Below are 56,667 nucleotides of genomic sequence, written 5' to 3'. Positions count from 1 at the left end.
TGCGGGAAATCTGCACGTACGGTTTGATGAGAGGTCGGAGGGCGAAATCCCTCCTCCTACTCTACTTTGCTTAGGAAATTATAAAATTTAAATGCTGTGGATAACTTAGTTGCCGGAACAGCTGCGTTCAGCTCCAGCGCCCAGCGCCCAGCGACTAGCGAGACTTCCCTCACCTCCGTACAATAAGTCAACATCGGCTCCCTACGGTCGCCGTGTTTCCTTTATCTCCTACGGCTCAGTCCAGTCCGTACGTCGCTAACCGGGCGCCCTGCGCTTTTGTTCTCGTTTAGGAAATTATAAAATTTGTGGGCTGTGGATATCACCAGGAGAGCGAGGATATCACCAGGAGAGTGCGAGATATCGCCAGGAGAGCGAGGATATCGCTGGGAGAATGCGGATATCACCAGGAGAGCGAGGATATCACCAGGAGAATGTGAGATATCGCCAGGAGAGCGAGGATATCGCTGGGAGAATGCGGATATCGCCAGGAGAGCGGAAATATCGCCAGGAGAATGCGGATATCGCCAGGAGAGCGGAGATATCGCCAGGAGAGCGAGAATATCGCCAGGAGAGCGAGAATATCGCCGGGAGAGCGAGAATATCGCCAGGAGAATGCGGATATCGCCAGGAGAATGTGAGATATCGCCAGGAGAATGCGGATATCGCCAGGAGAATGCGGATATCGCCAGGAGAGCGAGGATATCGCCAGGAGAGCGGAAATATCGCCAGGAGAATGCGGATATCGCCAGGAGAGCGAGGATATCGCCGGGAGAATGCGGATATCACCAGGAGAGCGAGAATATCGCCGGGAGAATGTGAGATATCACCAGGAGAATGTGAGATATCGCCAGGAGAGCGAGAATATCACCAGGAGAATGCGGATATCACCAGGAGAGCGAGGATATCGCCAGGAGAATGCGGATATCGCCAGGAGAGCGGAGATATCGCCAGGAGAGCGAGAATATCGCCGGGAGAATGTGAGATATCACCAGGAGAGCAAGGATATCGCTGGGAGAATGCGGATATCGCCAGGAGAGCGGGGTATATCACCCGATATTTCCTTTTATCTCCTGAGGCTCAGTTCCGTCCGTACGTCGCTATACGGGCGTCCTGCGCCTTTGTTCTTTCTAAAAAATGAATGGAGGGATTTTACGTGATGATGTTACTTTTCTTTTGATACGAGCTTGAACTTAAATAAAAGCTCGTATCGATCCAGGCTATCGATACGAAATAATAAAATTTCGGAGGTAGCAAATATGGAACAAATAAATTTTGAACTGGAAAATGTCGAAGTGACTTATTTAGATAAAAAAATATTAAAGATTGAAAGGCTGGCTGTGCATCAATTTGACCGTATTGGCATTGTCGGGAAAAATGGTGCAGGAAAAAGCACGTTATTAAAATTACTGGCAGGAATTGTTCAACCAACAAGCGGAAAAGTAAATCGGCATGTGGACTGTGGTTATTTTGAGCAGGTTGAAGCACCAGTAGCTGCTGAAGCTGACCCATCTTTAATTGGAAAGTTAGCAGTGCCAAAAGATTCAGAGGAATTAAGTGGGGGAGAGCAAACGAGATTAAAGCTTGCACAATTATTTACCCATTATTATGAGACGTTACTCATCGATGAGCCAACAACACACCTGGATCAAAATGGAATTTCCTTTTTAATGGATGAATTGCGCTATTACTATGGGGCACTAGTATTAATAAGTCATGACCGTACTGTTTTAGATGAACTTGTTACAACCATTTGGGAAATACGGGATGGTGAAGTGCATGTTTACAAAGGGAATTACAGTGAATTCCTGAACCAAAAACAATTGGAACGTGAGCAGCAGGTGCAAGCTCACGAACAATTCCTAAAGGAAAGAAGTCGGCTAGAAAAGGCAGCACAGGAAAAAATGAAAAAAGCTGAAAAAGTTGCTCAAGCGGGAAGCATGTCAAAAAGAGAAGCAAATGCAAAACCGAACAAGTCGTTCATGACGAAATCGAAAGGCACTAGCCAAAAAGCCGTACAACGTGCAGCGAAGGCAATTGAGCATCGTATGGAAAATCTTGAGGAAGTGGAAGCGGTACAAGAAGAAAAGAAAATCGTATTCCGGCAGTCCAAAGCTTTGGAATTGCATAATAAATTCCCAATCATGGCAGACCGACTAACACTTCAAATCATGGACAAAGTGTTATTGGATGAAGTGAGTTTTCAGTTGCCACTCGGTAAAAAAATAGCAATAACAGGCGCAAATGGCAGTGGTAAAAGTACACTGCTTCACCATATTGCGAACAATGGGGCAGGACTTACGATTTCTCCCAAAGCGAAAATCGGCTACTTCCAACAGATGAGTTATCAATTTAAGCGTGATGAAACGGTACTTGAATTTGTGAAAAAACGTTCAGAATACGATGAAGGATTTTTACGAAGCGTTCTAGGTTCGATGCAGTTTGTCGGTACGGATATTCAAAAAAGCGTGAAGTCATTAAGTGGTGGAGAAGCAATTCGTCTTGAGCTTTGCCGGTTGTTCTTCGGGGAATATAACATTTTAATGTTAGACGAACCGACCAATTTCCTGGATATTCAAGCCATTGAAGCATTGGAAAAGTTTATTGCTGCATATGAAGGGACGATTCTTTTTGTAACACATGATCAAGCATTCATAAAAAATGTGGCAGATGTAAAGTATAATATTTCTAAGGGAAAATTGAATCTGGTGTGATCTGAAAATTAATTCTATGATAAGTCACTGGGGTAAACCTGGTGGCTTATTTTCTTGCTAAGTAAATTCAGATACTATTGAGTAAAATGTTATTATAGAAGAAAAACAATCCTAGATTTTAATTGACTCCGAGAACACACAAATATGACGAATCATTCCCAAATCTTGCCTCATCCCAAAAAAGGAGGATCAGCAATGTACAAACTTATGCTCATTGAAGACGATACTCAGTTAAATGACCTTATCCGGCAAAATCTAGAACGCTACGGCTACGAAGTACATCAGACTGATAATTTTTCCAATATCGTAGAGGAGTTTTCAAGAATAAAACCTGATCTGGTATTGCTGGATATTAATCTACCTTATCAGGACGGTTTTTTCATGTGCAGAAGCTTTCGCAAAGAGTCTAATGTCCCTATCATGATTATTTCTGCTCGCAGTCAGGAACTGGATCAGATTATGGCAATTGAATTTGGGGCGGACGATTACATAACAAAGCCATTTACGTTTGAAATGCTGCAATCTAAAGTCAGGGCAACGATAAGAAGGGTATATGGAGAATATGCAACAAAGAAACCAGTGAAAACCTGTGTTGGTCCACTATGTATTGATGACAAAACGCTTACCCTACATATCCATGAAAAAAAGGCTGAACTTAGCAAAAACGAATATAAGCTACTGAAAAAACTAATGGATCATTACAATTCCTTTGTAGCAAGGGAAGTGCTAATTGAAGAAGTCTGGGATTCTGTTACATTCGTAGATGATAATACACTTACCGTAAATATTAGTAGAATAAAGCATATACTTTCCGAATTGGGATTTGATAATACAATAAAAGGCAAAAGAGGAGTAGGGTACATGTTTCACTATTCTGAATCCATGAGGGATAACAATGCTTAAACATATTTTAAGAAACTTTCTCAAAGACCGGGCGTTGCTCATCGTGTTTTATTTAGTAAATATGACATGCATAATTTCCTTTTTCCATCTTAGTGAACCAGCAAACACGGAGTTTATTTACCCTTTATCAATCGGGCTGTTTTTATTAACAATTTATCTATTGATTGACTGGCTTCGTTATTATCAGGTAAATCAGGCAATAGAGCTAAAGTTAAAGAACCAATTTGCAGAACTACAGCCATATACAAAAGAACAGAGAGCATTTCAGCAATTATTAACTAATATAATACGTGAAAACTCAAGTAAATATAATGAAATGCAAGAACAGAATAAAGAAAGGTTTTACTTTTTATCTCATTGGATGCATTATCTTAAAACACCCGTTTCTGTAATTGAATTAATTATTGGTAAGGAAGAAAAGACAAAGGAGAATGCCGAGGTTTTTGAAAAAATCCAAATCGAAAACAAACGGCTGCATACTTCAATAGAACAGGCTTTAACAATGATAAGAATGGAGAGCTTTGAAAACGATTTGGAAATAAGGTCAGTTGATTTACTTCCTTCTTTGAGAAAACTCATCAATGGCCGAAAGCGAGAATGTATCTATCAATCTATTTTTCCTGTGATTGAATTTGAAGGGAAGGATGCATATGTTGTCACTGATTCCAAGTGGAATGAAATTTTATTAGACCAAATTATTGCCAATGCAATTAAATACTCCAGCTTAAAAGATGGCAGCAAAAAGCTTGTTTTTCGTATTAATAAGAAAGAAAAGCACACGACATTGTCCATCACTGATGAAGGTGCAGGAATTCCTCCACATGATCTTGAAAGAGTATTTCAGCCATTCTTCACTGGTGAAAACGGTAGAAAGTTTTCAAACTCCACAGGTATAGGTCTTTATCTTTGCAGAAAAATGGCGGACAAACTTGGTCAGACTATTACCATACAATCCACGATCAATGAAGGTACAACTGTAACTGTTAGTTGGCTGACAGGAAAGGAATCATTGACCAAATAATTACCTTACAATAATGTAAGGTAATTTTAGTGTTAACGATGGTTGAGATTCAGTTTGTAAATTAAAATGATAGTGTAGATTAACGCCTTAGTAGTGGTGAAGGAGGAGAACTATGCCTATTTTAGATGCAAGTAACATCGTTAAAATTTACGGAGAATCAAGTGGGGAAGGGGCAACAACTGCACTGGATGGAGTAAGTTTTACGATGAAACAAGGAGAGTTTGTCGCAATTATGGGTCCGTCCGGCAGTGGCAAAACAACGTTACTCAACGTGATGAGTGGAATTGATAGTCCTACCTCAGGTGAAGTTGCAATCGAAGGCCAAAAAATAAGTGAGATGACAGGAAATAAGTTAGCACTGTTTCGCCGTAAACAACTGGGGTTTGTGTTCCAGGAATTCAATCTTTTAAATAGCTTAACGGTAAAAGAAAATATCATGCTGCCAATGATATTGGAAAAGAAACAGGCAGCCGATATGGAAGATAAGGTTCAAGAACTTGCTAACCTTTTCGGGATAGAATCAATCCTAAATAAATATCTATATCATACATCTGGTGGGCAGCAGCAGCGTACTGCAGTCAGTCGGGCATTAGTGAACGAGCCAAGTATCATTTTTGCCGATGAACCAACGGGGAATTTGGATTCTAAATCTTCTACAGTCATTATGGAATGCTTTGAGAAAATAGTACATGAGCTTTCGACAACGGTTCTAATCGTGACCCATGATGTTTTTGCTGCCAGTTATTGTGAGAAAGTTGTTTTTATAAAAGACGGTCTTATTGATTCCTACATTGTAAAAAAAGGAAGCAGGAAAGAATTTTTAAATCAAATTATGGATAACCTTGCTGTCTTAGGAGGAAGACCCCATGACCTTTAAGCAAATCGTGTGGAAAATGGCAAAGGTTCATTATAAGAAGTACATTTTTTACTTTTTATGTAATAGTTTGGCAGTTATGTTTTTCTTTATGTTTATGACTGTATATTTTAACGACCAGATCGTTCAGGTTAAAGAATCAGAGTCGATTAAATATTTGTTAACAGTACCTGGTGTTGCGCTTGTTGTTTTTACGGTGTTTTTCATAGGCTATGCACATAGTATTTTTATGAAAAGAAGGAGAAGTGAGTTTGGACTTTTCATGACAATAGGCATGTCAGGACGCGATATAAGTAAATTGTTATTGTTGGAAAATGGAGTTATTGCTTTTTTCTCGATTATTTCAGGTATTTTGGCAGGAACCGTATTTTCCAGATTATTCTTTTTACTGTTAATGAACAGCGTGGGTTTAGAGGCAGTTCCATTTCATTTAAATAGTGAAATGTTCATGTACTCGATTATTATCTTTTTAATCGTATTTATCACAGCAGTTGGACAATCACTATTCCTGACACTTAGGCAAAATGTTATTCATAGTTTAAAGAGTGACAAGGTTACAGAGTCTAATAAGATGAAAAGCCCACTAATTGGTGGCTTGGGGCTGGCTATACTAATTGGATCGATTGTGGGACTTTATTATACCTATTCAGACCCTTTTCTCGGTGGTAAATACCTGCTTCTTTGGGCAATGGCAACAATTATGGGATTATACATCAGCCTCCATCAGTTCACTAGCTTTTTTATAGCGCTTGCAAAGAAAAACAAACCCTTTTATTATCGTCGATTATTATTTCTGACGAGCTTGGATTACAAATTTAAACAACTGACATCCATACTTATGCTTGTAACAGCCATGATCATGATGACTATTTTGTATAGTACGATTACATTGTTCACCTATATGTTAACTGAAAAGGAAGCAATTGATAGTAACCCTTATGATATGGCGTTTATTCAAACGGAAAATAAAAATAACCTGAATTCTGAAGAGCTTTACTCGATCGTTGACCAAAAAGAAAATCCCATAAATGAGCATCTATTGATACCGATATACTCTTACTACGAAAAACATCCATATCAGGATTGGATTAACGTCTATAATTTTATGTCAGTAGACCATTTTAATCAGTTAACTTCCAGTCAAAAGGAATTGGAGGATAAAGAGTTTTTATATTATATAAATGATGAACTGGAGAACGAAGGGGACGAGGGTGACCAAAGTATTTCCTTTTCCTTTCCAAATATAAAAGGGAAGGAAACCTATACACTAAAGGAAACAATTGCTGAAAGAAATATCAACAATTTACCAAATCTCTATGACTTTATTATTGTAAGCAATTCCCAATTCGAGCAACTGAATAATAAAATAGATGGTTTTGAATCAAATCTTCATTTGATCAATGTGGCTAATTGGAAACAGTCATCGAATACTGTTGAGGAACTAACCAGGAGTTTTAAAAACTATAATGAAAAGACACCGCCAAATGCTGATATACGGACAGAGCATTACTCCGAAGAACAATTATTTCAAGTTGCTTCTAAAGTTCAGGGTTATGATCGCAATAAAAGTTCAAATGGTATATCATTTTTTGTCACTACATTTTTAAGTATTATCTTCTTTCTCGGTTCATTTTTTCTGTTGTATATTAATCTGTTTTCCGATATAGATAATGAAAAAGACAGGATTAAGAAACTGAATAATATAGGGATTACCACAAAAGAAGTTAAGAAAATGATCTCCAGGGAGATTACAACGCTATTTTTTATGCCAACCATTTTCGGAACTGCCATAGCACTCCTTTATATTATTGCAATGGCAACGGATATCGGTGGAGTTATGGAAAATCCCCGAATAATTTTGCATTTCTTTATTGTTGCAGGAATCTACCACTGTATCCAGATAGGATTTTACCTTTATGCAAGGAAGAAAATGTTTTCGTATTTGCTTCCATATTGAATACATTATGGGCTTAATCCAGTATATAGTATAATTACAGCAAGCTTAAACCTTTACAAAGGAGACATTTTATGGATAATAAAGCAAGAAAAACTAAAGAAGTTGATCAGTATATTATGGATTTGCCAGCTGATATCGGGGAGATTACAGCGTCTTTAAGGAAGCTTATTTTAAATGTTTCTCAAAAACTTATGGAAGAGTTAAAGTGGCCGATGCCTAATTATTCGTACAAAGGATTGGTTTGTTACCTTCAAGCTTCCAAAAAACATGTTAATCTTGGTTTTCACAAAGGCAATGAACTTGGGGGAAAAGATAGTAACAATTTATTACAGGGTACAGGAAAAACAATGAGGTATATTAGAATAGAAAAGATGGAAGATATTAGCCCGCAAGTTTTTACTTCTCTTATTCAAGCAGCAATTGCATTGAATAGGAACTGGAACTAATTTAATAGGAGAGGTAAATATCATGAAGCAAAACAAATATGATAATGTTAATTTCTTTACTGCATATGAAAAAATGCCACGATCAATCAAAGGACTAAAGGGTGCTGGAGAATGGCCAGTATTAAAAGAAATGCTGCCTGAACTGCGAAATAAGAGTGTGCTTGATTTGGGATGCGGCTTCGGTTGGCATTGCCGTTATGCTCGCCAGGAGCAGGCAAGTTCTGTGATTGGCGTAGATATATCCGATAAAATGCTTAAAAAAGCACGTGAAATGACAAATGATTCTTCCATTTCATATTTGAAACTGCCAATTGAAGAGATCAATTATCAGGAATCACAATTTGATGTGGTTATCAGTTCATTGGCTTTTCATTATATTAAGTCATTTGAAGCAATTTGCGAAAAGATCTATCAATATTTGAAGCCTGGAGGTTCTTTTATTTTTTCGGTTGAACATCCTATTTTTACCTCAAGGAACGAACAAGATTGGTATTATGATGATCAAGGGAATCGTCTCCATTGGCCAGTGGACAATTATGAATCAGAAGGTGTACGTGATACAACTTTCCTGACGGAGAATGTCATTAAATATCACCGTACGTTTTCAACATATATCAATAACTTGATTCTTGCTGGTTTTAGCATAAAAGCAGTTAAAGAACCGATGCCAGATGAAGAAATGGCCAGGAATGTTCCTGAAATGAAAGATGAAAACCGAAGACCAATGTTTTTAATCATCTCAGCGGAAAGATAAACTGAAAACGAAAAAAGTGGTATATCATTTATCACGCATTAACGGGCTGTAATACCCCCACCTCCAAGCGTGATAAATATAATCAGGAAGAACTTTTGGAATGGAAAAATAGGGTGAAAGAACTTGCAAAGGACTCAAGGGATATTATCATTCTATTTAATAATAATTCTGGTGGGGATGCAGCGAATAATGCCAAAGAATTTCAGAAGATGCTTGGTATTGAATATGAAGGACTTTCACCGAGACAGCTTGGCCTTTTTTGATAAGATAATAAAGCATCAAAACTACGGGGTGAAATATATCGACTATTTTACCCCCGATTTCTCCATAGCCTTGTGCTGTGAAGGATAATCCATACCATGAAAATCAAGTTTGCCATTTCGCTAAGCTGATTTAGATTCTGACCTTTAGTTATAAATGAAAAAAATATAATTATAGAAGTTAAGCTGAAGGTAATACCCGTAATGAAAGTTAAATAGATGTAAAAGCGATTAGCGTCGCGAACAATATAGCAGTGACATAAGAGCCAGATTGCTAAAGCAGTATTTGAAATTATGTAGAGACTTAATGAAAACCCTCCACCGTTCATGACCCAGTTAAATAAATGGAGTGCAAAGTCCTGACTGGATTGGCTTCCTGCCGAATTGTATAATCCAATGGCATACTCAACAGTAAATGCCTGCAGGCTGAGAGAAAAGCTTGATGTAAAAAAGCCCAGCACCCCGAACATCATTCCAGAAAGATTAGTGACAGATGGATATTGCGTGTTTTGAAAATGGTATGTCGCAACTGGGATGAATCCACATAATAAAAAAGAAAGAGCCTTTGTACCGTGGTCCCACCCCAAATACCCCTTATGCTTTGTATAATAAATGATTGCATCTTCGGTGTTTGTCATGTTTTCCAAGGGAAACAGCATCTTTTGGTAGATAATTGCTATAAAGATCCATAAGATAATTAAGAGGACATATAAATAACCAGTTATTGCCGATAATCGATACATAAGCAACTCCCTGTCTTAAATTCACATAAGAAAATCCCCCAGATTTATCTAGCAGTAGATCTAGCGGAAAGGGGGCTCACCACTGGATTTTAGTGTTAAGAATTTATTTGTAATTTGCTCATTTCTGGCTGAACCAGCATTTCCTCCAGGAAGGCCCAGCCTCTCCACTGCAAGGGATGCTTTTTCACATGCTGTTCAATTTTATTAAAAATATCCGTATTCACTTTTTGAATATCTTTCTTATTTTCGACATAGATTGGTTCATCAAAAGTAACTTCCACCCGGTCGTGTACAGCTTCAATTCTTACTAATATAATGGGTGATTTTGTAATTGCAGCTATAGAAACTGAACCATCCGGTGCATAGATTTCATTCCCAGTAAATTTAACTGTCTGCTTTGGTGTGATATCTGAACCATTTACTTCTAATGGAAGGGCGATAAGAGAATTTCGTTTTAATGCTTTTAAGGATTTTATTAAAAAGCCGGTTTCAGGAACCGTAACTGTATTGAAGTTCTTCCATGACTCTTCCGGAAAGTATGATCTGATCATATCGCCAGCCCATATTTCAGCTTCCTTTTCTCCGAATAACTGGAAAATAGGGTAGTTCATTTTAACCAACAACGGCAATAATAATTGAAAAGGCCCCCAATGTAATTGGCCTAATATAGCACCTTTTCCATCCCTCAAAGCCTGATCCAAATATTCAATATTTCTTATTGATATATGTTTTTCGATAAACTCGTCATTTTCTGCCATTATCATAAAATAGCTAGGCCACAGTGAACAATCAATCATAAGATATTCTACAAATTCATTAATAAGGTTTTCCGGAAATATTTCACCGGTATTCGATTGTTTAATATTATGCAGGATATGCTGGTTATTTTCAGTCCAAAAGTCAGTCATTTTTATTTTTTCCAGTTCTTCGCTGCGGATGCTTTTCATGATATTGAAAAGACTTTCGGGGGGCAGATTGCTCAGTCTTTTAAAGCTGTCGCTTTTGTTTAATAAATCCATGGGGTTAAAGAAGCCTTCCAGGAGTTCCTGTAATTTCTTATCCATAATTTATCACATCCTATTTTATAATTGAAGCAGTCGTACATTTATCACAGCTTTGATTTTTTTCCATATCAAACAGCTGTAGATTCAGATTTATAAAGTCAATCTCACCCCTTTTGTTTTTCATTAAGGGTTCGTTAATACCAGAAAGCAGTCGGATAGCCTCCCATGTATGCAAATTAGCGATGATGGAAGAAAGAGCACCAATCGAACCAATTCGTTTAGCTGATTTTACTAATGTCCAATTCTGATATTCTATTTCCAGGTTTTCCGTGAAGCATTCCCAGCATATCGTTTTTCCCGGTATGATGGTTGGTCCTATTAATCCCAGATGCCCACGATAACCGCCAGTTATAATGTGGGGTATGTTTAGGCTTTGTCCTGCCTTCGAAACCCAATGTCCGGTCTCTGTGACATTAGGTTCATCGATACAGCTGATTACCAAATCGCTACCAGCTATAATTCCCCCCAATTCTGTATGTTCATCGCAAAACATATCATGTTTTGTTACCTGGACCGTCTGATTCAAATCTCCGAGTTTCCGCTTCATAACGTCTACCTTTTTCTGGCCAAGATCATGATATGTATATAAATTTTGTCTGGTTAAGTTGCTTTCTTCAACGACGTCTCCATCCACAACTGTCAGATGATTAATTCCGGCCATTGCTAAGGAAGTAGCCACCCAGCTTCCTACTCCGCCAAGTCCAATAATAACGACTACTTTATTGGCTAATTGCTCCTGAATTGATTCACCGCCGAGTCTGGGATTATATTCATTGAAAAAATCAATTTGTCTTTTATTTCTTTCATAGGATTTGGCTTTAGTTGATTCTGGGGTGACTTCGAAAACAAGCTCTTCTTCCAGCAGTGTATTGATGACATTGATTATATCTTCTTTAGGGATAAGCGGATGTTCGCGGTGGACTTCTTTTATTATTTTTTCTGTGCTTTTTTTATTTTCCATTACTTTCAGCAAGGTTAGAAAGCCCGGATCATAATCATAGATATAATGTTTCTGATTATGGGCTGGCAAGAAGTGTATATTTTCCTGCTCCCTCTCCAGATAGATTTCCATCGATTCTTTTAATTGGTAAACTTTCATAATTTACCCCTTTCTAAATAGTCAAATGGCCTATGGGGAAGTAATCTTCCCCATAGGTAGCATTCATCATGTACAGACGGCACAAAAGCATGACTTCGTACGGACTCTTTCTCCTTTTTTCTTTGCTTCCATTGACAAAACCTCCCCCTTGCTTGATTACGTGTACATGTACAATTGTAATTATATTCTAAATAGTAGTTTCGTTTAAGAGTCAAAACTACTATTTTAAATGACTATTCTGTTATTTTTGATTATTTTAATAAAAAAACTGGTATAATCGAAGTAGTCAAATGGTAGATATTTCAAGTGCTGAGGGTATTAATGAACTAGTAAATAACTAACAAGTTAAATTAAAATAAGGAATTAAAACTTTAATTTATATTAGACCTTTTGTATTGGTGAATGTTCTAAAGATGAACCATTATAAATGGTAATAAAGTATTGTTTTCTCCTTTTTTCGCTATATTTCGCCAACTAGCAGCTGATGAATCAAAAAGGTAGTTCCTTTTCAGTATATTAATAAAATTCAATAAAATATATTGAATAGTAGACAGAACTTCGTTACTATTATAAATATAAATATTGCAGGTTAACTGGCATTAAAGGTCGATTCGTTTCACTTTATTTCCCAGTTATTTTTTAACATAAATGATGGGGGTTAATGGATGAAAATCATGTTAAAGCATGTGATAAGAAATGTAAGTGAGAAGAAACTTAGAACATCTATTGTTCTACTGACTATATTGCTTTCTACAATGGTTTTATTTATTGGACTCAGCTTAAATTCTATTATTAATAATACATATTCCACAATGCTTGAGGGTGCTTATGGAAAAACAAATGCTGTCATTTCAAAATCGGGTGATAATGAAGATGCTTTCTATAAAGCATCTGATCTAAAATTGGAATCAGTGACAATAGAACAGCGTATTGACCAGATTCAGGCAAAGGGCACGATCCTTATAGAAGATGAAGATATTAATGTCGTGTTAACCGGCATGGATTTAATACAAGCAAAGGATCTGGAATTAATAGTTCCTGTTCAGGAATTGGATAGCTTTAATCCGGCAGAAAATATGATTATGATCAGCCATCATACAGCCTCCAAGTATAAACTTGAATTAGGGGATGAAATAATAGTTGAACATGGTCAGGAAGATTACCTCTTTGTTATTGGTGCTGTAGGTGAATCTAAGGGTATGTTTTACTCGGAAATGGGGATGCCGCTTTTCCTGACATCGTCGGAACAGGTAAATGGGCTTTATGAAACGGATGAACTTATCAGCAATACTCTCGTGAAGATCCCAGATAGTGAGTTGGATTCAGCCTTGAAGAACTTGAAGGAGGAAAATACAGGTTTCACAATCCAAAAGACCAGTTCTGCTGATACGGTAATGCGTGATGAACAAACATTTCAAACAGTGATGATGCTGGCAATTATCATTATTGTATTAATCAGTGCATATGTTATTTCCTCGCTGACAAAATTAATAATTGCGGAACGTCTGCCGGTCATGGGTACATTTCGTAGTGTTGGTTTAAATAAAGGCATGATGAGGCGTGTATTATTGCTGGAGTTTTATGTGTATGGGTTATTTGGTTCAATATTGGGAATTGGACTGGCTTGTCTTCTGCTTCCGTTTGCTGCGGATGTTTTTAATGAGTATAAAGAATATGGAGTTGAGACTGTTGTAAATTACCAGATATCCTATATGATTATAGCGTTTTTATTTGGATTGGTTTTCCCGGCAGGCATTAGCTATTTGCGCATTACAAAGGCAAATTCAAAACCGCTTAAAGAGCTAATTTTAAATACACACCATACGGTACATAAACAATCAAAGGTTTCTATAGTGCTTGGCGTTATACTATTGGCTGGTGCATTTACACTATACTTTATGAATCAATTTGATCAATTATTTATGGCCATTGGTTCGGTCCTGCTTCTGTTTATTTCGATTGTATTGTTAATGCCTGTATTTTTAATCGGCATATCCAAATTATTTCATATAATTGCACGCAGTTTCGTGGGTGGAGAAGCAGTACTTGGCATTAAAAATGCCGCTAATAATAAAATCGCAGTAAATAATGCAAATATGATTGTAGTTGTCTTTTTACTTCTTATGATGGTGGGAATGACAAGTGCGGGAATTGACCATTATTTAACAAGTTCCATAAAAAAGGACTTTGATGTCAGCATAAGTAATTTAAAAGATGAAATTTCCTCCTATACAGAAATAAAAGAGCTGGATGAGGTATCAAAAATAAATTCTCAGTACATAAGTATTGCCGAATACGATATACATGGTGATCGGAACACGTTCGCTATTCATGGTGTAGAGGATATTGATGAACTGGATAAATTCTACACAGGAATTACATTGCTAGATGATTCGGGTAAGCGAATGAAAAACCTGTCTAATGGGGTTGTAATTGATGAATATCAGGCCAAGAAATACAATTTGAGGACTGGGGATACAATCCACCTCCGACCATTGGATGCAAATTATCAGCCAATAAATGACGATACATTTTTGGAAGTAACCATTGCAGGCACGATGGAAAGCTCTGGTTTTTCACAAAACAGGGATGTGCTATTACTCCACTCAGAATATTTCCAAGACTATTTTGAAGGTCTTTTTAATCAGGTAGTTGTGAAGGCAAATAAAGGTTACAGTGCAAAAGAGGTTAAAGAAGCTATTGCTAATTACTATGAAGACGATTCCGTAACAGTAACGACTTTTGATGAAACAATTGCATCCCAAAAGGAAACAATAGACACGTTGATTAATGGTATAACGATAATAATTATCATGGGATTACTGATTGGGATATTAGGAATTTCCAATAACTTAATTGTTTCTTTCACACAACGGAAAAAGGAATATGCCTTGTTGTATTCTGTTTGTATGAGCAGGTGGCAGATTATTAAAATGATATTCTCTGAAATGCTGGTTACTTTCTTTGTTGTTGTACTTATTGGTTTTACTGGAGGGTTTGCATTAAATATATTGATGACAAAACTTCTTTTTGCCATTGGCTTACGACTTGAGTATAGTTTTTCCTTTGGTTTGTTTGGCATTTTGTGTGTAGCTGTTTTCTTTTTACTGGGTTTATCAACATTATCAATTATTCGAAGGGTCTTAAAGCTTAATGTATTGAGGGAACTACGCTATGAATAAAGGAGGGGACATTAGGGTGAAGAGTATTGTTCGCACAGAGGAACTTCAAAAAAGTTATCGGGTTGGAGCGGGCTCGGTAAAAATATTAAAAGGAATAGAGCTATCCATTTCAGAAGGGGAATTTGTTTCGATCATGGGACCTTCAGGAAGTGGAAAAAGTACACTGCTCTATTTACTTGGCGGGATTGATGAACCGACATCAGGAAAAGTCCTGATTGGTGATGATGATATAAATGAATTGAATGATCAAGAGAAGAGTAGGTTGAGAAGAAAGTTTATCGGCTTTGTTTTTCAGTTTTATAACCTAGTTCAAAATCTTACTGTTGAAGAAAATATTATACTTCCTTTAATGATGGATCGGAAAAAGCCTGCTGTGTATAAGCAGGAGCTCGATGAAATCCTGGAGATGGTAGGTTTAACGGACAGGAGGAAATTTACTCCAAGGGAATTATCTGGCGGGCAACAGCAGCGTGTTGCAATTGCCAGAGCGTTGCTATTGAAACCTAAACTGATTTTAGCTGATGAGCCAATTGGGAATTTAGACAGTAAAACGGGAACAAATATTATGCAGCTCTTTCATAAAATCAATCAGGAAAAAGGAGTTACTATCGTTCAAGTGACACATTCGGAATCAGCTGCAGAATATGGAACCAGAGTTATTCAGATGAAAGACGGTTTAGTTGTTTAATATGAGAAAACCTGCAGAATGGCACAGATCTGCAGGTTTTTTTTAATCATATATTCTAATACTCATTTGAATATATGATTGACATTTTCTGAATGAAAGCATAACATAGAGATAATCAAACAATGATTTGAATGAGGTGATCCTATGAGTGAATCGACAATTGAAAAATTACCTAGAGATACATGTGAGACATTCTGTTTTGACGAAGAAAAAGTAAATCGAATTCAGCCACAGATAGAACAAGTTAACGGAGTAGAATTAATTTTTAAAGCATTGTCAGATGCTACCCGGCTGAAGATAGCCTATGCACTTACATTGGAAGAAGAGCTTTGTGTTTGTGATGTTGGAAATATTATTGGAGCAACGACAGCAACTGCTTCCCATCATTTACGATACCTTAGAAATATGGGGTTGGCAAAATATCGTAAAGAAGGGAAATTGGTTTTTTATTCCCTGAAGGATGAACATGTAAATCAGCTGGTTTCAATTGCAATGATACATGCTAAAGAGGGTGTTTGAAGTGGCAGATAATACAAATAGTTATCGACTGCAGGGCTTGTCCTGTACAAACTGTGCAGCGAAATTTGAAAAGAATATTCGGGATATTGACACGGTTGAGGATGTTCAGCTTAATTTTGGTGCTGCAAAAATTACGGTTCAAGGGGAAGCCACGATTGAACAGCTTGAAGAAGCGGGAGCTTTTGACAGAATTAAAGTATTTCCGGAGCGTCAGCGTGTTACGGAGCAAAAGGAAGTATTTTGGAAGAAAACTGAAAATATTACTGCGCTAATTTCCTTTTTTCTGATCATAATAGGCTATGTATCCTATTTTCAATTACGTGAAGCACATCCATTAACGATTGGTACATTTTTAGCTGCTATATTCGTTGGTGGATTAAGCTTATTTAAGATTGGATTAATAAATTTAACGAAATTGCAATTTGATATGAAAACATTAATGACCATTGCTGTCATCGGGGCAGTAATTATTGGGGAATGGGCTGAAGGTGCTGTAGTTGTGTTTTTATTCGCAGTGAGTGAAGCACTGGAAAGTTATTCTATTGATAAAGCACGCAAATCTATTAAATCATTAATGGATATTGCTCCAAATAGAGCAATTATTAAACGAGGAAGCGAAACAATTGAAATTGATGTGGAAGATGTTGTTATTGGTGACTTAATGCTGATAAAGCCTGGACAAAAAATTGCAATGGATGGGGAGGTTATCAAAGGGCGGTCATCCATCAATCAAGCTGCAATTACAGGTGAATCGATTCCAGTTCAAAAAAACCATGGTGATGAAGTATTTGCAGGAACATTGAATGAGGAAGGTTCTTTGGAAGTACGTGTAACAAAATACGCAGAAGATACAACCATTGCAAAAATCATCCATTTAGTGGAAGAGGCACAGGCTGAGAAAGCACCTTCCCAGCAATTTGTTGATAAATTTGCAAAGTATTATACCCCGGCAATCATGCTGGTCGCATTGTTTGTTGCAATTATCCCGCCATTATTTTTCGGCGGAATCTGGTCGGAATGGGTGTATAGTGGTCTGGCTGTTCTTGTGGTCGGATGTCCTTGTGCTCTGGTGATCTCGACACCTGTAGCTATTGTTACAGCAATTGGGAACGCTGCACGTAATGGGGTGTTGATTAAAGGTGGGATTCATCTTGAAGAAACTGGCCGGCTGGAAGTTATTGCATTTGATAAAACAGGTACACTTACAGAGGGAAAACCGGAAGTTACAGATATCATTCCGTTTGCCGGGACGGGTGATGTGGAGATTTTGGGCATCTCTAGAGCTATCGAGGAGTTCTCGCAGCATCCACTTGCTTCAGCAATAATTAGGAAAGCCAAACAGGATTCTGTTGGAACATACACAGCGGATAATTTCCAATCCATCACTGGAAAAGGAGCAACGGCTGTTATAAATTCTACCGATTATTATATCGGAAGTCCGAACCTATTTGAAGAAATGTTTGAAATTCCGATTGATATAAAGGAAAAAATTACAACAATCCAAGTTCAAGGAAAAACAGTGATGCTGCTTGGTACAAAGCAAGAAGTGAAGGGCTTAATTTCCGTAGCGGATCAGATAAGAAAAGGAAGTCAGTCAATTATCCAGAAGCTTCACAAGCTCGGAATCAAAAAAACAGTGATGCTTACAGGTGATAATCAAACTGTGGGAAATGTGATTGGAAAAAAATTAGGACTAAGTGAAACGAAGGCTGAGCTTTTGCCACAGGATAAACTTACTTCTATTAAAGCGCTAAGAGAAAAGTCTGGAAAGGTTGCTATGGTAGGGGATGGTGTTAATGATGCTCCCGCATTAGCGGCTGCAACAACGGGTATTGCGATGGGCGGAGCTGGTACAGATGCCGCTATTGAAACGGCAGATATTGCACTAATGGCTGATGACCTTGAAAAGTTGCCATATACGATTGCTCTGAGCAGAAAAACACTTGCTATCATTAAACAAAATATTTTCTTTTCGCTTGCATTAAAAGTAGCAGCACTTCTATTGGTTATTCCTGGATGGCTGACACTATGGCTCGCAATATTTGCAGATATGGGAGCAACTATTATAGTTGTGCTTAATTCGTTAAGACTTATGAAGACAAAATATAGTGATTGATTAAAAAAGGATCCCCTTTTGCTATGAGCAAAAAAGGGGATCCTTTAAAATTATAATTAAGTTCGATTGGTTTACCATTGCTGAAGACGATAAAAAATGGTACACTAATAAAGTATTTGATTTATATTAACAATAAATATAAATAACCAATTATATTATATCAATTACGATTCGAGAAGTCAACAAAAAAACTAAAAAAATCGGAGTTGATTTAATGAGCGATGAATTAAATAGCCGTAATATGGAACAAGAGCGAGTCAATCATATCATTCATGAGATCAATAAAAAAGAAGAAAAGCTGTATGGAAAATTATCTGATTTAAAAGAAAGTGTTGTTGATCTGCGAAAGAATTTCTGGGAGGACGTTAAAGTAAACCTAGATGAGCCTGATGATGTCATTGAAACACAGGCAAGCCTGAAGCAACAGGCAGAGTTATTATCGGAAAGGGAAAGGTTTCATGGAAAAGTTGGGGAAGAACTAAAGACATTAAAGCGTTTGAAGGGTTCCCCTTATTTTGGCAGGATTGATTTTCGGGAGGATTCGGAAAAACAGGGAGATCAAATTTATATTGGAATTTCCTCCTTAATGGATAGCGATGAGGATGATTTTCTGGTCTATGATTGGCGTGCACCGATTTCCAGTCTTTATTATGATTATCCCCCAGGAAAAGCGGCGTATGAAACAATTGAAGGAACTATTACAGGAGAAATCACCCTGAAAAGGCAATTTATTATAAGACAAGGCATGATTAAAGGGATGTTTGACACAGGGGTGACAATAGTTGATCATCTCCTGCAGCAAGCACTTGGAAATAATGCCAGTACAACAATGAAGAGTATTGTAGCTACCATACAGCAGGAACAAAATACAATTATTCGAAATGAAAAAAGCGATCTTTTAATCGTACAGGGGACAGCGGGTAGTGGAAAGACATCTGCCGCCCTGCAGCGGATTGCCTACTTATTGTACCGCTATCGGGAAGAACTGAACGCTGATAATGTTCTTCTCTTTTCGCCAAATCCATTGTTTTCAAGCTACATCTCCAACGTACTTCCTGAACTGGGCGAGACAAATATCAGGCAAACAACATTTTTAGATTATCTGCAAGAAGGAATTGGGAATAAGCTTTCAATTGAATCCCCATTTGAACAAATGGAATATGTTTTAAGTAAATCAAATCGTGAAGAATTCAACATCCGTTTGAAAAGTATGGCGTATAAATCCAGTCTGCCATTTAAACTGCTTATCGATCAATTTGTCTCCCATTTGAGAGATGGAGATATTCAATTTAAAAATATCAGCTTTCGTAAGCAGGTTTTAATATCCAAGGAGCAGATTCATGATTATTTTTATTCCCTGGATGATGAGATAGCAATTCCAAATAAAATGGAGCTTGTTTCCAAATGGCTGCTTCAGGAATTACAATACCACCAGCGGCTGGAGAAGGATAAGGACTGGGTGATGGAGCAGGTGGAACTGCTGGATAAAGAAGCTTTCTTAAAAGCATATTATAAATCTCAGAACTCCGATGAAGAGAGCAATGTAGCGGAAGAAGAGGAAATTTTGCGCAGAGCGGTTGTGAAAAAGGTGTTTTCAAAAATGAAGCAGCTCGTAGAAGCGTTTGAGTTTGTAAATGTGTCAGCAACCTATCAGAAGCTTTTTATCGACTGGGAGCCTAAGGAAAGTCCTGAACACTGGAAGGATATCTGTCTTCTTACAGCTTCTGATTTGTCGAGGAAGTTTTTAACATGGGAAGATGCAGCACCCTATCTATATTTTCAAGGAAAGCTGCTCGGTGCCCATGGAGACCGCGCAGTCCGTCACTTGTTTATTGATGAAGCACAGGATTATTCGGCATTTCAATTTGCTTTAATTAAAGATTTGTTTCCATATACGAGAATGACTTTATTGGGTGATATTAATCAGGCGATTTATACAAATACGACAAAAGAGAATCCACTGCTTCCCAAAAACCAAAACTGGAAACATGAGAGAATTACACTCACGAAAAGCTATCGATCCACAAAACAAATCGTTGAGTTTACGAAAAGCTTTGCACCAGGGCAGGAGAAGATTGAGCCATTTGAGAGGGACGGTAATAAACCATTACTGGTAAAGGTGGAAAATAAAGAAAACGTGAAAGAAACCCTCATTGGCGAATTGAAAAAGCTTCAGGATAAAGGTTATGAGACAATCGCCCTTATTTGTAAAACATTAAAAGAAAGTAAAGAGGTATTACATTTGTTGAGAAATAAGGTGTCTGTGAAGCAAATAAATGAAGAAACGTATTCTTTTGAAAAGGGAATAGTAGTACTTCCAGTTTATTTGGCGAAAGGGATAGAGTTTGATGGTGTGATTATTCCTGATGCATCGAAAAACCGATATACCGCAGAATCAGACAGAACCCTTTTCTACACTGCCTGTACAAGAGCGATGCATGAATTGATTATGATCAGTAAGGGGGAGGTCTGTATGTTTATTGAAGAGGCTTCAACTGAAACCTATACAATAGAATAGGCTTCTATTTAACGTTTTGTGAGAAGAAAGTATAAAGCTTTCTTCTCTACATAACTAAAGTATACACCCAAAGGCTTGGTGATTACCAAGTTTTCTTAGCGATTAATGACTTCTGGCAAATGGAAGTATTGATCGCTTTTTTTGTCTCAGTTAAGTTAAATATGGAAATTCATCGTTTATATTTTAATCATCAATCTAGAAGTAAAAATTCATAGAACCTTTTACAAAAAAAATCGTAATATATTGCATTTTACAGAATAACGTAGTACTATGGTTTCACTGATATATTGCATATGGTCAATATAACTTAATAATTGATTGAAAATTATTTTAATTACACATCATGAAGGGAACGAGGAAATGAAGAAAAAGCTATCATTATCATCATATACTGCGATTGGATTCATGTTATTTGCATTATTTTTTGGAGCAGGAAATTTAATTTTCCCGGCCCAGCTGGGGCAGTATGCTGGATCTAATCTATGGTCTGCTGCAATCGGGTTTTTAATAACTGGGGTAGGGCTGCCATTGCTGGGAATATTGGCGATGGGCTTCTCGGGTAGCCGAAATTTACAGGAATTGGCCAGTAGAGTACATCCTGCTTATGGAATCTTTTTTACTGCATTGCTTTATTTGACGATAGGCCCATTTTTTGCAGCACCAAGAACAGGTACTGTGGCATTTGAGGTTGGGATAGCACCATTTGTGAGTGAAGGTTCTCATCAAACAGGCTTACTGATTTTTTCAATTTTGTTTTTCGCTGTAGCACTTTTATTTTCATTATACCCTGCAAAAATCGTGAATAATATCGGAAAAATTTTAGCGCCAGGATTAGTTGTTCTGCTTCTTGCTCTTCTCGTTATGGCTTTGGTCAATCCGATGGGGTCAATGGGAACACCAGAGGAAGGCTATACAAGTGGATCTTTTGTGACAGGATTCCTGGAAGGTTATAATACGATGGATGCATTAGCTTCACTTGTGTTTGCGATTATCGTAATTAATGTTATTCGCTCGATGGGTGTAACATCAAAAAAAGAAATACTTTCAGCAACTGCTAAATCCGGTGGTATTGCAATTGGGTTGCTTGGAGTTATTTATTTGGGGATTGCTTATATGGGTTCCACGAGTACTGGACAATTAGGTCTTCTTGAAACAGGTGGTCCTGTTCTAAGTGGTGCAGCATCCTATTACTTTGGCACGATTGGCTCAGTTTTGTTGGCAGTTGTAATAATTCTAGCTTGTTTAACGACTGCTATTGGACTGATTACAGCAAATGCAGAGTATTTCCATACATTGCTGCCGAAGCTTAGCTATAAAATATTGGTAGTATTCTTTTCAGGATTAACATTTGTTATCGCTAATTTCGGATTAGCAAATATAATTGCTTATTCCATCCCTGTACTGATGTTCCTTTATCCACTTGCAATTGTTTTGATGATATTGACATTCTTATCACCATTGTTTAATGATGCAAGGGTGGTTTATGTGTCAACAATTGGAGTAACCTTCCTGATCAGTACATTTGATGGTTTAAAAGCGTTAAGCGGATCACTTGGTGTTGAATTTAGCTGGATGAATCCGGTTATATCCTTCTATGAAGGTATGCTGCCATTATATAATCAAGGTCTTGGCTGGCTGATTCCGGCGTTAGTTGTTATTACGATTACAGGTGTTATCGTTCGTATACAACATAAAACAGCGACAGTTCAAGCATAAATAACAAAGTAAACCGGCTTCTTAAAGGGAGCCGGTTTACTTATTCTAAAATTAATTCTCATTTCCAAACTGATTATATGCCCCATGCCTTACTGGACCTACATATTCATTCAATCTCCAGCCATGTTTGATTGCTGCGGTTACAAAGTCTTTTGCAGCAACTACTGATTCTTTGACAGATTTCCCTTTGGCCAGATTTGCTGTTATTGCGGCTGCAAAGGTACAGCCTGCGCCATGATTGTAGGTTGTATCAAGTTTATCTTTCTCAAGCAAAGTAAATGCTTCGCCATCATAGAAAAGATCCAGTGCTTTTTCATGATCGAGAGCTTTTCCACCCTTGATAATGACATTTTTTGCACCTAGTTCATGAATTTTTACTGCCGCTTTTTTCATATCATCAACTGTTTTAAGTGGCCCGTTCCCAGCAAGCTGACCGGCTTCAAACAAGTTTGGAGTAGCAATGGTTGCTCGTGAAAGGAGAAATTCACGCATTGCATCGGTGTTTTCCGGCTGCAGTACTTCATCTTCCCCCTTACATACCATAACGGGATCAAGGACAAATTTTTCAAGCTTGTATTCGTCAATTTTTCTTGCTCCAAGCTCAATAATATCTACCGAACCTAGCATTCCGGTTTTCATAGCGTCAATGCCCAAAGATAGAATTGTATTCAATTGTTTTTCAACAATATCCACGTCAATTGGATATACACCATGACTCCATCCATGATCCGGATCCATTGTTACAATGGAAGTCAGTGCGTTCATACCATAAACACCGTGTTCCTGAAATGTTTTTAAATCTGCCTGGATTCCTGCGCCGCCACTTGAATCTGAACCGGCGAGTGTTAACGTTTTCTTCATTGTCATCTTATTTCCCCCAAACTTTAATTCGCAGTTTTCGCTGACTATTACTAGGATATAATATAATTTCTATGATTAAAAGCATTAAATCCTGGAAAAACATTTGCAATGATCAGTTAATCAAACGTTTGATTAATAGTGTTGAAGTACTGTTTCACGTTGCTTTACTGATGGAATGATTATTGTACAGCAAATTTGTCGATTCTTTAAAATAGCCATTTGGAATTTTCTTGTACATCTTCTGTGGTAGGGAATGTAAAATTTTTCTGAGAATTATAGTGAAGGTTATCAAGTATCAAGTAAATAGAAAACTTACACATTCTCTAAGGATAAGGAAAGGTCGAATACTAGTTTTTCAAAAAGAGTAATAGCTTTTCAAAAATAAGTGGCCTTTGGAAGGAAGGGATTATTTCATTCATTTTCAGGGAACTCTACATATAAACAAGCTGTTTTAGGATGTCACGAAAAGTTCCTTAGAATGTCATTCAATTGTCATTCCAAGCGCGTTCCCTACATAACAAAAAGGTTTATACTATGAACATAGTGAAAATAAGCAGAAAAACATTACTGAATAATATCTCTTGATCAATAGGTAACATAGTTATAACTGGAACAATTGGAGGAGGTTATACCATGATGGAAATGGACCCGGTCTTAATGAGTCGGTTGCTTACTGCGTTGACTCTCGGTTTTCATATCATATTTGCAACACTTGGTGTCGGGGTTCCTTTAATGATTTCGATTGCTGAGTTTATCGGGATTAAAAAGAAGGATCCACATTACCTGATGCTTGCCAGACGATGGGCGAGGGGGTTTGTTATAACGGTTGCGATTGGGGTTGTAACAGGTACGGCGATTGGCCTTCAGTTATCTTTGTTATGGCCTAATTTCATGCAAATAGCCGGGAATGTTATTAGCTTGCCGTTATTTATGGAAGTTTTTGCATTTTTCTTTGAAGCAATTTTCTTAGGAATTTATTTATATACATGGGATCGTTTTAAAAAACCGTATACACACTGGTTGCTGTCACTCCCAGTTATTGTAGGTGGAGGGCTTTCAGCTGTTTTTATTACGACAGTAAATGCGTTTATGAACACACCGGAAGGATTTACAACAGGAGATGGCGGGTTTGCAACAATCAATCCAATAGAAGCGATGCTCAATCCTGCAACTCCAACAAAGGTATTCCATGTGTTGGGCTCTGCATATCTAACAGTAGCGGCAATTCTTGCGACAATTGCGGCCTTTTCCTTATTAAAAAAGAAATCATCCGAATATCATAAAAAAGCTTTAAAACTGACAGTAACGCTAACATTTATATTTGCACTTCTAACCGCATTGGCAGGGGACTTTTCAGCAAAATTTCTCGCAGAACATCAGCCGGAAAAATTAGCTGCTGCTGAATGGCATTTTGAAACGGAAGAAGGGGCAGATTTAGTATTATTTGGTTGGCTTGATGATGATAATGTACCGATTGGAGCCATTCGTTTGCCTGGATTACTAAGCTTTTTGGCACATGGTGATTTTACTAGTGAAGTAACTGGTTTGGAGGAATTTCCGGAAGAGGAACGGCCACCATTATGGGTGCACTATATGTTTGATTTAATGGTAGTCATTGGGATGTTTCTTGCTTCAGTTTCACTGCTATATCTGATTGTTAGCAAAGTGAAAAAATGGAACGAGCATACGAAATGGATGCTTAGGCTTCTTGTAACAATCGGGCCTTTAGCCATGCTGGCAATTGAATTTGGCTGGATTTATGCGGAAGAAGGCAGACAGCCGTGGATTCTACGTGGGTTTATGACGGTAGAAGAGGCAGCAACCTCATCGCCACATGTTGGACTTATGTTTCTGTTGTTCTTCGCTTTATACACGGTATTAGGTGTATTATGTGTTGTTATATTACGACGAATGTTTCGTAATAGTCCTGTGGAAGAAGAACTTGAGAAAAAATATCCTGCGATTGAAAAGGGGGATAACAAATGAGCTATGAAATCATAGGGATTACAGCTTTATGGATCTTTCTTTACGGTTATTTGATAGTGGCTTCAGTCGACTTTGGCGCAGGATTCTTTGCCTATTATGCAAAAATCACCAAGAAAGACCACATTATTAATCAATTAATATCCAGGTATTTATCACCAGTCTGGGAAGTAACGAATGTGTTCTTTGTCTTTTTCTTCGTTGGGATTGTTGGTTTTTTCCCAGACTCTGCTTACTATTATGGGACGGCTTTGCTAGTTCCGGGAAGTATTGCGATTATCCTGCTGGCGATTAGGGGATCGTTTTATGCATTTGAAAACTATGGTTCAAAGCAAAGTAATGTCTATATGTTTTTATATGGAGCTACCGGATTGCTGATTCCTGCTTCATTATCAACTGCGTTAACCATGTCAGAAGGTGGGTTTATTGTTGAAATGGACGGTGTCGTATCACTCGAATATTTAAAGCTATTTACAAGCCCTTATTCCTGGAGTGTTGTGTTTCTGGCGATTGTTTCCGTGCTCTTCATCAGTGCAACCTTTTTAACGTATTATGCTGCCAGAGCACATGATACAGAAGCACTAAAGCTGGTTCGTAAATACGCACTGTTCTGGGCAACACCGACCATTGTTGCTGCGCTGACAACTTTTATCGCATTAGGTGAACATAACCGAAGACATTACAGTAATATGATGGATCTGTGGTGGGTTTTTGGTTTATCTGTTGCATTTTTTATGATTGCACTAGCTTTAATCTATGCAGGGAAATATTATGGTTTAGCGTTTATTAGTGTTATGCTGCAGTTTTTCTTTGCCTTTTTTGGTTATGGGGCAAGTCATCTGCCATTCATACTTGATCCATATATTACCATCTATGAAAACGCAACACATGAATCAACTGGTGTTGCTTTGATTATCGTGTTTATTGCTGGATTGTGTTTGTTAATCCCATCATTGATTCTATTAATGAAGCTATTTTTATTTGATGCAGAATATGTAAAAGGGAAAAAGTAGTCCGTCATTAGTGTGATCACATGCCGTGAACGCTTAAACCAGTCCAAACAGCAATCTTAAACGCAATTTTTACCTGAGGAGATATGTGCATATATGAGTAATTTAAAAAGTATGGTATCCACACAGAAAAGAAATATCTTATTTTTGTTCATTTTATCAGCACTCTCAGGTGCAGTAATTATCGGGCAGGCGTTTTTGCTTGTTGCCATTATTGATGGTGTTTTTTTGCGGGGGCAATCCTTTAGTGAACTTCTTCCATTATTGGGAGGGTTATTGCTTGTCCTTTTCGCAAGGGTTTTATTTACTTATTTAAGTGGGCGTACAGGTGTAAGGATGGGTGTCGAAGTTAAAAGGGATTTCCGAAAGGCTCTATTGAATAAATACGTAAGAAATCCTGTTCAAGCATCATTAAGAGGTCAATCAGGGCAAAGGGTGAGTGTCATGATGGATGCTGTTGATGAAATTGATAGCTATTTTAGTCAGTACATCCCTCAGCTGATTCAATCATCCATTATTCCGCTTTTAATTCTCATCGTGATCTTCACACAGCATGCAAACACAGGCTTTATTATGATAATTACCACACCATTTATTCCCATTTTTATGATCATTATTGGCATGCATACAAAGAAGAAATCAGAGGAACAAATGGATAAGCTGGCAGCATTTTCAGGCAGGTTTCTGGATACATTGCAAGGTCTTGTCACACTTAAACTATTCGGCAAGGCAAAACAGCAAAGGGAAAAAATTCAGGAAAGCAGTTTAAGTTTTAGAGATGCAACCATGGAAATTTTAAAGGTAGCATTTGCCTCTTCCTTTATGCTGGAGCTAATTTCGATGCTTAGTATTGGAATCATTGCACTCGAAGTAGCGCTGCAGCTTATTCTTTTTGATGGTATTTCATTTTTTGCCGCCTTCCTTGTCTTAGTCCTGGCACCTGAATTTTACACGTTATTGAAAGAGCTTGGCAGCGCATTTCATAATGGAAAAAGCAGTAAAGGTGCAGCGGAAAAGATTTCGGAGGAACTGGCTGAAACGGATCAAGCGGTTAAATGGGGTGATATGCACTTGGATAAAGCATTAGGACCACCAAGGATTGAATTGCATGGAGCAGGCTTCAGCTATGGAGAGGAGCAGTTTGCTTTAAAAAATATGCATGCGGAGTTTCCGCCATATGGACAAATTGCTATTGTTGGACGAAGTGGATCTGGAAAAACAACATTGCTGCATTTGATTGCAGGACTAATTGCTCCAAGCGCAGGCGGTGTTCAGTTAAACGGAAAACTATTAGCTGATTACAGAGAAGATGATTGGTTTAAGCAATTGAGTTATATTTCACAGTATCCCTATCTATTCTCTGGTACGATTGCGGAAAATATTGCGATTGGAGGGGGAATGGATCGAGCGCGTAAGGAGATCGAGCAAGCGGCTGAGGAGGCAGGAATTGCTGAGATGATTCAAACTCTAAAATATGGTTATGATACACGAATCGGTGAAGCGGGAAGAGGTCTTTCCGGTGGCGAAAAACAGCGGCTGGCTCTTGCAAGGGCATTTCTGAAAAAGCCAGCTGTCATCCTTTTTGATGAACCAACTACAGGGCTTGATCTTCATACAGAGCGTATTTTGCAGGCTTCCATGAAGCAATTATCCAAGCAAGCAACCGTGGTTACTGTTGCACATCGGCTTTATACCATTAAGAATGCAGACCTGATTCTTTTCCTGGAAAACGGCGAAATTATAGGAAAGGGAACCCATGAAGAGCTGATCAACATGGTGCCGGAATATCTTGAAATGGTTTCCGTTCAGCAGGGAGGGGTAGCTGAATGAGGGATTTAATGATTGTCACAAAATTAATGATGCTGGAAAAAAGGGATATCTTATATGCGATTATTGCGGGGGTTATCGCCGGTATAGCAGCTGTTGGCCTATTTGCTGCGAGTGGCTACTTGATTTCCAAAGCGGCTTTAGCACCTCCTCTATATGCATTAATTGTTTTAACATCAACGGTGAAGCTGCTGGGATTTACAAGAGCACTCACTCGATATGCAGAAAGGTATTTCTCACACCGTGCAACGTTCACGATTTTAAGCAATTTACGTGTTTCCTTTTTTGAGAAATTGGAACCATTGGCTCCCGGAATTTTTCAAAAATACAGAAGTGGTGATCTCCTTTCACGAATCGTAGGCGATGTGGAAAGTCTGCAGAATTTCTTTTTGCGGGTTTTCTATCCACCAATCGTTTTGGTTATCGTATTTCTAAGCACGATATTATTTACCCTTTCCTTTTCGGTGCAAACCGCAATCATTTTGCTTGTGGGGCTTGTTTTGACAACCTTTGTTGTGCCTGCATTATTTGCTGTGAGGCACCGGAAAATCAACAGCCAGGTAAGGGAGAAGCGTGGGGAGCTTTCAACAGAGGTTACCGAATTTCTTCATGGCTTTCGTGATTTGAAAATATACCAGAAGCTTGATGAAAAAGAACAAGATTTAGCCGAAGCATCTGATCGGTATATTAACGAACAGGAATCAGAAGGTATTAACAAGCTATTTAGTCAATCTGTCAATTCATTTGTAGCTCTTTTTGTAACATGGATTGTTTTACTGATGGGTGCTTACTTTGTTGCAGACGGGCAATTGGAGGGCATTTTCCTGGCGATGCTTGTGATGATTTCCATAACTGTTTTTGAAGATGCATCGGCAATGGCTGTTTTTCCGATTCATTGGAATGACAGTAAACGAGCAGCGACACGACTTTTTTCAGTTGTTCGTGAAGAAGAGACAAAGGATGAGGAAAGGGAGTATCTGGAGCTACCTGATGCTAAGCCTCTATCGATTGAAATGAACGATGTGACTTTTACTTTTCCCGGTGACTGGAGAACAACATTCAAAGACATCAAGCTGAAATTGCCTGCTGGTTCAAAAACAGCAATCGTCGGACCAAGTGGATCAGGAAAATCAACCTTACTGCAGCTTATTTTGAAAATATACGCTGCAGACGAAGGCGAGATCCGATTAGATGGCATTCCTGTTAATGACGTTAATCAAGCTAGTATTTGGAAAGCGGCTAATGTTGTTTTACAGGAAAACCACTTCTTCTATGGAACAATTCATGATAATCTGCTTCTTGCCGGAGAAGAATTGACGGATGCGGAAATGGAAGCTGTGTTAACCAGCGTGAAACTCGAACATTTTTCCCTAACAGATCCCGTTTATGAAAAGGGAGAAAATCTTTCCGGTGGGGAAAAGCAACGACTTGCCATAGCCCGGGCGATGCTAAAGAGTAGTAAGCTTTGGATTCTAGATGAGCCTACTTCCTCTATAGATGCTTTAACCGAGCATTCCATTTACGACCATCTTTTTGAGCAGGCTAAGGCTGATACGTTAATACTTGTAAGTCATCGCTTAACAGACCTTAAGAGAATGGATCAGATCATTGTGATGGATCAAGGTAGCATTGTTGAATCAGGTAGCTTCGATGAACTAATGCAGCAGAAGGGTTATTTTTATGAAATGAAGGAAATAGAAAAGAGTTTGTTGTAGATTCCGCATCTCAAGAATATCATAAAAATGGCAAGGAGCTTTGGAAATCACAAAGCTTCTTTCTTTTACGTTGAATTAAACTAATTTGTAAATATAGCTATTATAATTAAGATAATTAACTATTATATTAATTATATTAATTTATATATTGATTTTATTAATTTATTGTTATATACTGAAAATTAGAAAGGAGATGCCAATGTCTTATTCTATTTTAAATACATGTCCAGTTTGTGATCATTCATTGCACGTAACGAAATTACACTGTTCTAATTGTCGTACAACAATTGAAAATACATTTGAATTATCAAAGATAGCCGCTTTATCCTCTGAACAAATGAATTTTATAGAAACGTTTATTGTCTCCAGAGGAAACATTAAAGAGGTCGAGAAGGAATTAGGAATTTCCTATCCGACTGTTCGAGGAAAGTTAAATGAAATTATAGAAGTACTCAGACCTGAGAAGAAGACTGAGAAAGTAATGGAATACAGTAGATCACAGGTTATCACAATGCTTGAGAATAATGAAATTACAGCGAAAGAAGCGGTAAAATTATTAAAAAATAATTAGGGGGAATGGGAAATGAATGAAGAAATTGCAAAGGTCATTGCGATGGTTAAGGAGGGGAAGATAGATTCAGATGAAGCTGCAGAAATAATCGGTGCTTTAAAACAATCCACAGCCAATCCAGTTTCAGAGGATTACCTGAACAAAACCCTGAAAGTAAGGGTGAAATCTGAAAATAGGGATGATGTGAATGTTAATGTCCCAATTAGGTTCATTAATGCCATTATGAAAATAGGGCAGGGGATTTCTGCGAAAATTCCTGGAGCAGAAAAATATACAGGAGATATAGACATGGGATTGTTAATGAATGCTATTGAAAATGAACTTGATGGAAAAATTGTTGATGTACAGTCAGAAAATGGAGATATTGTTGCTGTTTTTATTGAGTAATAGTTGCATAAATAAAAAAGGAAGCATCTACTCAAATGATGCTTCCTGGTAGTTTGAAAGTTTGGGGTTAATTAATAATGTCTTTAAATTCAGTCCAATTCACTATTCGATCCATTTCCAAATCCTGATTATAGGATTGATCCTTAATGATTAATTTTATCGTTTCATCTGTAAGTGTATTTAGCACGGCAGGTTTATCATCAACATAATAATCTAATTTTAGTTCTTGAATGGTATGGATTTTTTCATCATCCTGCATCCCATAGAAAAAACGATTATCCTGGACAGGGAAACCTTGTTCTTTCATCCACTTTTTCGTTCTTTCTCCATGCACCTTTGGTCTTGCCGTAATATAGAAAACTTCATGTCCTTGCTGATGCAGCTCGAGTAAGGCTTCTACTGCACTTGGGAAAGGAGGGCAGTTAGTGAAATAAATTTCTTCCAATGAACTTTTCCACATATCCTTACCCTGTTCATCAGTGAGACCAAAGGGTTCGTGTATTTCTACTTTTTTTAAAGCGTGAAAAACGCCCGATGTTAGCTCCTGGTTTAATTTCCTTTTATATATATTGAAAGCATGCTCCCTTAAGTTGATCAATGTATCATCAATATCAAAGCCAAATTTCATATGCATATCCCTCGATTGGTAATATTATGTGGTGTGGTCACCTGCCGTGTAATTCGGCGTTTATTATTTAGCGTTCCGACGGCGGTTTTAATTGTTTTAGCAGCTGTTGGGACATTTTTATTGGTATCTTCTTTTTCTTTAACAGGTGATGATGTTTTCCATAGACTGGATACCCGCTAAATTTAAAATCCCTCCCAACTCTGACAATGTCTGTGTCCGTGAGTTCAACAGCATCCTTCATCAGGTCAATTCCTGTTCCTTCTAGAAAGGTTGGTGCATTTACGCCACCGATTAGCTTTGGTGCAACATAAAGGATGACTTTATCAATCAATTTATTTTCTAGAAAGGAAGCATTAATATTTCCGCCACCCTCTATTAATACGGAAGAGATACCTTTTTCTCCTAATAGCTTAACAACTTCATTCGGATCAGCAGATTTCGAAGAGCTTGTTTCAAAGATTTTTACACCTAAACTCTCTAATGTTTCTCTTTTTGCAATATCATAGTTCTGACTTGTAAATATCCAGGTTTCGGCCTGCTTATCTGTAACAAGCTGATAATCCAATGGTATTTTCAACGTAGAATCCAAAACAACACGGATCGGATTGCGTCCGTTTGGTATTCTAGTCGTCAATGCTGGGTCATCTTTGAGCGCTGTGTTAATCCCAATAAGAATCGCCATATTTTCGTTTCTTAGCTGATGAACGTCAAGCCTTGCTTCCTCCGATGTAATCCATTTGCTGTTAAAGGAGTGTGTCGCCACCTTGCCATCCAGTGTTATCCCTGATTTTAATGTAACAAAGGGTTTCTTTTGTGCAATGAACTTATTAAATACTTCGTTCATTTTATGTGATTCTTCTTCTAAGATTCCAGTTATCACTTCAATCCCGGCATCCTGCAGTATTTTGATACCATTTCCTGACACGATTGGGTTTGGATCAAGTGCAGCAATAATTACTTTTTTAATTCCTGCCTTCACAATTGCTTCAGCACAAGGTCCTGTCCTGCCATGATGAGAGCATGGCTCAAGTGTTACATAAATCGTGCCACCCTTGGCCATTTCGCCAGCCATTCGAATTGCATGAATCTCTGCATGCGGTTCTCCTGCCTTGAGATGAGTACCTACACCAACAATTCTGTTCTCATTAACAATTACAGATCCAACAAGTGGATTAGGATCTGTTTGTCCTTTCATTGCCTTAGCATTACTTAACGCCAGGTTCATATAGAATTCATGGTTAGTCATTTGGACATGTCCCTTTCACTTCATAATGACCGGATTTATCAATTTTAGTTTGTAAGTATTTCTTGTTGTACTTGGAGATATCACCCCATAATGGTGTTCTGCCTGAAACGGGTAGGCCAGCATTCTCTAAAGCTTCCAGTTTTTTAGGATTGTTGGTTATTAACGTTACAGGTTTGGAGCGTAATTTTTTAAGCACCTGTATTGCATCATCATAGTTTCTGGAATCATTGACAAAACCAAGATTCTCATTTGCCTCAACCGTATCATAGCCATTTTCCTGAAGAAGATATGCCATTGCTTTTGAGAATAAGCCAATGCCTCTGCCTTCTTGATTTGCTAAATAAAATAATGCTCCGATTCCATGTTCTTTTATTTTCTTCATTGATTCTTTCAGTTGAAAACCACAGTCACATCGTTTGCTTCCAAAAATATCACCAGTATGGCAAGTAGAATGCAATCTGATCAGGGCATTGTCTGCGTTTTCGAAGTCCCCGTACACTAGGACACTGGATTGCTGAAGTTCTGCCAGATTGGATGAAGCCAAGTTGTCGATAATCTTTTCATAATCCTCTGTTACTTCGTCATAATTAAGCCAGCAATACCATTCAAAAACAACGGTTTCCCCATATAAGTTAACGGGTAGCTGGATCGGTCCAACTAAATAAATTGCACCTTCTTTTGAATGTATTAATTGTATTTTATCTTTTAAAATCGAAATAACCTTCGATTCGAGTTTCAATTGTCCCATACTGCGTTCTCCTTTCATTACACCTTAGTATAATTAAAAAATCATATATCATCAATTTATCTTTCTCGGGATACAGTTTTCACTGATAATGGTTTTTGTTAGTGTATGATTCTTGTTACTATCTTGCTTGGGATGACGGGGGGATGTGTAAGAAGTAAGAAACAAATAAAAGGGGGAAGTAAAAAGATAAGGTTTGGCTCTTATTTTTTATAATTTCAAGATTTGTGTGTGCAAGGCACGGTCAAAGGATTTGACTCAAAGCAAAGAATTGTCTGAGGCTGAAATAGTAAGGGAATCCATACGGGAATACGCTGCCAGAAACTCAAAGAAAAAAACCCTTTACTTGAAATGGCCGAGGAAGCTGAACGAAATGGGCTTGACTCCAAAGGGGATTTGTCAGTGAACCACGATCATTACTTTTGTGAGATACATGAAAATGAGAAATAATAGAACTTTTTTAGATACCAGTGCATTGATTGCATTAAATGATGCTAGGGATCAATACAATAAGGTGGCGCATAATATTGCAGCAACATTAAACGAAAGTGAATTGATAATTTCAGATGCCGTGATAACAGAGACCTATAACATCTTAAGATATCAGTTAAGTTTCCATATAGCTCGTTCTTTCTTAAAAACAGTACTAGATGCACATCCTTTTAGTATTGCAAAGATGACCCCTCAAATTAGAACAACTACTCTACAAATTCTGGAACAATTTAAAGACCAAAAAATTTCATATTGTGATGCGCTAAGTGTAGCAATCATGAAAGACCAGCAAATCAAAAAAATCTTTGCATTTGATCATCATTTTGAAATAATGGGGCACCAACTTGTTCGATTATAAATTTTCCTTTTATGAGTATTTATAATTGTTGATTCTAGAAGGAACGTAAAAAGAGAGGATACTATCCCTCGCTTTTTAATCCGTTCAAAAGTACGATCATTCATCAACCTTGCCAATGATTCCATAAAAGAAAAGCTTTGTAAGTTCCTCCGTTAATGGCAACATATTTTGCGCAACACCGTCACGTTGCATATATTCTTTAAACATTTGCATATAGAATAAAATCGCTTCATTCGAAATACTTGGGTCAATAAATCCCTGTTCTCTTCCCTCGTTGAATAGGTTCATAAGAAGCGGCAGCGCCTTATTTGTATATAAATCCTCTACGTAGCTCTTCCCTGTTGAGTAATCTTTCATAAAGTCTTGAAAAAAATGATCACTCATTTGATCAGCAAGGTTGCTTTTTTCAAAAGTAATTTGTCTTATTTTTTCATCAAAAGAAAGATCACTGCAAAGGATTGCTTGTTGCTCATCCCAAATCTGATCTACATAAAATCGTAAGACCTTATCCGTTAATTTTTCCTTACTTTCAAAGTAATTATATATCGTAACCTGTGACACCTTTGCTTCTTTTGCTATTTTTGCAACGGAAACTTTCTGCATCCCGTGTTCCATAAATAAAGCTAGAGCTGCTTCTAAGATATTTATTTTTTTTTGTTTTTTACGACGTTCGAATCCGTTCATCTTATTCACCTCATAATTAGTTTAATAAATGTTTTGTAATAAAACAATATAAATAGTTCATAAACTGTTGATATATGATCCACTTTAATATATTATGAACTATAAAAGATGAAATGTTTCATAACTAATGTATTTGTTTAATCCATGGTGACTGAAACGCGAGAACCGTCCCCATGCATCTACCCCATGCATCTAAGGAGGAGAGTTAAATATGTCTGTATTGGAAGTAAGGAATCTGACGAAAAGGTTTGGGAAGTTTACCGCATTAAATGGTGTAACTATTCATGTGAATGAAGGCGAAATTTATGGTTTTATTGGTCCAAATGGTGCAGGGAAATCAACGACTATCCGTGTCTTGCTTGGTATTATAAAGGCAACAGAAGGTGAAGCGAAAATTTTCGGCAAGGATGCCTGGCGTGATGCTGTTGAAATTCATAAGCGTATTGCATATGTTCCAGGCGATGTGAATTTATGGCCAAACTTAACTGGTGGGGAAGTAATTGATTTATTTGTGAAGCTGCGGGGAGGTAATAATAAAAGCAGACGAGAAGAATTGATCAAGAAATTTGACTTGGATCCAACTAAGAAGTGCCGAACGTATTCAAAAGGGAACAGGCAAAAGGTTGCATTGGTTGCAGCATTTTCCTCTGATGCAGACCTATATATTTTAGATGAACCGACTTCAGGTCTTGATCCATTGATGGAACAGGTTTTTCAAGAGTGTGTAGTGGATGCCAAAAACGCTGGCAAAAGTGTCCTGCTTTCCAGTCATATTTTATCAGAAGTGGAAAAGTTATGTGACAGAGTGGGGATTATTCGCCAAGGGAAAATTATCGAAACAGGTTCATTGAATGAACTGCGTCATTTAACACGGACAAATCTGCTTGTTGAGACAAAGCAGCCGATCACTTCATTAAAAGAATTAAATGGCGTTCACGACATTGAGGAAAAAGATCAAGCACTTTCATTTCAGGTGGATACAGAAGAACTGGATGCTGTTATTAAACATGTGAGTCAATTTGGGATTGTAAAACTGGAAAGTGCACCACCAACCTTGGAGGATTTATTTATGCGGCATTACGAAAATAAAGATGAAGCAGGGGCAGGAGGTGCTTCCTGATGGCTGGTTCGATTACTAAAAATACACGCTCCCTGTCCAAATTAATCATGAGAAGGGATCGCCTTCGTATTCCATTATGGATAATCGGCATTTCCTTCTTTACATTAATGGTACCGATTGCATTTGGGGATATCTATTCCTCTCAACAAGAAAGAGATGTTATGGCAGAGACAATGGCAAATCCTGCAATGACAGCAATGGTAGGGCCAGGGGATCTGGAAAATTATACGATTGGTGCTATGACAGCACATCAAATGCTGCTTTTAACAGCGGTTGTTGTTGGGTTGATGAGTATTCTGCTTGTGAATCGTCATACACGCGCAGATGAAGAAGATGGACGTATCGAAATGATTCGATCCTTGCCAGTGGGACGTTTATCGAATGTTAATGCAACGTTATTAGTTTTAGTTATAACGAATGTGTTTTTGGCTCTGGTAACCGGTTTTGGTTTATATGCATTAGGCTTAGAAGGTATGGATTTGGAAGGGTCATTGCTTTATGGTACAGCTTTAGGTGCAACCGGAATTCTATTTGCAGGAGTAACGGCAGTGTTTGCACAGCTGTCAGAGAGCTCCCGTGGCGTGATCGGTTATTCGATCGCAGTGCTGCTTCTGGCTTATCTTGTCCGTGCTGTTGGTGATGTTGGCAATGAAACTTTATCCTGGTTTTCGCCTTTAGGATGGATTACACAATCAGAGGCCTATTCGAATAATAATTGGTGGCCCATTCTATTAACGGTTGGCATATCTATTATTCTATTTATAGTTGCAAATTATTTAAATGCAATTCGGGATTTAGAAGCGGGGTTTTTCCCTGCAAGACCTGGGAGGAAAAACGCATCTCCCTTGTTACAAAGTCCAATGGGTCTTGCCTTAAGATTACAGCGTACCGGCATAATCGCCTGGGCAATTGGCTTGTTCGTCATGGGGGTTTCCTATGGATCTGTTATGGGCGATTTGGAATCATTTTTTGAAGGTAATGAGCTGCTGGAACAAATGCTGGTTGCTGAAGAAGGATACACATTAACAGAACAATTTATTCCGATGTTGCTGATGGTAATGGGAATACTTGCCACAGTACCTCCTCTAATGACCATGAATAAATTGATTGGCGAAGAAAAAAAGAACCGTGTTGAACATTTGCTTGGAAGAGCTGTTTCACGTACGAAGCTGATGGGAAGCTATCTGCTTATATCCATCTTGAATGGATTTATCATGATTTCACTTGCTGCTATCGGGCTTTGGTCTGCAGCTGCTGCGGTTATGGAAGATGGATTTAGATTTGGCACGATTTATGGAGCTGCGCTGGTTTACTATCCAGCGATGCTTGTCATGATTGGTGCTGCTGTCCTGTTAATCGGATTTCTACCAAAACTGACCAGTCTGATTTGGTTATATGTAGTTTATTCTTTCATTGTTCTTTATTTGGGCGGGCTATTTCAATTTCCGGATTGGGTTGGAAAATTTTCGCCATTCGGCTATATTCCACAGCTTCCGGTTGAAAGTATGGAATGGCTGCCAATAACCATCTTAACAATGATCGCTGCTTTTTTAATGATGATTGGAGTTATTGGATATAATAAACGGGATATTGAAGGATGAAGATAAAAGGTAGCTTCCTGAAATTGAGGAAGTACTAGAGGTAGTGAAATGGGAATATTCTATATTTTAGTCTGAGACAATTCTTAATCAAACGTTTGATTAAGAATTGTCTTTTTATGCTATATTTAAATAGCAATAGTGCTTGTTCAAAAAGGAGGATAAAAAGGACCGAGAAGTTCGAGGCGGCGTAGCTCCTGAGTACCGGAACGTATGCAATTAATACGTGAGGAAACGTTCTAGCACGCAGGAAAAGTGTTTTTCTTTTCCAAGGAACAGAAAAGCAAGCCAACGAAGAAATTCGATGTGTCATTTTTACCGGACTTTTTGAACGTCCTCTAATAGTATCATTAGAAAAAAATTCTCGTCATAAATATAGATAGTGATTGGAAAATATGAGGAGAGTAGTTATGGAAGATTGGATTATACAAGTGATGGAGCAGTTTGGTTATTTCGGTATTTTTATGTTAATTACAGCGGAGAATTTATTTCCGCCTATTCCATCAGAGGTTATTTTAACGTTTGGAGGATTTATGACCACCCAATCAAACATGGTGATAATGGGAGTTGTTACAGTTTCGACTGCAGGGTCAGTGTTCGGTGCGATCATACTCTATGGCATTGGAATGTTTTTTGGCGTTAGCAGGCTGGAAAGAATTGTGGAAAAATATGGTCATATTTTAAGGCTAAAGAAAAAAGATATCTATAAAGCGGATAAATGGTTTGATAAGTATGGCGTATGGACAGTATTTTTCTGTCGCTTTATCCCACTCATCAGAAGTTTAATCTCCTTGCCTGCAGGTATGTCACGAATGAGCTTTGTTACTTTTCTACTTTTGACAACACTGGGAACGTTAATTTGGAATGTAGTTTTAGTAACTATTGGTGCAGCAGTAGGGGGTTCCTGGGAGACGATTGTAGGCTATATGGATATTTATTCAGATGTGGTTTATGCAGTGCTCGGTCTGTTGGCAATAGTGTTTGTTGTATTCTATGTAAGGAAAAGGATATTGAAGAATAAATAAATGTTTTAATGCTTATTTAATGCTGATGTGACTTTAGAAAGTGTATCTTTGGTGTGATTAAAGTGGTATAATAGAGCCAATAAATTTTCAAACGGAGTGATTTAAATGTCATTGCCTAAAGAGGATCGAGTATATACGTATTCCGATTATTTATCATGGCCCGAGAATATAAGAGCGGAGATTATTGATGGTACTCCATATTTACAGGTTGCTCCTTCTAGGATTCACCAGGAAATTCTATTAGGATTAGTTCGTCAAGTTGGTGATTTTTTGGACGGAAAGGAATGCAAGGTTTATCCAGCACCCTTTCAAGTTGTGTTAGACCCTGAGGGGAAAAATACTGATGAAGAAGTTAGTCAAAATGTATTTGAACCTGATATAACAATTGTTTGTGATAAGTCGAAATTAGATGATGCTGGTTGTAAGGGTAGCCCAGATTTAATTATGGAGATTATTTCGCCTTCAACTGCCAGAAAAGATAAGATCGAGAAGTTCAATAAATATGAGCAGGCTGGTGTTAAAGAATACTGGATTATAGAACCTCAGGAAAAGATTGTTAGTGTGTTTACACTTCAGGAAAATCAGAAATACGGCAGGCCGAATCTTTACTCAGATGAAGATCAGGTGCAGGTCACTATTTTTGATGATTTGAAAATTAATTTGAATTTGGTCTTTTCATTTTAACTTAGTAAAGCTGTGTGACAATAAGGTCGTGCAGCTTTTTTGTCGTCTAGGATATCATAAAATTTGTGGCTTGTGAATAACAAAACAACCGAATCAGCCACGTCCGGATCCAGTGCTAAAGCCATAGCGAGACTTCCTTCACTTCTGTACGATAAAGAAGACTTGCCGATTGGGAACCATAGGCTTCGTCGTAACTTATATCCTTGTGGTGAAAGTCAACATCGACTCACCGGCGGGTCATCGTGTTTCCTTTTAGCTGAACTTGATTTTTGCTTATAAAGTAAAAATCTTATATTTTGGAGTGAATCTCCTACGTAGGAATGTTCGACTTCTCGAGCCACCCAAAGTACGGGGAGCAGTCCGTACGTTGCTAGACGGGCGCTCTCGTGCTTTTGTTCTGGTGGGAATTACAAGGTAAGAGATTAACTTCACTGAGCAATGAAAGAACATCAAGATGGAAGCAGAACTAATAAATATGTACATTAGAAGGCTCTTTCTCAACTAGGGTGATAGATACAAGAAAATGATTTCAATTTATTAACGGAAACGCCCTTAAAGGTGTAAGAAACTAGGATTGATTCTAATTCCACATGTATCATTGGCTTTGAGGTAGATCCCATTAGAATGGATAAATAAGTTCTTCACTAACGAAGGAAATATATTTTCTTCATTCAAAGTTAGGGAAGATAATTCTTTGTTTTAAGGAATAAAATGATAGGAGAATATAATGAGAAAACAACAAAAACAAGGATTAAAACCATTTATTTTATTGGTACTATCAACAAATATCCCCAAAACAGCTCTAACATTTGGCTTAATCGGCAGTATCATTACAATGCTTGTCGGTCTTTCTATACCATTACTTACTAAAGAATTGGTAGATGGATTTTCCGTAGAAACATTAAGCACCACACTTATCATTATTATTTTTGTAGTATTTATTTTACAGGCAATTGTAGATGGGGTATCAACCTATTTACTAGCAGCTGTTGGACAGAAAATTGTTGCGAGATTACGTGAAATGATGTGGTTTAAGCTTATACGGCTGCCGGTAAGCTATTTTGATAAACATACAAGCGGAGAATCAGTAAGTCGTGTTGTGAATGACACGGGAATCGTAAAAAATTTAATTTCACAGCAATTTCCCCAATTCATTACCGGAATTATTACGATAGTTGGTGCACTTATCATCTTGCTCATAATGGACTGGAAGATGACATTATTGATGATAATAGCCGTTCCCGTTACTTTTGCGGTTATGATGCCACTTGGAAGTAGAATGGCAAAAATATCCAAGGGGCTCCAGGATCAAACGGCTACCTTTACTGGGGAAATTCAACAAACACTAGGAGAAGCCCGTTTAATGAAATCCTCTACAGCTGAGAAATTTGAAGAAGCCAAAGGATTAAAAGGCATTCGGAAAATGTATGAGTATGGTTTAAAAGAGGCAAAAATTTTCGCACTGATTGGTCCTTTTATGTATACGATTATGATGCTGGTGATTGTTATTATTATTGGATATGGAGGAATCCGTGTTGCAGAGGGGTCGATGTCAACCGGTTCTCTTGTTGCCTTTCTGCTGTACTTGTTCCAGATCATTTATCCTGTTACATCCTTTGCCATGTTCTTTACGGAATTGCAAAAAGGAAAAGGTGCAACCGAGCGAATTATCGAGATATTGGACGTAAAAGAGGAAACAGGCAAAGAAGGAATCGAAAAGGATATTTCCAATCAATCCATTCAAGTAAGCGATGTATCATTTGCCTATAATGATGAAGAGTCTGTACTTGAAAGTATTTCCTTTACTGCCCAACCAGGAGAAATGATTGCCTTTGCGGGCCCGAGTGGTGGAGGGAAAACGACGATGTTCGGTTTGCTTGAACGTTATTACGAGCCTACTACAGGAGAGATGCTTATTGGTGACACACCGATAAAAGAGCTGTCAATGAAGTCCTGGCGCAGTCAAATCGGCTATGTTTCCCAGGAGAGTGCAATGATGGCTGGAACTATTCGGGAAAACCTGACTTATGGCTTAAGTTATTCTGAAAATATTCCAGATGAACATCTATGGGAAGTTGCAAAAATGGCATATGCCGATCAATTCATTATTCAATTTTCAGCAGGGTTGGATACGGAAGTTGGGGAGCGTGGTGTGAAACTGTCGGGTGGCCAACGCCAGCGGATCAATATTGCACGTGCATTTCTCAGAGATCCTAAAATCCTGATGATGGATGAAGCAACAGCCAGTCTTGACAGTCAGTCTGAAATGGTTGTCCAGCAGGCACTCACCCGGTTAATGGAAGGACGCACCACGTTCGTGATTGCCCATAGGTTATCAACCATTGTTGATGCCGATAAAATTATTTTTATTGAAAAAGGAAAAGTGACTGGAATGGGAACCCATCAGGAATTGACAAAGTCTCATGCATTATACCGTGAATTTGCTGAACAGCAATTTACATAAACAATAAAAATAGAGTCCTAAAAGTTCCAAGGCTCTATTTACATAGTTAGATAAGGAAGCATAAAAGAAGGTGATATTTTTTTCGAAACCAGTAAATTATAGGAGAGGAGCTGTAAAATAGTGAAACAATTTAATCTAATTCATTTTTTATTTATTGGGTTTTTAGTCACTTTCATGGTTGGATGCAGTAATGAGCAGGAAGAACAAGCGGATCAAGATGAAATAGAGGACTCAAATGGGGGAGATCGAATGAAACCGGAAGAATTACCTGGGGTGTTTTTGGATGAAGATTATGAAAGAATTTACAAACAAATGAGCGAGGATTTTCAAAATGAAGTATCCTTAGAGCAATTACAGAAGATAGGTGATGATTTTAATCAGGATGTAAATACCTATATATTTCAATCAGAGCTTCCTATAGAAAATGGTGTGGTTCAGTACACGTGGGTGGATGATGGCAGCAGTAAAGGAATGGTTGCTGTTTTTGATGAAAGCGGTGTGATAATGGGGTTAAGAGTGCTGCCATTGCAAACATACCCAGAGACGGATGAGGTTTATACGAAAACAACATTTAATCTGCCATTTGAAAATGAGTGGTTTGTTTTCTGGGGAGGAACCAATAGTCTCGTTAATTATCATTATGACTATGAAAATCAACGATATGCCTTCGATTTTTTAATTAGACAAGGGGATAGTACCTATGATGGAGATCCGGCGCTGAATGAAAGCTACTATGCTTTTGGCGAAACGGTTGTTGCACCTGCGGATGGAGAGGTTGTAGAGGTGGAAAGTGGAATAAAGGATAACGAACCAGTTGGTGAAATGAATGAGGAGAATCCAGCTGGAAATTATGTAATTATTGATCATGGAAATGATGAATACAGTCTATTGGCCCACTTTAAATACGATTCGATTGAAGTAGAAAAAGGAGTTCGGGTAAAAGAAGGAGATATACTCGGTTCAGTTGGTAACTCAGGCAACTCAAGTGAAGCCCATATTCACTTTCACGTCGCTGACTCACCTGATCTGGGGAATTCAACATCGATCCGAATTGATTTTAACCATGATGAGGATTTAATCCAGGGGGATGTTGTTACGCCGAAATAGAGTTGAAATCTGATAGTACTATCTGATATCATCTTTACTCTAAACGAAGGCGAGGGTGATATTTTTTATACTTTATCAATTTCAGTTGGATGCTCTTGGAAAGTACTTTTTCGGGATAAAAAAGGCTTTGTAACAGAAAATAAACCAAATGATTAAACAGAAAGAAGGGGCATCCAATGATTCAGCAATTTTTAGAGTGGCTCAATGCTTTTGGACTTCCCGGGTTATTTCTGACCATGTTTTTGGAAGGATCTTCTTTACCATTTCCTGGTGTGATCATCGTATTTTCATTTGGGTTTCTACTTTCTCCCGGGTATTGGGGAATTGCTTTGCTTTCAGTAGGGATGAGTGTTTTCTATAGTATTGCCAGTCTCATCCCATATTTTTTAGCTAAGAAAATGAAAGGGCATCTTTCTGGGAGATTTAGAAGAAGACTGGAAAAAGGACAGGTCTATTTTAAACGTTATGGAATATGGAGCATTGCATTATCACGGCCATTTGGTGTCGGAAATTATATTTCATATGTAGCTGGATTAAGTAATGTTAATCCAATAAAATACTTCATTTTAACCTTTTTAGGGATATATCCATGGTCGTACATCATGATGTTTCTGGGAGATTATTTTAATGGAAACTATGAAGCATTCAAAAACTTTTTTAGTTCTAATAGTGTATATATATACAGCGCAGCCTTTGTTGTAATATTACTTATAGGTGTGTTTATCTTTATGAAGCGAGAATAACTCTTATACCATGTAATAAATTGATTGTAAGACAAAAAAACACAAATCTGATTATTAGAATGTTATCATTATATAGAAACTTAAATAAATAGAGGAGTATAAAGAAATGGATAATCATGTAAAAGTGTTGAATTTCAATCAGATCTATCGTACTCAAACCTTTTATCAGAATGAAGAATATCTGTGGTTAGACTTAGCATCAATTCCGAGTACTAATTTATTTTGTGAGAGAGACTCTTTATTACAAATTGCTAAAAGTCTGGAGAATTACAAACGGAGTAGAATTACTTTTTTGGAAAGCGGTAATTACCATTATGTTTCCTACCTATTATTATTTGAATTACAACAGCCCTTTACCTTACTATTATTCGATCACCACACCGATACACTTCCAAGTCCCAGCAAATCATTGCTTTCATGCGGGTCATGGGTTTTGGAAGCACTTCAAGATAATCCTATGCTGCAAAAAGTCATCATGGTTGGCGTAAATAAAGATTGGAAGCAATATATCCCCACTAATTTACAAGAAAAAGTCACAGCATTCCCTGAACAAATCCTTGATTCAACTACAAGTAATTTAATCATTGGACAAATACAAACAGATTCGGTCTATATAAGTATAGATAAGGATGTATTGGATCCAAATGAAGCCGTAACAGCATGGGATCATGGAACAATGAAACTTAAACAGCTTATGAAAATAGTAAAAGACATTATTTGGAATAAGGAAGTGGAAGGTATTGATATATGTGGAGAATACCCTTTTAATCCAAATAAGGATTATTGGAGAGAGGCAAGAGAAGCAATAAAGAAAAACGAGTATGTTAATAATTTAATTTTAACCAGCGTAAAGCAGTGGTTAAGCTTTAAAAACTCTCAAGTGGCAAAGGCATAGGTCGTCGAAGGTTGTTCACTATATCCTAAACCACATCTGAATCTTTTTCCTGACTAAATCGTATACTTAAGTATAGGGGAATAAGAGGATGGATTAAAAATGGAATATGAAACAAAAGTATATGAGGATCTACTGGCATGGCGGAACAAAGTTCTAAAAAAGTCAGGTCTGTTCACTCAATTATCAAAGAAGGCACAAACAAAAGTAAATGGGATGATCCCAGAGAAAGCTCATAAAATCATTACAGAAAGCATTAAAAATATGGTGAAAGCCACATTGGTAGGTTCGAATATTACTACGAAAAAGCAGCAATCCACTGGCCTTGGCCTTTATGAACGTTTTGTATCCAATCTGTTCATGATAGATCAATAGTTGACATATTAATTTAATCCATAACTTTTAGGGGATAAGATAGTGTACATGAATTAATGCTTGTACACTATCTTTTTTATGGATATAATTAGGATAAATTAAGAACGTTTGTTTGTTGTTCGAGGGGGAGGGGAATTTAGTTGGAGAAAAAGACATACGGGCTTAAAGTGGAAAAGACGTTAATTAAAAGTCCAAGACTTTCATCGGGGTATAGAAGGTTATATGTAATTACTGAGGATGATATCCCTTTATTTGAGGTTAATGAATGGTTAGAAGCTTGTAGTAAGAATAGTTATAAAACAGGATCATCATATGCATATGAGTTAATGGATTATCTGCGTTACTTAAAGAAATTAAAGATTCAATATAGAGATGTTTATAGAAAATCGATAATTGAGGGATACATTAAGTTTTTATTATATGGGGATAGTTCAGATGAAATAGCAGAAATGGAAGGGGCATTGTCCTTTAATGTAGTTTATAAACGTATTTCTATAATTAAACAATTTTATGAATGGCTAGAGGAAAATAGCGAAGTAGATGAAAATCCAGTAAAGTATGGGGTTAAACCAAATAAGCAAGGTAAAAAGAATGTTAAGACTAAATTTCTTTATGGACAAATCTGGAGTTTTGAAATAGAAAAATCATTAGTTAGTAAACTAAGGTACAAAAAAGATCAAAATCATTTAAAGTGGTATAGTCAAGAAGATATCGATGCTATATGGGAGTCTCTTCCAACTTTAAGGGATAAAATAATTTTTGAAATAAGTATCGAAACAGGTATGAGAATAGGTGAAATACTTGGTCTAAAACTAGGGAATTTTAATTCAGAAGAAGGTTGGCTTGATATTAAAAGGGAGGAAAATATTGAGAATGAAGCACGCGCAAAAACCAATGAGAGAGAATTACCTATCAGTGGTGATCTAGCCGATAGAATTGAATTATATATTAGAGGTGAACGGTTGGATTCACTTACTGAGGATATCGACTATATCTTCTTAAACTGGAAAGGAAAGTTTAAAGGTCACCCTATTAGACCAAGAAATTATTTACGTATTATAAAAAGAGCAGCAGAGAAAGTTGGATTTGATCAGAAGGAGATTAGAACTCATAGTGGTAGAAGCACACTTGCGCAACAACTGGTAGATGCACTGAATGATGGCAAGGTAAGTGAAGTATTTATATTGGAGCAATTTGGTTGGCAAAGTATAAAGACACTAAACAGATATAAGACAACTTTTAATAGAAAAGGTAGACATAAAGTTTTAAAAGGTTTACCTGTTAGAAGGATACGGAAAGAAAGTGAAAATTAAGGAGAGAATTCTTTTGGCACAGTTATTTTTTAAATATGGAGCAATGAATAGTGGAAAGTCGATAGAAATTTTAAAGGTAGCTCATAACTATGAGGAACAGAATAAACCAGTTTTAATTTTCACTTCGGGAATTGATAATAGAGATGAGGTTGGTTATGTTTCAAGTAGGATAGGGCATAGAAGAAAGGCACTTTCTATATTTGAAGAGACAAATATTTATGATGTTGTTAAAGGATGTGAGCAAAGGCCATATTGTGTATTAGTGGATGAAGCACAATTCTTAAATAAAGAGCATGTTTTACAGTTAACTAAGATTGTTGATGAACTCGATATTCCTGTTATGGGATTCGGTCTTAAAAATGATTTCCAAAATGAGTTATTTGAAGGAAGTAAATATTTTTTGCTCTACGCAGATAAAATTGAAGAAATGAAAACGATATGTTGGTTTTGTGCAAGGAAAGCTATCATGAATTTACGTTTAGATGATGGGGGAAAGCCGATATATACGGGTGAACAAATTCATATAGGTGGAAATGATTCCTATTATCCGGTATGTCGTAAATGTCATGCAAATCCTCCACTATAATAAAAAGGAGTTTTGGTGATGGGCGAGGGAGAGAAAATTTATAGTCTAGATGAATTAGCTAACACAGTTTTTATGGGGAAGCATATCTTGCTGAAGTATTTAAAGCAGGGAGATATATTTCCTAACGCTGTAAAATTGCCAGCAACTAAAGGTGGGTGGTCTATCCCGGAAACTGATGTAGTCAACTTTATAAAAACTGAAAAATTCAAGGGAAATATAGAAAAAAATAAATTGGTAGAAAAAAATAAGGACCAATTTCTTACTATTTCTGAAGTAGTCAAACTCATCGGAAAAAAATATGAAACGGTTAGGAAATATGTTAGTGATGGTGTGTTTCCAAATGCTATCTTTGTACCATCAAAAAGGGGTTACTATATTCCGAAAAATGATATTAAAGTCTTTGAAGAACAATTAAATGTGAATTTAAATGCAAGAGAGGCAGCAGGTCTTTTAAAAGTTCATGAGGAAACACTTTTGAGATGGTTAAATAAGAATTTAGTATTCAAAAACGCAACAAAAAATGGGAATAATTGGATTATTTCTAAGAACGAAGTAGAAGGACTTATTAATAAATTAGATAACTCATTTAACTTAAACGAGGTAATGGAAAAATTATCAATTACAAGGAATACCGCGTTAAAATGGTCGAAAAACGGGAAATTTCCAAAAGCTTTCAAGTTCAATAATGAATGGTTTGTACCTAAAGAGGATGTTGCATATTTATCAGGAAAAGATAATCATTTGAATGTTAAGCAGGTGGGTAAGCTTTTGAAAAGGGCTGAGGGGACTATCCACAGATTGCTAAATGGTGGTCAATTTCCAAATGCTCAAAAGAGTTCAAACGAATGGAGAATACCAGAGAGTGATGTTGATATATTCCTGAAAAATAATTCAAAGCATAGTAATACAAGAGAAACAGCCGAACTACTAAATGTCTCGGAAGAAATGATTAGAAAATGGTGTAAAGAAGGGGTGTTTCCAAACGCAAGGAAATTAAAAGGGTGGTTAATACCGAAAGATGATATAAATGAATTAAAGAAAAAGCAGAGGGAAAAGGAGTTAGCTGCTTTTTCATTAGTAGAGGTAGCTGAAAGGCTGAATTGTTCTACCAGAACTATAAGGAAATGGTTAAAAGAGAATAAGGATATCACTTTCCCTAATGCTTTTAAAACAACGAAAGGATGGAGGATCCCAAAAGATGATTTAGCTTCTTTTGATATAGAAGTATTAAAATCTTTAAAAAGCATAACTTCTAACACAGTAAAAAATCGGTATTCCATCACTCCAAAAGAACTGCAAACTATAGCAACTGAGATTGGAAATGCTTTGATTAAAAATGACTTAAAAAGTTTTAGTGAACACTTTCTAAATAATAAGAAGCGAACTTTAAATATAGTCAGTAACAAACATTACCAAGAATTCAAAGAGTTTGTTTTTAATCTTTGTAGAGAGGTAAAAAATACATATGCTGTAGGTTCTAGTGGTTATTTTGAGGTTTCTAGAGGATTGAATTATAAAATTTATAATATCTTGATTGAGGGTTCGGTTGAGATTGGTATTGCTAGCAAGAAGAGCAAGTTCTTTCAGCCAATGATTGTCTTGCTAAGGCAATTAACAAATGAATATCTCGATGATTTAAATAAGGCAAGATTAAAGAAGGCACTCAATGGCTTAAACTGTGAACAATTTTGGGCTATAACACAGGACATGGTTGTTCCGAAGTTAGTATCGATATTAACGTCTGATTTGAATGATGAATTTGAGAAGTATGTTAGGTATTGTGGAGAATTGATAAAACAAAGTGGAAAACTAGTGAAATCAATGGGATTAATTAGTTATTGTTTTGTCGGTGACACCGATTCTTCTAAAATTATTGGTATTATTGTAGGGACGTGGGAATTTTTAAGGACGTAGTAGACGAAATTTACTCTTTTTTAAAACAGCATAGAAATAAATATAATTATTACGATGATAAATGGTACATTATTCATAAACGAGTCGATGCAATTGAAAATGTAACCTTAGATTTCAGCGTCTTACAAGGCGAAATAAAAAGTGAAGTTAAAGTGTATATACAAGAACTATTGAGAACTAATATGGATCGAAAAAAAGTTCAACAAAAATTAAATGGTATAAAAAAGGTTTGCGTAGAGTTAGGTAATTTACGATATAAAAATATAAATTCTATTGTTGATATTAACTATCTTCATGTACAGCATTTAGTTACCCACTTTCAAAATATGCTAAATGATAACGGAAAACAATTGTATAAAATTAGTACAATTAAAGGTTTCTTTACCGAAATGAGACTTTTTTATGATTGGAAAATAGATAATCATTCGCATCAGGGACTGGTTAATCCTTTTAGGAAATATAGTTTTGTTAACCTTGATTCGTACATCGAGCATACAGAGTATATACCAGAAGAGGTTATAACTCAACTAGAAAATAGATTAGGGGAACTTCCTTTAATTGTACAAAATGCTTGGACAATCATGATGAATACAGGGATGAGGATATCAGATGTACTAGGTTTAGAAGATGATTGTTTAGATTTTGATAAGGAATTAAAAGTTCCTATGCTAAAATACATACCTAAGAAAATAAGAAATAAGAGATTGAAAAAAGGGCTAGATGAGGACCATATAATACCCGTGAATGATGCTGTTGTAAATTGTGTAGAATCTCAAATTAATCAATCGATTAATTTAAAAACGTTAGTTACTAACGAGAAATTTAAAAAGCATATTTTTTTAATTAGTAATGGTTACACCATAACCCTCCCTTATTCCTTTGATATAATTAAATATATAAATAGGATTACAGAAAAATATGATATAAGAGACAACAATGGAAATAGATTCAAATTTAAAAATCAAATGTGTCGGAAAACGGTTGTAGTTGATTTGTTATCTAAAGGTTATAGTGTAGAGGAAGTAGCAGACTATGTTTCACATTTATCGATTAGAACAACTGAACGTTATTATAGGGAAATAGATCAACAAAAAATTGCTGAGCTTGATAAAGATTTTTTTGATGAATTATTTCAGGAAACCATTGAAGAAGAAGTAAAAGATCATTTTTCACCCGAAGAAAAAAAGGCATTGATGGATGAAATAAAGTTAGGAACGAGGGAAACCCCAGAGGGTCATGGTCATTGTGTGAAGCATGTTTCCTTTGGCCCATGCATAAAAAAGAGTTGTGTTGGTTGTAAAATGCTTGTAACTGGTCCTCAGAAACTTCCAAAATGGAAAAAATTATATAATGAGCAAAAGGGATATATAGAAGACCTAGAAAAAGAATATATAACAAATGGCGTAAATGATTATAAAAGTCATCGACTGTACCAAGAGCAAGAAAGATTACTAGAAATTTATAAGGATACGATTAAAAAGGTAACGAATTTTGCTAATAAAAGGGGAATATCTATCAATGAAGATAATTGATTCTATGAAATTCGACCCAATATATTCGGAAGAATTAAAAAAGCAATTGAGAATAAAGACTTCACAGTATGGGGATTTTGGATTTGCAGAAAATGAATGGTATTGCGAACGACTTCATAAGAGTGCTGCCCCAAAATCAGATTTTACTATTAACTTTGAAAGCATACCGGACGAGTACATAGATATTGTGAAGTATTATGCTTTAAGTATAGACAATACAATTAGTACAATAAGTTCAAAGGTAACTGATATAGGTACATTTCTAAAATATTTAACAAAGTTCTTTCCTGATTATAAACTTGTTAATGTGAATAAAAGGATAGTAAATCATTTTGAGGGTTTTTTAAAAGAAGTAATTGAAAGTGAAAATTATAAAAATAAAATATATGGAGCCATAACTGATTTTTTTACTAAGATGTCTGATTTTCCAGAAATGCCATCATTAGTACCGACAAGAAGGAAAAACCCATTTCTACAATCGAAAAAAAAGAGTAAAGAGAAATATATTCCAAGCTATGTTACGAAACAGTTAGATAGAGTTATGAAGGATGAAACAAATGGAATTCCTTTGCAGATTAGAGGTGTTTATTGGTTACTTCGATCATTTCCCAATAGAGCTACAGAAGTTGCATCAATGGATTTTAACTGTTTAAAACCACTATATAGCTATTATGTGTTAAATATACCCACTTGGAAACAAAATGGAGGGTACATAAGAGAGGAAATAAAAACTATACCAATACTGAATTCTGGGCATGGAAATTATGTAATAGACTTAATAAAAAGAGTGCAAGAACAAACTAAGGATTCTGTTGAAAAATTTTCGGTTAAAGATAGGAATAAAAACAGTTTATTTTTGCTTCCCCGTTTTTTAAAATTACAAGATAGAGGAACTAAAGTTTATCCTTATTCCCCAATTATAACTAAATATGAGATTAAAAAAATATTGGATGATAATCCTAATTTTAGTGTGGAAGAAATATCAATAGCATTGGGAAATATTGGAATTGATGTAACTAGCGCAACCGTCAAAAATCATTTAAGAAAGGCTAATTATGATATCGGGTTGGCTCCACTTGATAGAAATAGGATAAACCATTACCTTGATAGAATTATTCAAATGTTCGGGATTAGGGGAGAATCTGGTGAGGAAATATCTGTAACAACCCACCAATTTAGACACAATGCAACAACAGATAGGGGTTATATCGGGGGATATACAATTGATCAGTTAAGAACTATAAGAAATGATAAAGGAGAACGTATGCCTTTACAGTACATACACCAAATTAAGGAACAACACAAGGCTCAATGGTTGGAAAGTACGGGTCTGACAGGTCCTGAGAAAAGTCCAGTTGAATTTTCTGGTGTGATTAGAAATTTAAGTGATAGGAAGGTATTGAAAAGGTACGAGAAGAACCCACAAGCATATTTAGTTTGGGAAGCTAATGGAAAAAAGGGTGTTGGTTTTTGTAGTAGTATTAATAGCTGTAATCCAAGCGGAACGAGTGTGCATTTTGAATGTTATTCTTGTAATTGGTTTGTGCCAAAAGCAGATTATTACGAAGATTATAAGGTTGAACTTGACTACTGGACGAATATCATGGAACGAGAAGGAGATAAACCTAATAGAGCCGCGCATTTTGAAAATGCAGTACGAAATGTGAATTGTTTAGAGAGAATTGTAGAGATATGCGAAAATGGTATAAGTAAACATCTTAAAAATATTGAAGAGAAGGCTAACGCAGGGGAGATAGAGCAATATGAGGTACAATGAATCCCTGAAGAAAAGACATGCATCTCTTCGTGAACAAACAATAAAGGTCATACAAGAGGCTGTAGAGGATATTAGGGAAACTGAAGGGATAAATGCCCCGATAACAGCAAAAAAGCTACAAGAGTACACTGAGCTATCCAGAGGAACCCTTTATAAAGAGCATGTACTTAAAATTTGGAATTATAAACTTTGGGAAGAAAAACACGTGCTAAGGACTAAAATTGAGAAGGATATAAAAAAATCCTTTGATAAAGATTTAAAGGACTACTCGGAGGAAATTATAAGACTAAATAAGGAATTAGAAAAAGCAAACTTGAAAATTCGTAACTTAGAGGCAAAGCTAGAAAAACAGAAAATGAAATCATCGGTTTATCAGGATGATATAGATGAACTGAAAATTAAAAATCAAAAGGTACTAGGTGAATGCCAAAGGTTATATGGTAAACTAAAAGCGCATGGTATAAGTGTAGATTGATTGGCTGATCAAATTATTAATAGAAAGGTAGATTTTCATTAATTCTACCTAAAGAGAATTGATTAGAGGGTGTGGAATAAGTATAAGGGACTTCTTTATTAGGAGCAATGAACTAGAAAGAACGTTTAAATAAAGATAAAATTTTTGTGAATCCAGAATTATGGTAGAACCGTTGTCCGTGAAAAGATTAAATAACCGGCAAAAGGGGTTAAGGAGAGATGTGACGACAGTGAGAAAAAAGCTGAGGAAGAATATGATCCGATGCAAACATTGTGGTGATGTTATAGAATCAAAAAGTCTACACGATTTTAAAAGATGCACTTGCGGAAAGGTCTCGGTAGATGGTGGATTAGAGTATGCTCGATTTTCTTTTCCTAGTTATCCGTGGGAGAAACATCTAGAAGACTTGTCAGAATTTGAAAGGTAAAGTCTTTAGTACATCTAAAACAGCTCTCTAGCCTTAATGTCTCTAGAATGTGTTTATGTAAATGAGTAAAGGATTATTTTATATAAAGTCCTATAATTCCTATTAACGGTCTCGGCATGAAGTGTAAAATCTAAAAGAACAAGCGGTTTAGCAGTCCAATTTGATTATTTTTGTTAGTTTTACAATGTTTATAAGGAATGCTTCCATGCTAGAACTTAGCATTAATCAATGCAATAACGTTGTAAAAGGAAGTTGATTTTAGAGAAAAGTTTTTATAAAAAATAAAAAAGACAGGAATATTTTTTCCTGTCTGGTTAAGGTTAGAACCAAATAGTATTTAATGAATTTTATAATTTATAGATTTGATAATTATTTTCTAAAGCCTTTAAAAACAAGAACCCCTAATCCAATAATTACAAACATTATTATTATAATTATTAATAAACCGGGTGTTTCCAGTATCAAGCACTCCTTTTCTATAAGCTAACTTTAATCCGTATTAGTTATATAAATTTTAATATCTTGCAGAAACACTTAACACATTGTTATTTAGTTTAGCTTTCAACCAAACACTAGAACCACCAAAACCACCCATCCAAGATGCATTTGCTGAATACGTAACTTCTTTATTTGTTCTTCTTAAATTAACGTCTGATAAACTCCCTCCTAAAACCCAATAATCTTGATTATATGCCTTTGTGAATTTGGAATTTGAGGTATTACTAGGGATATAAATATCGACATAATAATGCATTCCCATATTAATACTAGTTTTAGAAATTTTATATTTCTTAGTAGTTCCGTAAGGTAGATAGTGTCCATAAGGAGTAATAATAGAATTATTACCAGATAAAGTTTCATCTAATACAGGCTCTACTTTAATCGTAACTTCCTCATTTTCCTCATTTTCATATGTAACTTCTTGAGTCTGATTGCTTTCTAATAAGTTAATTTCTATTTCTACTTCATCCTTTGATATTTCTTCAGCCTGAACAGTTAAATCGTTACTTATAAATAAAAAACTAAGTGCAACAACTAAAATACTAACCCATTTCCACTTTTTCATGTTTTTTATTCCTTCTTTATTTTTTAATAGATACTTAGTTGGTTCCCTAATCTAGTAAAACTTACCTCATAACTGAGTTTAACAGATAAGTAGGGGTAAGGAAGTGATATAAATCACGGTATTTTAACTATTTTGATATTAAGCTTCCTATGTTGCCATACTTATGCACCTTTTTTCTTCTAATAGAATACTGGGCTGGTATTTGGCATAATGGAACTATTGTTAGTTAAATGGATTAGATTGGAGTGCAAGTGATTATTGCGGATGAATTGAGCCACTTGTGCGGAGTTTTGAGCCAGTGATTGCGGAAGATAGAGCCACCGTTTGCGGACGGAAGAGCCAGCAATATAAATAAGAACAAACTCTTGTATAATAAAAGTTGCATGCAATCAAGCAGGACACTATTGTGGATTTAAAATAAAGTCACGACGTTTATAAAAAAGTTGCGAAACTTTACCCCTTTGGAATTTTTATCTAAAGGGGTATTTCCTTGTAAAAGACTTATTTAATTAAGTAGTCCAGTGTAAACTGAATTTATAGAAATAATTGAAATGATATATGTAACTTGTGAATGAATTCACTTAAACACTAACTTGCAGGTTTGTGGAAGAGCAAATTATAGCTTTATATTAAAATTTCATATAAGTTAATAATAAAGGGGGGTGAGAGTGTGAAGTGGTCTTTATATCAGATACTAATGATTTTACTTATTGTAGTATCTATGTGGTTATTAGAATATACAAGCGAAAATAGGACTGTTCAACCAACGTCTGGAGAGTGGACTGCTGTAATTTCTTCATACGCCACTTTCTTCATAGTTGCATTGGTTGTAACTTTTATTTATTTTATTTTTTTATTTGAGGCGAAAAAGGAGAAAAACTTCTTTAGTCATCCAATTTGGAGTAATATGCCAATCATTTGTGTCACGGTAGGTATCTTATCGTTTATTTTATTTATTGTCAGTGTAACTCTAGGACCAGTAATGGTTTGGGTAGAAGAGTGGCGTTTCTTACTTTATGTGTTTCTTATTTATTTTCTCTTTTTAATCTTTTTGTTTATTTTTTCAATTGAACATAAGAAACAGAGGTATTCTCAACAACATGAAAAAACCATACATATTTCTTTTATTTGGACACTTATTTTATTCTTTGCTCTATTTATTCTATTCTAGGTATAAATCTGGAGCGCTGAATACCTTTTAGATACTAAAACCTAGAGTTGTTTGATCTACACTACTTAAATAACTTTTATTTGGAACCGCTTGTATATTTTATTATCTATGATAAACTGGAATTGAATTGGAAATATTCTATAAAATGGAAAGGAGATGTTAATTTTGAAGAAACGTAGGTTTTTAATGCCTTTTTTTGTAGTGCTAATGGGTGTTCTATTTATACCTAGTTTTGTAGGCGCAGAGTCTAATAATGACTTAAATACAGAATTAGAACTTACAAAGGAATACGAGATTGATATGGATATGGAAAGTGCATTTGATGCATTTTTTCCAGAAAATACTCTTCAGTGGGGTTACCCTCTTCCAATAAGTGGGACAACGATTATAGACTTAGCTGAAGGGAAGTCAAGTATATCTGTAAATGGCACGAGAGCAAGGGGTACTGGTACTACCAAGGGGAAAAAACTAACAACAGTTGTTTCAGCAACAAGTTCAACAAGAAATACTAGCAACGGTGTAATTAATACAGGCCCTCAAAAAATAGCAATAGGTAAGTTGACAGCAACCTCAAATTCGGAAGTGTCCACATCAAGAGGCTATGTCAATTATCAAACTCTTACTATTCATACGGCAACTCACCAAGGGGCTCTTTATGATGCGCAGACAGGAAATCAACGAACCTACAGCAAATAATATTTACCACCACTAGACAACTCACCAAGGAAAACCACCGCTAGACAACTCACCAAGGAAAACCACCGCTAGACAACTCACCAAGAAAATGAACGAATTTACCGTAAATAAAAAACACAACAACCACTAGAACATTTAATATTTTCTAGTGGTTGTTATATTTAGAAGGAAGATAGGGAATATCATTGTTCAAAAAAAGTATTTTTTCTATCTTTATAATGTCTTTAGTGTTTCTTAGTGCATGTAATTCTAATAGCAGTACAGTGAGTAGTGAATATATACTGCTTGAAGAACAGAATGAAAACTTTACAATACATAGTAATTTCAAATATTTAGATTCATATGATAGTCTTTTTGAAACATCGGTTGAGTTTAATCAAGTAAAAGCTTTCGTTCCAGATGACAATCAGTTGAATACATATGAAGGAATTCAAGATGACTTTGATTATATAAAGCTAGATAAAGGCGACGAATACATAAGCGGAAGAATTATTATTGAAAATAAATCATCAGACGATATAACGACAGAGAATATTTTTTATCAAGGAGGGGAGAAGTGTAAAGCGTCACTTTATTCCCTCCAAAATGGGGGGCTTTTGTTCAAATACCTCCAGTATGTTTACT

51 protein-coding genes are annotated in these 56,667 nt (G+C 36.5%); 41 read left to right on the top strand and 10 right to left on the bottom strand.

What is annotated here, in order from left to right; translation table 11 throughout:
• The first annotated feature begins 472 nt into the window (after positions 1-472).
• From AC6HVZ_RS15135 to AC6HVZ_RS15095, 9 genes are all read left to right on the top strand, one after another.
• Positions 473-1,138, top strand: coding sequence for a hypothetical protein (locus AC6HVZ_RS15135; RefSeq protein WP_497559015.1), 666 nt, complete (start codon positions 473-475; stop codon positions 1,136-1,138).
• A 118-nt stretch (positions 1,139-1,256) separates the two neighbouring features.
• A complete protein-coding gene (locus tag AC6HVZ_RS15130; protein ID WP_497559014.1) occupies positions 1,257-2,711 on the top strand; it encodes an Msr family ABC-F type ribosomal protection protein in 1,455 nt (484 codons plus the stop codon).
• Between the two features lie 195 nt (positions 2,712-2,906).
• Positions 2,907-3,614 carry a response regulator transcription factor gene (locus tag AC6HVZ_RS15125; RefSeq protein WP_497559013.1) on the top strand — a complete coding sequence of 236 codons (708 nt, stop codon included), beginning with the start codon at positions 2,907-2,909 and terminating at the stop codon, positions 3,612-3,614.
• Complete coding sequence (locus tag AC6HVZ_RS15120; RefSeq protein ID WP_497559012.1) at positions 3,607-4,635, top strand: sensor histidine kinase; 1,029 nt, start codon at positions 3,607-3,609, stop codon at positions 4,633-4,635. Before AC6HVZ_RS15125 ends, AC6HVZ_RS15120 begins: the two co-directional genes overlap by 8 nt.
• A gap of 112 nt (positions 4,636-4,747) precedes the next feature.
• Positions 4,748-5,512 carry an ABC transporter ATP-binding protein gene (locus AC6HVZ_RS15115; RefSeq protein WP_497559011.1) on the top strand — a complete coding sequence of 255 codons (765 nt, stop codon included), beginning with the start codon at positions 4,748-4,750 and terminating at the stop codon, positions 5,510-5,512.
• Positions 5,502-7,466, top strand: a complete 1,965-nt coding sequence (locus AC6HVZ_RS15110; RefSeq protein ID WP_497559010.1) for an ABC transporter permease — start codon at positions 5,502-5,504, stop codon at positions 7,464-7,466. Before AC6HVZ_RS15115 ends, AC6HVZ_RS15110 begins: the two co-directional genes overlap by 11 nt.
• 71 nt (positions 7,467-7,537) lie before the next feature.
• A complete protein-coding gene (locus AC6HVZ_RS15105; RefSeq protein WP_497559009.1) occupies positions 7,538-7,912 on the top strand; it encodes a DUF1801 domain-containing protein in 375 nt (124 codons plus the stop codon).
• Between the two features lie 22 nt (positions 7,913-7,934).
• Positions 7,935-8,666, top strand: a complete 732-nt coding sequence (locus AC6HVZ_RS15100) for a class I SAM-dependent methyltransferase (RefSeq protein WP_497559008.1) — start codon at positions 7,935-7,937, stop codon at positions 8,664-8,666.
• 23 nt (positions 8,667-8,689) lie between these two features.
• On the top strand, positions 8,690-8,929 hold the full coding sequence (locus tag AC6HVZ_RS15095) for a DUF72 domain-containing protein (protein WP_497559016.1): 240 nt from the start codon (positions 8,690-8,692) through the stop codon (positions 8,927-8,929).
• A 47-nt stretch (positions 8,930-8,976) separates the two neighbouring features.
• On the opposite strand, the gene AC6HVZ_RS15090 is transcribed toward AC6HVZ_RS15095, so the two are convergent.
• From AC6HVZ_RS15090 to AC6HVZ_RS15080, 3 genes are all read right to left on the bottom strand, one after another.
• The gene (locus AC6HVZ_RS15090; RefSeq protein ID WP_497559007.1) at positions 8,977-9,669 is read right to left on the bottom strand and encodes a hypothetical protein; all 693 of its coding nucleotides are present in this window, start codon (positions 9,667-9,669) and stop codon (positions 8,977-8,979) included.
• Positions 9,670-9,764: 95 nt separating this feature from the next.
• Positions 9,765-10,733, bottom strand: a complete 969-nt coding sequence (locus tag AC6HVZ_RS15085) for an LpxL/LpxP family acyltransferase (RefSeq protein ID WP_497559006.1) — start codon at positions 10,731-10,733, stop codon at positions 9,765-9,767.
• Between the two features lie 13 nt (positions 10,734-10,746).
• Positions 10,747-11,832: a HesA/MoeB/ThiF family protein gene (locus tag AC6HVZ_RS15080; protein WP_497559005.1), complete on the bottom strand. Its 1,086-nt coding sequence runs from the start codon at positions 11,830-11,832 to the stop codon at positions 10,747-10,749.
• A gap of 665 nt (positions 11,833-12,497) precedes the next feature.
• Between AC6HVZ_RS15080 and AC6HVZ_RS15075 the strand changes: the two genes are divergently transcribed.
• The 6 genes from AC6HVZ_RS15075 to brnQ all read left to right on the top strand — a co-directional run bounded on the left by AC6HVZ_RS15075 (position 12,498) and on the right by brnQ (position 22,571).
• Positions 12,498-15,014, top strand: coding sequence for an ABC transporter permease (locus AC6HVZ_RS15075; protein WP_497559004.1), 2,517 nt, complete (start codon positions 12,498-12,500; stop codon positions 15,012-15,014).
• A 16-nt stretch (positions 15,015-15,030) separates the two neighbouring features.
• Positions 15,031-15,702, top strand: a complete 672-nt coding sequence (locus AC6HVZ_RS15070) for an ABC transporter ATP-binding protein (protein ID WP_497559003.1) — start codon at positions 15,031-15,033, stop codon at positions 15,700-15,702.
• Between the two features lie 144 nt (positions 15,703-15,846).
• The gene (locus AC6HVZ_RS15065) at positions 15,847-16,221 is read left to right on the top strand and encodes an ArsR/SmtB family transcription factor (protein ID WP_497559002.1); all 375 of its coding nucleotides are present in this window, start codon (positions 15,847-15,849) and stop codon (positions 16,219-16,221) included.
• Positions 16,202-18,337 carry a heavy metal translocating P-type ATPase gene (locus AC6HVZ_RS15060; RefSeq protein WP_497559001.1) on the top strand — a complete coding sequence of 712 codons (2,136 nt, stop codon included), beginning with the start codon at positions 16,202-16,204 and terminating at the stop codon, positions 18,335-18,337. Before AC6HVZ_RS15065 ends, AC6HVZ_RS15060 begins: the two co-directional genes overlap by 20 nt.
• A gap of 214 nt (positions 18,338-18,551) precedes the next feature.
• Entirely contained in the window at positions 18,552-20,855 is a 2,304-nt protein-coding gene (helD, locus tag AC6HVZ_RS15055; RefSeq protein ID WP_497559000.1) for an RNA polymerase recycling motor HelD, read from the top strand.
• Positions 20,856-21,215: 360 nt separating this feature from the next.
• Complete coding sequence (brnQ, locus tag AC6HVZ_RS15050) at positions 21,216-22,571, top strand: branched-chain amino acid transport system II carrier protein (protein WP_497558999.1); 1,356 nt, start codon at positions 21,216-21,218, stop codon at positions 22,569-22,571.
• Positions 22,572-22,622: 51 nt separating this feature from the next.
• Here the strand turns inward: brnQ and pdxK are convergent, their stop codons facing one another.
• Positions 22,623-23,438: a pyridoxine/pyridoxal/pyridoxamine kinase gene (gene pdxK, locus AC6HVZ_RS15045; RefSeq protein ID WP_497558998.1), complete on the bottom strand. Its 816-nt coding sequence runs from the start codon at positions 23,436-23,438 to the stop codon at positions 22,623-22,625.
• A gap of 627 nt (positions 23,439-24,065) precedes the next feature.
• On the opposite strand from pdxK, the gene AC6HVZ_RS15040 reads away from it, so the two are divergent.
• From AC6HVZ_RS15040 to AC6HVZ_RS15015, 6 genes are all read left to right on the top strand, one after another.
• Complete coding sequence (locus AC6HVZ_RS15040) at positions 24,066-25,418, top strand: cytochrome ubiquinol oxidase subunit I (RefSeq protein WP_497558997.1); 1,353 nt, start codon at positions 24,066-24,068, stop codon at positions 25,416-25,418.
• Complete coding sequence (locus AC6HVZ_RS15035; protein WP_497558996.1) at positions 25,415-26,428, top strand: cytochrome d ubiquinol oxidase subunit II; 1,014 nt, start codon at positions 25,415-25,417, stop codon at positions 26,426-26,428. The genes AC6HVZ_RS15040 and AC6HVZ_RS15035 overlap by 4 nt, the downstream gene beginning before the upstream one ends.
• A gap of 93 nt (positions 26,429-26,521) precedes the next feature.
• A complete protein-coding gene (gene cydD, locus AC6HVZ_RS15030) occupies positions 26,522-28,255 on the top strand; it encodes a thiol reductant ABC exporter subunit CydD (protein ID WP_497558995.1) in 1,734 nt (577 codons plus the stop codon).
• Entirely contained in the window at positions 28,252-29,967 is a 1,716-nt protein-coding gene (gene cydC / locus AC6HVZ_RS15025) for a thiol reductant ABC exporter subunit CydC (protein ID WP_497558994.1), read from the top strand. The genes cydD and cydC overlap by 4 nt, the downstream gene beginning before the upstream one ends.
• A gap of 199 nt (positions 29,968-30,166) precedes the next feature.
• Positions 30,167-30,538 (top strand): DUF2089 domain-containing protein, encoded by a 372-nt coding sequence (locus AC6HVZ_RS15020; protein ID WP_497558993.1) that lies wholly within the window; start codon positions 30,167-30,169, stop codon positions 30,536-30,538.
• Positions 30,539-30,550: 12 nt separating this feature from the next.
• Positions 30,551-30,925, top strand: coding sequence for an SHOCT-like domain-containing protein (locus AC6HVZ_RS15015; RefSeq protein WP_497558992.1), 375 nt, complete (start codon positions 30,551-30,553; stop codon positions 30,923-30,925).
• 67 nt (positions 30,926-30,992) lie between these two features.
• Here AC6HVZ_RS15015 and AC6HVZ_RS15010 read toward each other — a convergent pair whose 3' ends face one another.
• From AC6HVZ_RS15010 to AC6HVZ_RS15000, 3 genes are all read right to left on the bottom strand, one after another.
• On the bottom strand, positions 30,993-31,553 hold the full coding sequence (locus AC6HVZ_RS15010) for a 5' nucleotidase, NT5C type (RefSeq protein ID WP_497558991.1): 561 nt from the start codon (positions 31,551-31,553) through the stop codon (positions 30,993-30,995).
• A gap of 67 nt (positions 31,554-31,620) precedes the next feature.
• Positions 31,621-32,799: a bifunctional diaminohydroxyphosphoribosylaminopyrimidine deaminase/5-amino-6-(5-phosphoribosylamino)uracil reductase RibD gene (gene ribD / locus AC6HVZ_RS15005; protein WP_497558990.1), complete on the bottom strand. Its 1,179-nt coding sequence runs from the start codon at positions 32,797-32,799 to the stop codon at positions 31,621-31,623.
• A complete protein-coding gene (locus AC6HVZ_RS15000; RefSeq protein WP_497558989.1) occupies positions 32,792-33,547 on the bottom strand; it encodes a GTP cyclohydrolase II in 756 nt (251 codons plus the stop codon). The genes ribD and AC6HVZ_RS15000 overlap by 8 nt, the downstream gene beginning before the upstream one ends.
• 436 nt (positions 33,548-33,983) lie before the next feature.
• On the opposite strand from AC6HVZ_RS15000, the gene AC6HVZ_RS14995 reads away from it, so the two are divergent.
• Complete coding sequence (locus AC6HVZ_RS14995) at positions 33,984-34,394, top strand: type II toxin-antitoxin system VapC family toxin (protein ID WP_497558988.1); 411 nt, start codon at positions 33,984-33,986, stop codon at positions 34,392-34,394.
• 96 nt (positions 34,395-34,490) lie between these two features.
• On the opposite strand, the gene AC6HVZ_RS14990 is transcribed toward AC6HVZ_RS14995, so the two are convergent.
• Positions 34,491-35,078: a TetR/AcrR family transcriptional regulator gene (locus AC6HVZ_RS14990; RefSeq protein WP_497558987.1), complete on the bottom strand. Its 588-nt coding sequence runs from the start codon at positions 35,076-35,078 to the stop codon at positions 34,491-34,493.
• 211 nt (positions 35,079-35,289) lie between these two features.
• Between AC6HVZ_RS14990 and AC6HVZ_RS14985 the strand changes: the two genes are divergently transcribed.
• From AC6HVZ_RS14985 to AC6HVZ_RS14970, 4 genes are all read left to right on the top strand, one after another.
• Positions 35,290-36,198: an ABC transporter ATP-binding protein gene (locus tag AC6HVZ_RS14985; RefSeq protein ID WP_497558986.1), complete on the top strand. Its 909-nt coding sequence runs from the start codon at positions 35,290-35,292 to the stop codon at positions 36,196-36,198.
• Positions 36,198-37,799: an ABC transporter permease gene (locus tag AC6HVZ_RS14980; protein WP_497558985.1), complete on the top strand. Its 1,602-nt coding sequence runs from the start codon at positions 36,198-36,200 to the stop codon at positions 37,797-37,799. Before AC6HVZ_RS14985 ends, AC6HVZ_RS14980 begins: the two co-directional genes overlap by 1 nt.
• A gap of 407 nt (positions 37,800-38,206) precedes the next feature.
• Complete coding sequence (locus AC6HVZ_RS14975; RefSeq protein WP_497558984.1) at positions 38,207-38,821, top strand: DedA family protein; 615 nt, start codon at positions 38,207-38,209, stop codon at positions 38,819-38,821.
• Between the two features lie 105 nt (positions 38,822-38,926).
• On the top strand, positions 38,927-39,505 hold the full coding sequence (locus AC6HVZ_RS14970) for a Uma2 family endonuclease (RefSeq protein ID WP_497558983.1): 579 nt from the start codon (positions 38,927-38,929) through the stop codon (positions 39,503-39,505).
• Here AC6HVZ_RS14970 and AC6HVZ_RS14965 read toward each other — a convergent pair.
• A complete protein-coding gene (locus AC6HVZ_RS14965) occupies positions 39,502-39,630 on the bottom strand; it encodes a hypothetical protein (RefSeq protein WP_497558982.1) in 129 nt (42 codons plus the stop codon). The genes AC6HVZ_RS14970 and AC6HVZ_RS14965 overlap by 4 nt on opposite strands.
• Positions 39,631-40,232: 602 nt before the next feature.
• Between AC6HVZ_RS14965 and AC6HVZ_RS14960 the strand changes: the two genes are divergently transcribed.
• The 12 genes from AC6HVZ_RS14960 to AC6HVZ_RS14905 all read left to right on the top strand — a co-directional run bounded on the left by AC6HVZ_RS14960 (position 40,233) and on the right by AC6HVZ_RS14905 (position 53,110).
• Entirely contained in the window at positions 40,233-41,969 is a 1,737-nt protein-coding gene (locus AC6HVZ_RS14960; RefSeq protein ID WP_497558981.1) for an ABC transporter ATP-binding protein, read from the top strand.
• Between the two features lie 120 nt (positions 41,970-42,089).
• Positions 42,090-43,076 (top strand): M23 family metallopeptidase, encoded by a 987-nt coding sequence (locus AC6HVZ_RS14955; protein WP_497558980.1) that lies wholly within the window; start codon positions 42,090-42,092, stop codon positions 43,074-43,076.
• Positions 43,077-43,252: 176 nt separating this feature from the next.
• Positions 43,253-43,819: a DedA family protein gene (locus AC6HVZ_RS14950; protein ID WP_497558979.1), complete on the top strand. Its 567-nt coding sequence runs from the start codon at positions 43,253-43,255 to the stop codon at positions 43,817-43,819.
• Positions 43,820-43,925: 106 nt separating this feature from the next.
• On the top strand, positions 43,926-44,714 hold the full coding sequence (locus AC6HVZ_RS14945) for an arginase family protein (RefSeq protein WP_497558978.1): 789 nt from the start codon (positions 43,926-43,928) through the stop codon (positions 44,712-44,714).
• Between the two features lie 99 nt (positions 44,715-44,813).
• Positions 44,814-45,086: an EcsC family protein gene (locus tag AC6HVZ_RS14940; RefSeq protein WP_497558977.1), complete on the top strand. Its 273-nt coding sequence runs from the start codon at positions 44,814-44,816 to the stop codon at positions 45,084-45,086.
• 140 nt (positions 45,087-45,226) lie between these two features.
• Positions 45,227-46,399, top strand: coding sequence for a tyrosine-type recombinase/integrase (locus AC6HVZ_RS14935; protein ID WP_497558976.1), 1,173 nt, complete (start codon positions 45,227-45,229; stop codon positions 46,397-46,399).
• A gap of 13 nt (positions 46,400-46,412) precedes the next feature.
• Positions 46,413-46,985: a thymidine kinase gene (locus AC6HVZ_RS14930; protein ID WP_497558975.1), complete on the top strand. Its 573-nt coding sequence runs from the start codon at positions 46,413-46,415 to the stop codon at positions 46,983-46,985.
• An 18-nt stretch (positions 46,986-47,003) separates the two neighbouring features.
• A complete protein-coding gene (locus AC6HVZ_RS14925; RefSeq protein WP_497558974.1) occupies positions 47,004-48,899 on the top strand; it encodes a helix-turn-helix domain-containing protein in 1,896 nt (631 codons plus the stop codon).
• Positions 48,878-50,431: a tyrosine-type recombinase/integrase gene (locus AC6HVZ_RS14920; RefSeq protein ID WP_497558973.1), complete on the top strand. Its 1,554-nt coding sequence runs from the start codon at positions 48,878-48,880 to the stop codon at positions 50,429-50,431. The genes AC6HVZ_RS14925 and AC6HVZ_RS14920 overlap by 22 nt, the downstream gene beginning before the upstream one ends.
• Positions 50,418-52,208, top strand: coding sequence for an integrase (locus AC6HVZ_RS14915; RefSeq protein WP_497558972.1), 1,791 nt, complete (start codon positions 50,418-50,420; stop codon positions 52,206-52,208). The genes AC6HVZ_RS14920 and AC6HVZ_RS14915 overlap by 14 nt, the downstream gene beginning before the upstream one ends.
• Positions 52,195-52,683 carry a hypothetical protein gene (locus AC6HVZ_RS14910; protein ID WP_497558971.1) on the top strand — a complete coding sequence of 163 codons (489 nt, stop codon included), beginning with the start codon at positions 52,195-52,197 and terminating at the stop codon, positions 52,681-52,683. The genes AC6HVZ_RS14915 and AC6HVZ_RS14910 overlap by 14 nt, the downstream gene beginning before the upstream one ends.
• A gap of 160 nt (positions 52,684-52,843) precedes the next feature.
• On the top strand, positions 52,844-53,110 hold the full coding sequence (locus AC6HVZ_RS14905) for a DUF7695 domain-containing protein (RefSeq protein WP_497558970.1): 267 nt from the start codon (positions 52,844-52,846) through the stop codon (positions 53,108-53,110).
• A 514-nt stretch (positions 53,111-53,624) separates the two neighbouring features.
• Here the strand turns inward: AC6HVZ_RS14905 and AC6HVZ_RS14900 are convergent.
• The gene (locus AC6HVZ_RS14900; protein WP_497558969.1) at positions 53,625-54,176 is read right to left on the bottom strand and encodes a DUF5626 family protein; all 552 of its coding nucleotides are present in this window, start codon (positions 54,174-54,176) and stop codon (positions 53,625-53,627) included.
• 670 nt (positions 54,177-54,846) lie between these two features.
• Here AC6HVZ_RS14900 and AC6HVZ_RS14895 point away from each other — a divergent pair.
• The 3 genes from AC6HVZ_RS14895 to AC6HVZ_RS14885 all read left to right on the top strand — a co-directional run.
• Positions 54,847-55,347: a hypothetical protein gene (locus AC6HVZ_RS14895; RefSeq protein WP_497558968.1), complete on the top strand. Its 501-nt coding sequence runs from the start codon at positions 54,847-54,849 to the stop codon at positions 55,345-55,347.
• Between the two features lie 165 nt (positions 55,348-55,512).
• Entirely contained in the window at positions 55,513-56,043 is a 531-nt protein-coding gene (locus AC6HVZ_RS14890) for a hypothetical protein (protein WP_497558967.1), read from the top strand.
• Between the two features lie 263 nt (positions 56,044-56,306).
• The coding region (locus tag AC6HVZ_RS14885) for a hypothetical protein (protein WP_497558966.1) at positions 56,307-56,667 on the top strand (361 nt) is incomplete at its 3' end.

It is taken from the genome of Oceanobacillus sp. NCCP-135, from assembly GCF_059698015.1.
The sequence above is the reverse complement of the archived record's forward strand: the minus strand, read 5'-3'. Positions and strand labels throughout refer to the sequence as shown.

What these genes read in the sequence shown, in the direction of transcription:
- AC6HVZ_RS15135 (WP_497559015.1), top strand. Translation starts at nt 473, where the DNA reads ATGCGGATATCGCCAGGAGAGCGGAAATATCGCCAGGAGAATGCGGAT.
- AC6HVZ_RS15130 (WP_497559014.1), top strand. Translation starts at nt 1,257, where the DNA reads ATGGAACAAATAAATTTTGAACTGGAAAATGTCGAAGTGACTTATTTA.
- AC6HVZ_RS15125 (WP_497559013.1), top strand. Translation starts at nt 2,907, where the DNA reads ATGTACAAACTTATGCTCATTGAAGACGATACTCAGTTAAATGACCTT.
- AC6HVZ_RS15120 (WP_497559012.1), top strand. Translation starts at nt 3,607, where the DNA reads ATGCTTAAACATATTTTAAGAAACTTTCTCAAAGACCGGGCGTTGCTC.
- AC6HVZ_RS15115 (WP_497559011.1), top strand. Translation starts at nt 4,748, where the DNA reads ATGCCTATTTTAGATGCAAGTAACATCGTTAAAATTTACGGAGAATCA.
- AC6HVZ_RS15110 (WP_497559010.1), top strand. Translation starts at nt 5,502, where the DNA reads ATGACCTTTAAGCAAATCGTGTGGAAAATGGCAAAGGTTCATTATAAG.
- AC6HVZ_RS15105 (WP_497559009.1), top strand. Translation starts at nt 7,538, where the DNA reads ATGGATAATAAAGCAAGAAAAACTAAAGAAGTTGATCAGTATATTATG.
- AC6HVZ_RS15100 (WP_497559008.1), top strand. Translation starts at nt 7,935, where the DNA reads ATGAAGCAAAACAAATATGATAATGTTAATTTCTTTACTGCATATGAA.
- AC6HVZ_RS15090 (WP_497559007.1), bottom strand. Translation starts at nt 9,669, where the DNA reads ATGTATCGATTATCGGCAATAACTGGTTATTTATATGTCCTCTTAATT.
- AC6HVZ_RS15085 (WP_497559006.1), bottom strand. Translation starts at nt 10,733, where the DNA reads ATGGATAAGAAATTACAGGAACTCCTGGAAGGCTTCTTTAACCCCATG.
- AC6HVZ_RS15080 (WP_497559005.1), bottom strand. Translation starts at nt 11,832, where the DNA reads ATGAAAGTTTACCAATTAAAAGAATCGATGGAAATCTATCTGGAGAGG.
- AC6HVZ_RS15075 (WP_497559004.1), top strand. Translation starts at nt 12,498, where the DNA reads ATGAAAATCATGTTAAAGCATGTGATAAGAAATGTAAGTGAGAAGAAA.
- AC6HVZ_RS15065 (WP_497559002.1), top strand. Translation starts at nt 15,847, where the DNA reads ATGAGTGAATCGACAATTGAAAAATTACCTAGAGATACATGTGAGACA.
- AC6HVZ_RS15060 (WP_497559001.1), top strand. Translation starts at nt 16,202, where the DNA reads ATGCTAAAGAGGGTGTTTGAAGTGGCAGATAATACAAATAGTTATCGA.
- helD (WP_497559000.1), top strand. Translation starts at nt 18,552, where the DNA reads ATGAGCGATGAATTAAATAGCCGTAATATGGAACAAGAGCGAGTCAAT.
- brnQ (WP_497558999.1), top strand. Translation starts at nt 21,216, where the DNA reads ATGAAGAAAAAGCTATCATTATCATCATATACTGCGATTGGATTCATG.
- pdxK (WP_497558998.1), bottom strand. Translation starts at nt 23,438, where the DNA reads ATGACAATGAAGAAAACGTTAACACTCGCCGGTTCAGATTCAAGTGGC.
- AC6HVZ_RS15040 (WP_497558997.1), top strand. Translation starts at nt 24,066, where the DNA reads ATGATGGAAATGGACCCGGTCTTAATGAGTCGGTTGCTTACTGCGTTG.
- AC6HVZ_RS15035 (WP_497558996.1), top strand. Translation starts at nt 25,415, where the DNA reads ATGAGCTATGAAATCATAGGGATTACAGCTTTATGGATCTTTCTTTAC.
- cydD (WP_497558995.1), top strand. Translation starts at nt 26,522, where the DNA reads ATGAGTAATTTAAAAAGTATGGTATCCACACAGAAAAGAAATATCTTA.
- cydC (WP_497558994.1), top strand. Translation starts at nt 28,252, where the DNA reads ATGAGGGATTTAATGATTGTCACAAAATTAATGATGCTGGAAAAAAGG.
- AC6HVZ_RS15020 (WP_497558993.1), top strand. Translation starts at nt 30,167, where the DNA reads ATGTCTTATTCTATTTTAAATACATGTCCAGTTTGTGATCATTCATTG.
- AC6HVZ_RS15015 (WP_497558992.1), top strand. Translation starts at nt 30,551, where the DNA reads ATGAATGAAGAAATTGCAAAGGTCATTGCGATGGTTAAGGAGGGGAAG.
- AC6HVZ_RS15010 (WP_497558991.1), bottom strand. Translation starts at nt 31,553, where the DNA reads ATGAAATTTGGCTTTGATATTGATGATACATTGATCAACTTAAGGGAG.
- ribD (WP_497558990.1), bottom strand. Translation starts at nt 32,799, where the DNA reads ATGACTAACCATGAATTCTATATGAACCTGGCGTTAAGTAATGCTAAG.
- AC6HVZ_RS15000 (WP_497558989.1), bottom strand. Translation starts at nt 33,547, where the DNA reads ATGGGACAATTGAAACTCGAATCGAAGGTTATTTCGATTTTAAAAGAT.
- AC6HVZ_RS14995 (WP_497558988.1), top strand. Translation starts at nt 33,984, where the DNA reads ATGAGAAATAATAGAACTTTTTTAGATACCAGTGCATTGATTGCATTA.
- AC6HVZ_RS14990 (WP_497558987.1), bottom strand. Translation starts at nt 35,078, where the DNA reads ATGAACGGATTCGAACGTCGTAAAAAACAAAAAAAAATAAATATCTTA.
- AC6HVZ_RS14985 (WP_497558986.1), top strand. Translation starts at nt 35,290, where the DNA reads ATGTCTGTATTGGAAGTAAGGAATCTGACGAAAAGGTTTGGGAAGTTT.
- AC6HVZ_RS14980 (WP_497558985.1), top strand. Translation starts at nt 36,198, where the DNA reads ATGGCTGGTTCGATTACTAAAAATACACGCTCCCTGTCCAAATTAATC.
- AC6HVZ_RS14975 (WP_497558984.1), top strand. Translation starts at nt 38,207, where the DNA reads ATGGAAGATTGGATTATACAAGTGATGGAGCAGTTTGGTTATTTCGGT.
- AC6HVZ_RS14970 (WP_497558983.1), top strand. Translation starts at nt 38,927, where the DNA reads ATGTCATTGCCTAAAGAGGATCGAGTATATACGTATTCCGATTATTTA.
- AC6HVZ_RS14965 (WP_497558982.1), bottom strand. Translation starts at nt 39,630, where the DNA reads ATGGCTTTAGCACTGGATCCGGACGTGGCTGATTCGGTTGTTTTGTTA.
- AC6HVZ_RS14960 (WP_497558981.1), top strand. Translation starts at nt 40,233, where the DNA reads ATGAGAAAACAACAAAAACAAGGATTAAAACCATTTATTTTATTGGTA.
- AC6HVZ_RS14950 (WP_497558979.1), top strand. Translation starts at nt 43,253, where the DNA reads ATGATTCAGCAATTTTTAGAGTGGCTCAATGCTTTTGGACTTCCCGGG.
- AC6HVZ_RS14945 (WP_497558978.1), top strand. Translation starts at nt 43,926, where the DNA reads ATGGATAATCATGTAAAAGTGTTGAATTTCAATCAGATCTATCGTACT.
- AC6HVZ_RS14940 (WP_497558977.1), top strand. Translation starts at nt 44,814, where the DNA reads ATGGAATATGAAACAAAAGTATATGAGGATCTACTGGCATGGCGGAAC.
- AC6HVZ_RS14925 (WP_497558974.1), top strand. Translation starts at nt 47,004, where the DNA reads ATGGGCGAGGGAGAGAAAATTTATAGTCTAGATGAATTAGCTAACACA.
- AC6HVZ_RS14915 (WP_497558972.1), top strand. Translation starts at nt 50,418, where the DNA reads ATGAAGATAATTGATTCTATGAAATTCGACCCAATATATTCGGAAGAA.
- AC6HVZ_RS14910 (WP_497558971.1), top strand. Translation starts at nt 52,195, where the DNA reads ATGAGGTACAATGAATCCCTGAAGAAAAGACATGCATCTCTTCGTGAA.
- AC6HVZ_RS14905 (WP_497558970.1), top strand. Translation starts at nt 52,844, where the DNA reads ATGGTAGAACCGTTGTCCGTGAAAAGATTAAATAACCGGCAAAAGGGG.
- AC6HVZ_RS14900 (WP_497558969.1), bottom strand. Translation starts at nt 54,176, where the DNA reads ATGAAAAAGTGGAAATGGGTTAGTATTTTAGTTGTTGCACTTAGTTTT.